The organism is Pseudomonas sp. PDM04 (genome assembly GCF_014851765.1).
GTDB lineage: Bacteria > Pseudomonadota > Gammaproteobacteria > Pseudomonadales > Pseudomonadaceae > Aquipseudomonas.
This window is the reverse complement of record NZ_JACVAI010000003.1, coordinates 112307-169797: the sequence shown is the minus strand read 5'-3', so window position 1 is coordinate 169797 and position 57491 is coordinate 112307. Positions and strand designations below refer to the sequence as shown.

General features: G+C 62.0%; 53 protein-coding genes, 1 other RNA gene and 2 pseudogenes (1 of these 56 cut by a window edge). 23 read left to right on the top strand and 33 right to left on the bottom strand.

The features are described 5' to 3' along the window. Together IB249_RS12815 and IB249_RS12810 are read right to left on the bottom strand one after the other, a co-directional pair. Positions 1 to 272: the 5' portion of a CynX/NimT family MFS transporter gene (locus IB249_RS12815; protein WP_192305167.1), read on the bottom strand. The gene continues 1036 nt to the left of window position 1, outside the view; 272 of the gene's 1308 nt are visible here — the first part of the coding sequence; it begins with the start codon at positions 270 to 272; the stop codon falls past the left edge of the window. Continuing rightward, on the bottom strand, positions 262 to 921 hold the full coding sequence (locus tag IB249_RS12810) for a FadR/GntR family transcriptional regulator (RefSeq protein WP_192305165.1): 660 nt from the start codon (positions 919 to 921) through the stop codon (positions 262 to 264). Before IB249_RS12810 ends, IB249_RS12815 begins: the two co-directional genes overlap by 11 nt. A 166-nt stretch (positions 922 to 1087) precedes the next feature. Here IB249_RS12810 and IB249_RS12805 point away from each other — a divergent pair. The 3 genes and pseudogenes from IB249_RS12805 to IB249_RS12795 all read left to right on the top strand — a co-directional run bounded on the left by IB249_RS12805 (position 1088) and on the right by IB249_RS12795 (position 3736). Beyond that, positions 1088 to 1385: pseudogene (locus tag IB249_RS12805) on the top strand (type II toxin-antitoxin system MqsR family toxin). After that, a complete protein-coding gene (locus IB249_RS12800; protein ID WP_192305163.1) occupies positions 1382 to 1870 on the top strand; it encodes a type II toxin-antitoxin system MqsA family antitoxin in 489 nt (162 codons plus the stop codon). The pseudogene IB249_RS12805 and the gene IB249_RS12800 overlap by 4 nt, the downstream one beginning before the upstream one ends. A 198-nt stretch (positions 1871 to 2068) precedes the next feature. Then, positions 2069 to 3736 (top strand): S8 family peptidase, encoded by a 1668-nt coding sequence (locus tag IB249_RS12795; protein ID WP_192305161.1) that lies wholly within the window; start codon positions 2069 to 2071, stop codon positions 3734 to 3736. A 42-nt stretch (positions 3737 to 3778) separates the two neighbouring features. On the opposite strand, the gene IB249_RS12790 is transcribed toward IB249_RS12795, so the two are convergent. From IB249_RS12790 to IB249_RS12775, 4 genes are all read right to left on the bottom strand, one after another. After that, on the bottom strand, positions 3779 to 4543 hold the full coding sequence (locus IB249_RS12790; RefSeq protein ID WP_003178331.1) for an amino acid ABC transporter ATP-binding protein: 765 nt from the start codon (positions 4541 to 4543) through the stop codon (positions 3779 to 3781). Positions 4544 to 4571: 28 nt separating this feature from the next. Then, the gene (locus tag IB249_RS12785; RefSeq protein WP_192305159.1) at positions 4572 to 5669 is read right to left on the bottom strand and encodes an amino acid ABC transporter permease; all 1098 of its coding nucleotides are present in this window, start codon (positions 5667 to 5669) and stop codon (positions 4572 to 4574) included. A 10-nt stretch (positions 5670 to 5679) separates the two neighbouring features. Continuing rightward, complete coding sequence (locus IB249_RS12780) at positions 5680 to 6861, bottom strand: amino acid ABC transporter permease (RefSeq protein WP_192305157.1); 1182 nt, start codon at positions 6859 to 6861, stop codon at positions 5680 to 5682. A gap of 65 nt (positions 6862 to 6926) precedes the next feature. Next, entirely contained in the window at positions 6927 to 7958 is a 1032-nt protein-coding gene (locus IB249_RS12775) for an amino acid ABC transporter substrate-binding protein (protein WP_192305155.1), read from the bottom strand. Positions 7959 to 8426: 468 nt separating this feature from the next. On the opposite strand from IB249_RS12775, the gene IB249_RS12770 reads away from it, so the two are divergent. The 5 genes from IB249_RS12770 to IB249_RS12750 all read left to right on the top strand — a co-directional run bounded on the left by IB249_RS12770 (position 8427) and on the right by IB249_RS12750 (position 13713). After that, positions 8427 to 9083 carry an alpha/beta hydrolase gene (locus IB249_RS12770; protein WP_192305153.1) on the top strand — a complete coding sequence of 219 codons (657 nt, stop codon included), beginning with the start codon at positions 8427 to 8429 and terminating at the stop codon, positions 9081 to 9083. An 88-nt stretch (positions 9084 to 9171) separates the two neighbouring features. Beyond that, positions 9172 to 10653 carry an ATP-dependent RNA helicase RhlB gene (gene rhlB / locus IB249_RS12765; RefSeq protein ID WP_192305151.1) on the top strand — a complete coding sequence of 494 codons (1482 nt, stop codon included), beginning with the start codon at positions 9172 to 9174 and terminating at the stop codon, positions 10651 to 10653. A gap of 135 nt (positions 10654 to 10788) precedes the next feature. Continuing rightward, positions 10789 to 11742, top strand: coding sequence for an ornithine cyclodeaminase family protein (locus tag IB249_RS12760; RefSeq protein ID WP_192305149.1), 954 nt, complete (start codon positions 10789 to 10791; stop codon positions 11740 to 11742). 128 nt (positions 11743 to 11870) lie between these two features. Then, the gene (locus IB249_RS12755; protein ID WP_192305147.1) at positions 11871 to 13013 is read left to right on the top strand and encodes an NAD(P)/FAD-dependent oxidoreductase; all 1143 of its coding nucleotides are present in this window, start codon (positions 11871 to 11873) and stop codon (positions 13011 to 13013) included. A gap of 73 nt (positions 13014 to 13086) precedes the next feature. Further along, positions 13087 to 13713, top strand: a complete 627-nt coding sequence (locus IB249_RS12750) for a transcriptional regulator (RefSeq protein ID WP_192305145.1) — start codon at positions 13087 to 13089, stop codon at positions 13711 to 13713. Between the two features lie 65 nt (positions 13714 to 13778). Here IB249_RS12750 and hmpA read toward each other — a convergent pair whose 3' ends face one another. Continuing rightward, on the bottom strand, positions 13779 to 14960 hold the full coding sequence (hmpA, locus tag IB249_RS12745; protein ID WP_192305143.1) for an NO-inducible flavohemoprotein: 1182 nt from the start codon (positions 14958 to 14960) through the stop codon (positions 13779 to 13781). A gap of 155 nt (positions 14961 to 15115) precedes the next feature. Here hmpA and norR point away from each other — a divergent pair, with 155 nt between their 5' ends. The 5 genes from norR (at position 15116) to IB249_RS12720 (ending at position 19596) form a co-directional block, all read left to right on the top strand. After that, entirely contained in the window at positions 15116 to 16666 is a 1551-nt protein-coding gene (gene norR, locus IB249_RS12740; RefSeq protein WP_192305141.1) for a nitric oxide reductase transcriptional regulator NorR, read from the top strand. Positions 16667 to 16895: 229 nt separating this feature from the next. Beyond that, on the top strand, positions 16896 to 17798 hold the full coding sequence (locus IB249_RS12735) for a chemotaxis protein CheV (protein ID WP_192305139.1): 903 nt from the start codon (positions 16896 to 16898) through the stop codon (positions 17796 to 17798). Between the two features lie 25 nt (positions 17799 to 17823). Next, the gene (locus IB249_RS12730) at positions 17824 to 18282 is read left to right on the top strand and encodes a GNAT family N-acetyltransferase (protein WP_192305137.1); all 459 of its coding nucleotides are present in this window, start codon (positions 17824 to 17826) and stop codon (positions 18280 to 18282) included. Between the two features lie 155 nt (positions 18283 to 18437). Then, entirely contained in the window at positions 18438 to 18764 is a 327-nt protein-coding gene (locus IB249_RS12725; RefSeq protein WP_192305135.1) for a hypothetical protein, read from the top strand. An 82-nt stretch (positions 18765 to 18846) separates the two neighbouring features. Beyond that, positions 18847 to 19596, top strand: a complete 750-nt coding sequence (locus tag IB249_RS12720) for a YkgJ family cysteine cluster protein (protein ID WP_192305133.1) — start codon at positions 18847 to 18849, stop codon at positions 19594 to 19596. On the opposite strand, the gene IB249_RS12715 is transcribed toward IB249_RS12720, so the two are convergent. From IB249_RS12715 to IB249_RS12710, 3 genes and pseudogenes are all read right to left on the bottom strand, one after another. Continuing rightward, positions 19593 to 20684: a methyl-accepting chemotaxis protein gene (locus IB249_RS12715; RefSeq protein WP_412548007.1), complete on the bottom strand. Its 1092-nt coding sequence runs from the start codon at positions 20682 to 20684 to the stop codon at positions 19593 to 19595. The two genes, IB249_RS12720 and IB249_RS12715, sit on opposite strands and share 4 nt — an antisense overlap. Positions 20685 to 20894: 210 nt before the next feature. Beyond that, a pseudogene (locus IB249_RS30155) lies at positions 20895 to 21176 on the bottom strand (PAS domain-containing protein); the annotation flags it as partial. Between the two features lie 155 nt (positions 21177 to 21331). Beyond that, entirely contained in the window at positions 21332 to 21589 is a 258-nt protein-coding gene (locus IB249_RS12710; RefSeq protein ID WP_192305129.1) for a hypothetical protein, read from the bottom strand. Positions 21590 to 21822: 233 nt separating this feature from the next. Between IB249_RS12710 and IB249_RS12705 the strand changes: the two genes are divergently transcribed. The 6 genes from IB249_RS12705 (at position 21823) to IB249_RS12680 (ending at position 30183) form a co-directional block, all read left to right on the top strand. After that, complete coding sequence (locus IB249_RS12705) at positions 21823 to 22983, top strand: efflux RND transporter periplasmic adaptor subunit (protein WP_192305127.1); 1161 nt, start codon at positions 21823 to 21825, stop codon at positions 22981 to 22983. Further along, entirely contained in the window at positions 22980 to 26081 is a 3102-nt protein-coding gene (locus tag IB249_RS12700; protein ID WP_192305125.1) for a multidrug efflux RND transporter permease subunit, read from the top strand. Before IB249_RS12705 ends, IB249_RS12700 begins: the two co-directional genes overlap by 4 nt. Before the next feature lie 9 nt (positions 26082 to 26090). Next, entirely contained in the window at positions 26091 to 26765 is a 675-nt protein-coding gene (locus tag IB249_RS12695) for a heavy metal response regulator transcription factor (RefSeq protein ID WP_192305123.1), read from the top strand. Beyond that, positions 26758 to 28122 (top strand): heavy metal sensor histidine kinase, encoded by a 1365-nt coding sequence (locus tag IB249_RS12690; RefSeq protein ID WP_192305121.1) that lies wholly within the window; start codon positions 26758 to 26760, stop codon positions 28120 to 28122. Before IB249_RS12695 ends, IB249_RS12690 begins: the two co-directional genes overlap by 8 nt. A gap of 129 nt (positions 28123 to 28251) precedes the next feature. Further along, entirely contained in the window at positions 28252 to 28476 is a 225-nt protein-coding gene (locus tag IB249_RS12685; RefSeq protein ID WP_192305119.1) for a hypothetical protein, read from the top strand. Positions 28477 to 28680: 204 nt separating this feature from the next. Next, positions 28681 to 30183 (top strand): sensor domain-containing diguanylate cyclase, encoded by a 1503-nt coding sequence (locus IB249_RS12680; protein WP_192305117.1) that lies wholly within the window; start codon positions 28681 to 28683, stop codon positions 30181 to 30183. A 159-nt stretch (positions 30184 to 30342) separates the two neighbouring features. On the opposite strand, the gene lpxC is transcribed toward IB249_RS12680, so the two are convergent. From lpxC to rsmI, 18 genes are all read right to left on the bottom strand, one after another. After that, positions 30343 to 31254: a UDP-3-O-acyl-N-acetylglucosamine deacetylase gene (gene lpxC, locus IB249_RS12675; RefSeq protein ID WP_027619572.1), complete on the bottom strand. Its 912-nt coding sequence runs from the start codon at positions 31252 to 31254 to the stop codon at positions 30343 to 30345. 112 nt (positions 31255 to 31366) lie between these two features. After that, positions 31367 to 32560, bottom strand: coding sequence for a cell division protein FtsZ (gene ftsZ / locus IB249_RS12670; RefSeq protein ID WP_192305115.1), 1194 nt, complete (start codon positions 32558 to 32560; stop codon positions 31367 to 31369). Between the two features lie 105 nt (positions 32561 to 32665). Continuing rightward, positions 32666 to 33925: a cell division protein FtsA gene (gene ftsA, locus IB249_RS12665; RefSeq protein ID WP_047532946.1), complete on the bottom strand. Its 1260-nt coding sequence runs from the start codon at positions 33923 to 33925 to the stop codon at positions 32666 to 32668. A 14-nt stretch (positions 33926 to 33939) separates the two neighbouring features. Further along, positions 33940 to 34809 (bottom strand): cell division protein FtsQ/DivIB, encoded by an 870-nt coding sequence (locus tag IB249_RS12660; protein ID WP_192305113.1) that lies wholly within the window; start codon positions 34807 to 34809, stop codon positions 33940 to 33942. Between the two features lie 4 nt (positions 34810 to 34813). Beyond that, positions 34814 to 35782 (bottom strand): D-alanine--D-alanine ligase, encoded by a 969-nt coding sequence (locus IB249_RS12655; protein ID WP_192305111.1) that lies wholly within the window; start codon positions 35780 to 35782, stop codon positions 34814 to 34816. Further along, positions 35779 to 37239 carry a UDP-N-acetylmuramate--L-alanine ligase gene (gene murC, locus IB249_RS12650; protein ID WP_192305109.1) on the bottom strand — a complete coding sequence of 487 codons (1461 nt, stop codon included), beginning with the start codon at positions 37237 to 37239 and terminating at the stop codon, positions 35779 to 35781. The genes IB249_RS12655 and murC overlap by 4 nt, the downstream gene beginning before the upstream one ends. Further along, positions 37232 to 38302: an undecaprenyldiphospho-muramoylpentapeptide beta-N-acetylglucosaminyltransferase gene (gene murG, locus IB249_RS12645; protein WP_192305107.1), complete on the bottom strand. Its 1071-nt coding sequence runs from the start codon at positions 38300 to 38302 to the stop codon at positions 37232 to 37234. Before murG ends, murC begins: the two co-directional genes overlap by 8 nt. Beyond that, positions 38292 to 39509 (bottom strand): putative lipid II flippase FtsW, encoded by a 1218-nt coding sequence (gene ftsW / locus IB249_RS12640; protein ID WP_412548003.1) that lies wholly within the window; start codon positions 39507 to 39509, stop codon positions 38292 to 38294. The genes murG and ftsW overlap by 11 nt, the downstream gene beginning before the upstream one ends. Continuing rightward, positions 39506 to 40852 (bottom strand): UDP-N-acetylmuramoyl-L-alanine--D-glutamate ligase, encoded by a 1347-nt coding sequence (gene murD / locus IB249_RS12635; protein ID WP_192305105.1) that lies wholly within the window; start codon positions 40850 to 40852, stop codon positions 39506 to 39508. The genes ftsW and murD overlap by 4 nt, the downstream gene beginning before the upstream one ends. A 5-nt stretch (positions 40853 to 40857) precedes the next feature. Further along, the gene (mraY, locus tag IB249_RS12630) at positions 40858 to 41940 is read right to left on the bottom strand and encodes a phospho-N-acetylmuramoyl-pentapeptide-transferase (protein ID WP_192305103.1); all 1083 of its coding nucleotides are present in this window, start codon (positions 41938 to 41940) and stop codon (positions 40858 to 40860) included. Continuing rightward, complete coding sequence (locus IB249_RS12625; protein WP_192305101.1) at positions 41940 to 43307, bottom strand: UDP-N-acetylmuramoyl-tripeptide--D-alanyl-D-alanine ligase; 1368 nt, start codon at positions 43305 to 43307, stop codon at positions 41940 to 41942. Before IB249_RS12625 ends, mraY begins: the two co-directional genes overlap by 1 nt. Beyond that, positions 43300 to 44763, bottom strand: a complete 1464-nt coding sequence (locus IB249_RS12620; RefSeq protein ID WP_192305099.1) for a UDP-N-acetylmuramoyl-L-alanyl-D-glutamate--2,6-diaminopimelate ligase — start codon at positions 44761 to 44763, stop codon at positions 43300 to 43302. Before IB249_RS12620 ends, IB249_RS12625 begins: the two co-directional genes overlap by 8 nt. After that, entirely contained in the window at positions 44763 to 46502 is a 1740-nt protein-coding gene (locus tag IB249_RS12615) for a peptidoglycan D,D-transpeptidase FtsI family protein (protein WP_192306385.1), read from the bottom strand. The genes IB249_RS12620 and IB249_RS12615 overlap by 1 nt, the downstream gene beginning before the upstream one ends. Beyond that, positions 46502 to 46795 carry a cell division protein FtsL gene (gene ftsL, locus IB249_RS12610; protein ID WP_192305097.1) on the bottom strand — a complete coding sequence of 98 codons (294 nt, stop codon included), beginning with the start codon at positions 46793 to 46795 and terminating at the stop codon, positions 46502 to 46504. Before ftsL ends, IB249_RS12615 begins: the two co-directional genes overlap by 1 nt. Beyond that, on the bottom strand, positions 46792 to 47739 hold the full coding sequence (gene rsmH / locus IB249_RS12605) for a 16S rRNA (cytosine(1402)-N(4))-methyltransferase RsmH (RefSeq protein ID WP_412548002.1): 948 nt from the start codon (positions 47737 to 47739) through the stop codon (positions 46792 to 46794). Before rsmH ends, ftsL begins: the two co-directional genes overlap by 4 nt. Beyond that, positions 47736 to 48191, bottom strand: a complete 456-nt coding sequence (gene mraZ, locus IB249_RS12600) for a division/cell wall cluster transcriptional repressor MraZ (protein WP_003205355.1) — start codon at positions 48189 to 48191, stop codon at positions 47736 to 47738. Before mraZ ends, rsmH begins: the two co-directional genes overlap by 4 nt. 352 nt (positions 48192 to 48543) lie before the next feature. Further along, positions 48544 to 48897, bottom strand: an RNA gene (rnpB, locus tag IB249_RS12595) — RNase P RNA component class A. A 75-nt stretch (positions 48898 to 48972) separates the two neighbouring features. After that, entirely contained in the window at positions 48973 to 49878 is a 906-nt protein-coding gene (gene rsmI / locus IB249_RS12590) for a 16S rRNA (cytidine(1402)-2'-O)-methyltransferase (RefSeq protein WP_192305095.1), read from the bottom strand. Positions 49879 to 50053: 175 nt separating this feature from the next. Here rsmI and IB249_RS12585 point away from each other — a divergent pair, with 175 nt between their 5' ends. From IB249_RS12585 to IB249_RS12570, 4 genes are all read left to right on the top strand, one after another. Next, positions 50054 to 51865 carry a penicillin-binding protein activator gene (locus tag IB249_RS12585; RefSeq protein WP_192305093.1) on the top strand — a complete coding sequence of 604 codons (1812 nt, stop codon included), beginning with the start codon at positions 50054 to 50056 and terminating at the stop codon, positions 51863 to 51865. After that, a complete protein-coding gene (locus IB249_RS12580) occupies positions 51865 to 52227 on the top strand; it encodes a YraN family protein (protein WP_192305091.1) in 363 nt (120 codons plus the stop codon). Before IB249_RS12585 ends, IB249_RS12580 begins: the two co-directional genes overlap by 1 nt. A gap of 104 nt (positions 52228 to 52331) precedes the next feature. Then, positions 52332 to 52925, top strand: coding sequence for a phosphoheptose isomerase (locus IB249_RS12575; RefSeq protein WP_008025961.1), 594 nt, complete (start codon positions 52332 to 52334; stop codon positions 52923 to 52925). Continuing rightward, positions 52922 to 53500: a BON domain-containing protein gene (locus IB249_RS12570; RefSeq protein WP_192305089.1), complete on the top strand. Its 579-nt coding sequence runs from the start codon at positions 52922 to 52924 to the stop codon at positions 53498 to 53500. Before IB249_RS12575 ends, IB249_RS12570 begins: the two co-directional genes overlap by 4 nt. Positions 53501 to 53632: 132 nt before the next feature. Here the strand turns inward: IB249_RS12570 and IB249_RS12565 are convergent, their stop codons facing one another. The 5 genes from IB249_RS12565 to petA all read right to left on the bottom strand — a co-directional run bounded on the left by IB249_RS12565 (position 53633) and on the right by petA (position 57421). After that, the gene (locus IB249_RS12565; protein ID WP_192305087.1) at positions 53633 to 54049 is read right to left on the bottom strand and encodes a ClpXP protease specificity-enhancing factor; all 417 of its coding nucleotides are present in this window, start codon (positions 54047 to 54049) and stop codon (positions 53633 to 53635) included. Positions 54050 to 54065: 16 nt separating this feature from the next. Then, a complete protein-coding gene (locus IB249_RS12560) occupies positions 54066 to 54683 on the bottom strand; it encodes a glutathione S-transferase N-terminal domain-containing protein (RefSeq protein WP_007905304.1) in 618 nt (205 codons plus the stop codon). A gap of 151 nt (positions 54684 to 54834) precedes the next feature. Further along, positions 54835 to 55617, bottom strand: a complete 783-nt coding sequence (locus tag IB249_RS12555; protein ID WP_192305085.1) for a cytochrome c1 — start codon at positions 55615 to 55617, stop codon at positions 54835 to 54837. Further along, on the bottom strand, positions 55617 to 56828 hold the full coding sequence (locus IB249_RS12550; RefSeq protein ID WP_192305083.1) for a cytochrome b: 1212 nt from the start codon (positions 56826 to 56828) through the stop codon (positions 55617 to 55619). The genes IB249_RS12555 and IB249_RS12550 overlap by 1 nt, the downstream gene beginning before the upstream one ends. Then, on the bottom strand, positions 56828 to 57421 hold the full coding sequence (gene petA / locus IB249_RS12545) for a ubiquinol-cytochrome c reductase iron-sulfur subunit (protein WP_192305082.1): 594 nt from the start codon (positions 57419 to 57421) through the stop codon (positions 56828 to 56830). Before petA ends, IB249_RS12550 begins: the two co-directional genes overlap by 1 nt. Positions 57422 to 57491: the final 70 nt, after the last annotated feature.

The following is a 57491-nucleotide window of genomic DNA, read 5'->3' as shown; positions in this document are numbered from 1 at the left end:
AGCAGACCGGCTTGCGCCGCCGACAACCCGAGGGTTCTCGACACGTCACTGAGCATCGGCGCCATGCTCGACAGCGCCGGACGCAGGTTCAACGCCACCAGAATCAGGCCCAGCAGCAACAACCACGGACGGCGCAGCAGCGGTTGGCTTTGCTGGACCTGTTCATCATCGGCCTCGGCGTCGATCAGCAGCTCGTCGAGTTCGGCCGTGCGTTTGGCGTCGGTGATCCGGGTAGGGCGACCCGCCAGGGTGTTCTCGTTTTCAAGGTTCATTGATCAACTGCCTCGACAGCGCTTTGGCCCGCTCCGGGTCCCGTTGTTCGACCGCATCGAGCAGTTCGATGTGCAGGTCGAACACTTCCTGGCGGCGCGGGGAAATGTTCAGGCAGTGGCGCAGTTGTGCGCCGACGACACTGGAGAAATAGCGATACAACTCGCTGAGGGTCGGGTTGTGAGCGGCGTCCACCAGGCGACGGTGGAACACCAGATCACAGGCGATGTAGGTGTCGAGATCACCGTGATAATGACGGCCACTGACCCCCAGTGCCTCGCGCAGGGCCACCAGGTCTTCGTCGGTGCGGCGCAAGGCCGCCAGGCCGATGGCTTCCACCTCGAGGATGTGCCGGGTTTCCCGCGCCTGTTCCTGGGAGCAGCGCGACAACGCCTTCACGGTGTCCAGCGGGTCGACCACCGCCCGCAGGTAGCTGCCGTCGCCCTGGCGAATCTCGATCAAGCCGGAAAACGCCAGCACGCGCATGGCTTCGCGCACGGTGTTGCGGCTGATGCCCAGTTCGGCAGACAGCTCGGGCTCGGTGGGCAAGCGCTGGCCAACGGTCCATGCACCTTCGGTAATGCGCAGACGCAGTTGTTCCAGGGCCTGATCGACCAGGGAACGTTTAATCAATGGGGAAATGTCTGACATGTGAATCGTTCTTTCGTCCAATCATAGGATGAATTTTCTGACATGTTAGTCAGCTTCAAGTCGGACGGCAACCGCCTAGGGTCAGATGGAGAAAAAACGAACGGGATTTTCGATTGGTCAAAATTACCCTTTGAGGGTAATTTCAGGAGCAGGGTCAAGGTTTTTCATGGAAAAGAACACGCCCCATTACGACTTGGCAGTGATCCAGACTGCAAAGCAAAGCATTTACCCTGACCGCTCGCGAGGGTGGTCGAAAAATGATGTTGAACCTCCATCAAATGATCCGGACCGTTTGTTTGTTGGAGAATAGAATGCTGTACAAATCGATGACGACTTATGCCGATCATCGAGTTTGGCAAGACGTGTACCACACGACCTACGAGGACCGGGAGATTTACATCAAAGTGACTTACCGCACCAACGGAGGCCACCCGATCATCTCCTTCAAGGAGAGAAACCAATGAAAACACAGCAATGCGTCAGCTGCGGTACCCACGATGGCATGCATTACTTTGCCGGCCGTTCATTTACGATCGACTGCAAACAAATGGCAAGGCAGATACACAACATTGCCGGATGGGAATGCCAGGTGTGCGGTGAAATCGAATTCGATCACGACACTGACAGCGCCGAGCGCTATTCAGAGGCCAGCGACAAACTGCTTGTGGATGGCTTGCAGATCATGGGCAGTGAAGTGCGGCGCATCCGCCGCAAGTTGCAGCTCACTCAAAAAGACGCGGTCAAGTGGCTGTCCGGTGGCGGGCACAATGCCTTTTCCCGCTACGAGCGCGGCGAGCTCGCCCCTCCACAACCCCTGTTCATCCTGATGCGCCTGCTGGATCGTCATCCTCATTTGCTCGCTGAAGTACAGGCGCTGAACGATGGCGCTGACCTGAGGCAATTGCTGGCAGCACGGTTCCCAGAAGTGGAGAGCGTACTGACTTCCTGATCCCGGCTACCCGATAAAGACATCGCGAGACGCCAAAAGGCCTACAGGTCCGTCGGCAAAATTCATCGCGTCCAAAGGTGATTTCTCACTGCCCTGACGAGTCAGAACCGACATCCGCAACAGACACAAAGCAGCAGACTTTCTGACATTGAGCGCGGGTGCTCTTGCCCGCGCGCCCACAGCCAATGGGATCAGCCAATGGAAGAAGTCAATTTCGGCAGGAAACACAGCCGCCCGTTTTTTCTGGAAAAAAATCGCCAACTGCTCGCCGTACGCGGTGAAGCCGGGCGCCCGCTCGCGACGACACTGTGCTGCGAAACCGCCTGTCAGGCGCTGGCCGACAGTGAGTTGCTGCTGCACGTCGAGGACGCCGACGTGCAGGTCTTCAAGTTACCGGATCAAGCCGATGCCACGCACTGCAAGGCGTTACTGCGCGAGTTGCCGGACGTGCGCTTCGCCGGCAGCGTGCTGGTGGATCCACACACCCAGGATCCGGTTCTGTACACCGAAAACATTTTCCTGAAGTTCATCGATCAGCTCACGCCGACGCAGTGCCTGGTGATTCTCGATGCGTTGAATCTGCGCATCAAACAGCAAGTGCCCTACGCCACAAATGCTTTCTTCGTCCATCACCCCCACTGTCGCGGCACGCAAGTCTGCTCATTCGCCCTGCAACTGCTGGACCGTGAAGACGTCGAGTACTGCCACCCCGAAATCCTGCGCCAGGGACAGCGCCGGGCGATCCATGACAACCAGTGGCACCTGAAGAAAACCACCGTGACCTATCAGGTCGAGATCGATGCCAGTGCCAGCGTCGAGGCCGCTCACGCACTGGCCCAGGGCGAAGGCGTGGTGATTGCGATCATCGACGATGCCTTTGATATCGACCACCCCGAATTTGCCGGACCGGGCAAGATCATCGGCGCGCAAAACTTTGATCGGCGTAACGCGGCGCGTGGGCCACGCCCCAAAAATGCGCTTGAACGCCACGGCACCGCTGCCGCCGGTGTGGCATGTGCCAATGGTGAAGTCGGTGCGAGCGGCGTAGCCCCCCGGGCCAGCCTCATGCCGCTGAAACTGACCAGACCCCTGGGTGCGAAGGCCGAGGCGGACGCGTTTTTCTGGGCAGCGGAACAGGGTGCCGACATCATTTCCTGCAGCTGGGGCCCGGCCGAAGGGCACTGGGCCGACCCGACCGATCCGAGGCACACCCAGGTGTTCGCGCTGGCCGCCAGCACCCGGCTGGCCATTGAATATGCGGCAACCAAGGGCCGATCGGGTAAAGGCTGTGTGATTTTCTTTGGTGCGGGTAACGGCAACGAGAGCCTGGACAACGACGGTTACGCCAGCCACCCGATGGTAATTGCGGTGGGGGCTTGCAATGACCAGAGTCGGCGCAGTGCCTACAGCGATTTCGGCAAAGCCCTGTGGTGCTGTTTCCCCAGCGGGGATCAGCCACACCCGGATCCGAAGTTCAAACCCGCCACTTCGAACCCACAGACCCGAGGCATTCGAACCACGGATTTGAGCGGCAAGTTTGCCGACCCGATCAGCCCGGCGTACACCGAATCCTTCAGCGGCACGTCCAGTGCCTGCCCCGGCGCAGCCGGTGTGGCCGCCCTGATACTGAGCGCCAACCCGGCACTGGACCGCGAGTCGGTGCGCCAGATTCTTGCTCAATGCTGCGACAAAATCGGTCACGCCGACGATGGCCCTCCCGGTCAATACGATCAGGACGGTCACAGTCACTACTACGGCCACGGTCGTCTCAACGCCCTGCGAGCCGTGCAAATCGCGCGTGCACGCCTGCAGGAGCAAGCAGGCTCGCCCCTACAGGAAGGGCTCACGAAAACCGGGCAAAAATAAACCCGGAACCAGGTCCGGGTTTATGTCACTGCCGAGCGGCGATCAGTGCAGGATCTGGCTCAGGAACAGCTTGGTGCGATCGTTCTGCGGGTTGTCGAAGAAGTCGTTCGGCGCGGCCTGTTCGACGATTTCACCCTTGTCCATGAAGATCACGCGGTTGGCTACCGTGCGGGCGAAACCCATTTCGTGGGTCACGCAGAGCATGGTCATGCCGTCTTCGGCCAGGCCGATCATGGTGTCCAGCACTTCTTTCACCATTTCCGGGTCGAGGGCCGACGTCGGTTCGTCGAACAGCATGATTTTCGGTTTCATGCACAGCGCACGGGCAATCGCCACACGCTGCTGCTGACCGCCGGACAGTTGCCCCGGGTACTTGTGCGCCTGCTCCGGAATGCGAACGCGCTCCAGGTAGTGCATGGCGATTTCCTCGGCCTTGCGCTTGGGCATCTTGCGCACCCACATCGGCGCCAGCGTGCAGTTCTGCAGGATGGTCAGATGGGGGAACAGGTTGAAGTGCTGGAACACCATGCCGACTTCACGGCGGATCGCTTCGATCTGCTTGAGGTCGTTGGTCAGCTCCACACCATCGACCACGATGCGGCCCTGCTGGTGCTCTTCCAGACGGTTGAGGCAGCGAATGGTGGTGGATTTGCCGGAACCCGACGGGCCGCAGAGGACGATTCGCTCGCCCTGCTTGACGTTCAGGTTGATGTCTTTCAGCACGTGGAACTGGCCGTACCACTTGTTCACGCCCTGCATCTGAATAATGCCTTCAGGGCTCACCGGCTGTTTGATTGCTTCGCTCATTACAAAACTTCCTAAATTGGGTAGCGACTTAGCGCTTGTGGCCAGTGTCGAGCTTGCGTTCCAGATGCATGGAATAGCGCGACATACCAAAACAGAAAATCCAGAACACCAGGGCCGCGAACACGTAGCCTTCTGTGGCCATGCCCAGCCATTTCGGGTCGGCAGCCGCTTGCTTGACGCTGTTGAGCAGGTCGAACAGGCCGATGATGATCACCAGGCTGGTGTCCTTGAACAGGGCAATGAAGGTGTTGACGATGCCAGGGATCACCATCTTCAGGGCTTGTGGCAGGATCACCAGGCCCATGCTGCGCCAGTAACCGAGGCCCATGGCTGCGGCGGCTTCGTACTGCCCCTTGGGGATCGCCTGCAGGCCACCGCGCACCACTTCGGCGACGTAGGCCGACTGGAACAGGATCACGCCGATCAGGGCCCGCAGCAGTTTGTCGAAGTTCATGCCTTCGGGCAGGAACAGCGGCAGCATCACCGACGACATGAACAGCACCGTGATCAACGGCACGCCGCGCCAGAACTCGATGAAGGTCACGCAGACCACGCGAATCGCCGGCATGTTCGAACGTCGACCCAACGCCAGGACAATCCCCAGCGGCAAGGCACCGGCGATACCCACAGTGGCAATCACCAGCGTCAGCATCAGGCCGCCCCACTGGCTGGTCGCCACCTGGGTCAGGCCGAAGACGCCGCCGTGCAGCAGGCACCAGGCGATGATCGGGTACAGCACCAGGAAGCCCAGGCCATAGACCGCTTTGCGCGGGAAGCGCGAGATGAACAGCGGCGCTGCGCCGAGCACCGCCAGCCAGACGGTCAGGTCTACGCGCCAGCGCAGTTCCGGCGGGTAGTAGCCGTACATGAACTGCCCCAGGCGCTGTTGGATGAACACCCAGCAGGCGCCCTCCTTGGTGCAGTCGGCGCGGGTGGTGCCGACCCAGTTGGCGTCGATGATCGCCCACTGCAGGATCGGTGGAACCACCAGGTAGATCAGGTAGAACGCGAACAGGGTCAGCAGGGTGTTGAGCCAGCTGGAGAACATGTTCGCGCGCATCCACGCCACCACACCGATGCTGCTGCTCGGTGGTGGCATGTCAGGTTTGAAAGTATGCGTACTCATGCGCTTTTCCTTACCGCTCAATCAGCGCAATGCGCTTGTTGTACCAGTTCATCAGCAGGGAAATGCTGATACTGATCGTCAGGTACACGCTCATGGTGATGGCAATCACTTCGATCGCCTGCCCGGTCTGGTTCAACACGGTGCCGGCGAACAGCGAAACCATTTCCGGATAACCGATACCGGCTGCCAGCGACGAGTTTTTCACCAGGTTGAGGTACTGGCTGGTCAACGGCGGAATGATCACACGCAGGGCTTGCGGGATGATCACCTTGCGCAGGGTCGGACCGTTGCGCAGGCCGAGCGAGTGCGCCGCCTCGGTCTGGCCGTGGCTGACCGACTTGATGCCCGAACGCACGATCTCGGCGATGAACGCCGCGGTGTACACGGTCAGCGCCAGGGTCAGGGCCAGCAGTTCCGGGATCAACACCCAGCCACCGACGAAGTTGAAGCCCTTGAGCACCGGCATTTCCCAGTGCACCGGCGCGCCGAAGATCAGGGCGCACAGCGCCGGGATCACCAGGAACAGGGCCAGACCGACCCAGAACTTGTGGAACGGCTCGCCGGTGGCCTCGAAGCGCTTGTTGGCCCAGCGGCTCATCAGCACGATGGCCACGATGGCCACCACGACGCTGACCACGAACGGCCAGAAACCTTCCGCTGCCAGCGCTGCGGGCATGTTCAGGCCACGGCTGCTGACGAAGAAGGTGTCGCCGAAGTTGTGACTGTTGCGCGGCCCCGGCATGGTCAGGAAGACCGCGAAGTACCAGAACAGGATTTGCAGCAGCGGCGGGATGTTACGGAAAACCTCGACGTACACGGTCGCCACTTTGGCGATGATCCAGTTCTTCGACAGTCGGGCTACGCCGATGATGAAGCCGAGGATGGTTGCCAGGAACACGCCGATGAAGCTCACCAGCAAGGTATTGAGCAGGCCGATGACAAACACCCGGGCATAGCTGTCCGCTTCGGTGTAGTCGATCAGGTGCTGGGCGATGCCGAAACCGGCACTGCGCTCCAGAAAGTCAAAACCGGAGGTGATGCCCCGGTGCTGAAGGTTGGTCTGGGTATTGTCGAAGAGGTACCAGCCCATCGAGACCACCGCAATGATGGTGATGATCTGGAAGAGCCACGCACGCACTTTTGGATCGCTGAGGCTGAACCTCTGCTTTGGTGCGCCGATAGAATTTTGCATGAAGTGCCCCGCAAATAATGGAACAGAACATCACCCGGCAGTTGGCCTGCCGGGTGATAGAACCATCAGCGCACTGGTGGTGCGTATTGAATGCCGCCGTTGTTCCACAGCGCGTTCAGGCCGCGGTCGATTTCCAGCGGAGTGCTCTTGCCGAGGTTTTTCTCGAACACTTCACCGTAGTTGCCGACCTGCTTGACGATCTGCACGACCCAGTCTTTCTTCACTTTCAGGTCTTTGCCGTATTCACCGTCGGCACCCAGCAGACGAGCGACGTCCGGGTTCTTGGTGGACTTGGCTTCAGCTTCGACGTTCTTCGACGTCACGCCAGCCTCTTCAGCGTTGAGCATGGCGTAGCCAACCCAGCGCACGATGGCCAGCCATTCGTCGTCACCGTTACGCACGACCGGGCCCAGGGGCTCCTTGGAGATGGTTTCCGGCAGAACCACGTAGTCTTTCGGCGCGGCCAGCTTGCTGCGCTGGGCGAACAGCTGGGACTTGTCGGAGGTCAGTACGTCGCAACGACCGGATTCCAGCGACTTGGCGCTTTCGTCGGAGGTGTCGAAAGTGATCGGGGTGTACTTCAGGCCGTTGGCGCGGAAGTAGTCCGAAACGTTCAGCTCGGTGGTGGTACCGGCCTGGATGCAGATGGTCGCGCCATCCAGCTCTTTGGCGCTTTTCACGCCCAATTTGCTGTTGGCCAGGAAGCCGATGCCGTCGTAGTAGGTAATGAAGCCAGGGAATTTCAGACCCATGCCGGCGTCACGGGAGCTGGTCATGGTGGTGTTGCGCGACAGGATGTCGATTTCGCCCGACTGCAGCGCGGTGAAGCGCTCTTTGGCGTTCAACTGACTGAACTTGACCTTGGTCGCATCGCCGAACACGGCAGCAGCCACGGCGCGGCAGTAGTCAGCATCGATACCGACGATCTTGCCGGTGGAATCCGGAACCGAGAAGCCTGGCAGACCATCGCTGACGCCACACTGCACGAAACCTTTCTTCTGCACTGCATCCAGGGTTGCACCCGCCTGAGCGAACCCGCTGACGCCGAGTACTGCGGCTGCAGTCACGACGGCCAGGGTGGATTTCAACATCTTCATTCAAACCTCCAGTTTTGCTCTTGTTGTGTCGGAGCGTGAATCCTGTCGCACCCTTTTGAGGCGTTGTTGACCCGTGTTGGCTTCTTTTGGGATCAACCGACGTAGAGACCGCGCTATGAGTCTAGTAGGAGAAAATCCACAGAATGGATCACTCACTTCTCACCAATCGGCCGAACGGGCTGTAGCCCTTTCACGTTCGCTAAGCCCGAGTCGGCCATTGGCGAACATCCATCACCGGATTTATTGCTATCCCACCAGGAACAATGGCCTGATAGTGTTACCGACAGGCGTGGGATTATTCATACGAGTGTTTGTATAGCAAAGCCCGTACCAGACCGACCGCCGAAGCACTTCGCTGACAGGTCAATAGCCAAACTTTCAGCCTTGCGACATCTTCGTAACTGATCAACCAGACGCGCACTCCGATCACGCACCCATTGAGAGCGCACGCACAGAAATGGAGCAACCATGACCGAGCCCCTGATTCTTGAACCCGTCAAGCCCGCAGATGCCTGCGTCATCTGGCTTCACGGCCTGGGCGCCGACCGCTACGACTTCCTGCCGGTGGCCGAAGCCCTGCAGGAAAGCCTGCTGACCACGCGCTTCGTCCTGCCCCAGGCACCGACCCGCGCCGTGACCATCAACGGCGGCTACGAGATGCCAAGCTGGTACGACATTCTGGCCATGAGCCCGGCACGGGCGATCAGCCGCGAGCAACTTGAAGCGTCGGCGCAACGGGTCATTGAATTGATCGAAACTCAACGCGCCAGCGGAATAGACGCCTCGCGGATCTTCCTGGCAGGTTTTTCCCAAGGTGGCGCCGTGGTGTTACACACCGCGTTTGTGAAATGGCAGGGCCCGCTGGGTGGCGTACTTGCCCTCTCCACCTACGCGCCCACTTTCAATGACGAACTGGAACTCTCCGCCAGCCAACAGCGTATTCCGGTCATCTGCTTGCACGGGCAGTACGACGACGTAGTGCAAAACGCCATGGGTCGTAGCGCGTACGAGTATCTAAAGCTCCATGGTGTCACCGTGACATGGCAGGAATACCCAATGGGGCACGAAGTGTTACCCGAGGAGATTCGCGACATCGGCGTCTGGCTGGCCCAACGCCTGCGCTGACACTGGCGTAAAACCGCCCATTGATCCCTCCCACTACGCCGCGCCCGATTCTTGCATTACACTGGCCGGCACTTAACCTATTGATGAGATGACCGTGCTCAAAGCACTCAAGAAAATGTTCGGTAAAGGCGAGGCTGAGCAGCTCGCATCCACCTCCAGCGCGGCGTCTCATGCCCCCGCCCAGCGCACCGACGATCAGCGACCTGAGCGCACCGCCGCCGAACCGGCGGCGAAACGCGCGCCCAAGGCGGCACCGGCTATCGTCGCTGCCGAAGCCAACCCGGCACCGCTCGGCGAAGTCGCGAAACCTGCCAGGCCGCGCCGCGAACCCAAGCCGAAAGCACCGGTCATCCCCTGGAAACTCGAGGACTTCGTCGTCGAACCCCAGGAAGGCAAAACCCGCTTCCACGATTTCAAGCTCGCCCCGGAACTGATGCACGCGATCCAGGACCTGGGCTTCCCGTACTGCACGCCGATCCAGGCCCAGGTGCTGGGCTTCACCCTCGCGGGCAAGGACGCCATCGGCCGCGCCCAGACCGGCACCGGCAAAACCGCAGCCTTCCTGATTTCGATCATCACCCAGCTGCTGCAGACCCCGCCGCCGAAAGAGCGCTACATGGGCGAGCCGCGGGCACTGATCATTGCGCCGACCCGCGAACTGGTGGTGCAGATCGCCAAGGACGCCGCCGACCTCACCAAGTACACCGGCCTCAATGTCATGACGTTTGTCGGCGGCATGGACTTCGACAAGCAGCTCAAGCACCTCGAAGCCCGTCACTGCGACATCCTCGTCGCGACGCCGGGTCGCCTGCTCGATTTCAACCAGCGTGGCGACGTGCACCTGGACATGGTCGAAGTCATGGTGCTGGACGAAGCCGACCGCATGCTCGACATGGGCTTCATCCCGCAGGTGCGCCAGATCATTCGCCAGACCCCGCCTAAGGCCGAGCGTCAGACCCTGCTGTTCTCCGCGACCTTCACCGAAGACGTGATGAACCTGGCCAAGCAATGGACCACCGACCCGGCGATCGTCGAAATCGAAGTCACCAACGTGGCCAGCGAAAACGTCGAGCAGCACATCTATGCCGTGGCCGGTGCCGACAAGTACAAACTGCTCTACAACCTGGTCAACGACAACGGTTGGGAACGGGTGATCGTGTTTGCCAACCGCAAGGACGAAGTCCGGCGTATCGAAGAGCGCCTGGTGCGCGACGGCATCAACGCCGCGCAACTGTCCGGCGACGTGCCGCAGCACAAACGCATCAAGACCCTGGAAGGCTTCCGCGAAGGCAAGATTCGCGTACTGGTGGCCACGGACGTCGCCGGTCGCGGCATTCACATCGACGGCATCAGCCACGTGATCAACTTCACCCTGCCGGAAGTCCCGGACGATTACGTGCACCGGATCGGCCGTACCGGTCGCGCCGGCGCCGATGGCGTGTCCATCAGTTTTGCCGGTGAAGACGACTCCTACCAGCTGCCGTCCATCGAGGCGCTGCTCGGTAAAAAGATCAGTTGCGAAACCCCGCCGACCCACCTGCTGCGAGCGGTCGAGCGCAAACGTCCATAACCACGATCTGCTGAAGAAAGGCGCAGCCGGAAACGGACTGCGCTTTTTTTTCGCCCGGCTTTTTCGTCAGTGCTTGCGGAGCATATTTAAAAGTCCATAATAGACAAATTAGTTTATCAGCGCCCGGAGCCGACCATGTCCAGCACCCCTTACGTGATCAACCAATCCCAGGCTCGCGAGCGATTGGCGCAACTCGACGTACCGCTGATCCTGCGCAAGCTGTTCCGCGACCTGGCAGCCGGGCAGGCGGTGCAACCGGCGCAGCAACTGGTGGAATTTCCCCAGGGCGTCGGGGACTTCATCAACTACCTGGGAGTACTGGCCGAAGACGGGGTCTACGGGGTGAAAACCTCGCCCTACATCGTGCGCGAACAAGGCCCGCTGGTGACCGCCTGGACCTTGCTCATGTCGATGCAGACCGGCCAGCCGCTGCTGCTGTGCGATGCCGGCGAGCTGACCACCGCCCGCACGGCCGCCACCACCGCCGTGGCCGTGGACGCCCTCGCGCCATTGAACGCCCGACGCCTGGCGATCATTGGCAGCGGCAAGGTGGCCCAGGCCCATGTGCATTACATCAAAGGCCTGCGCGACTGGCAGAGCCTGCGCCTCTATTCGCCGGGCCTGAGAGAAAGTGGCGCCGAGGAACGGGCTCGAATCCAGGGCCTCGACCCGCGCCTGACCCTCGCCGACAGTCGCGAAGCCGCCATCGAGGACGCCGACGTGATCCTGCTGTGCACCTCGTCCGCCGGTCCGGTGATCGACCCGTCCAGCCTGAGCAAACCGGCGCTGATCACCTCCATCAGCACCAACGCGCCGCGCGCCCATGAGGTGCCGCCGGCGAGCCTCAATGACATGCAGGTATTCTGCGACTACCGCCTGACCACGCCGGGGTCGGCCGGTGAAATGCTGATTGCCGGCGAACAGCATGGCTGGGACGCCCGCGCCATCGTGGGCGACCTGCCCGAGGTGCTCAGCGGCAAGGTGCAACGCCCCGACTACGAGCGCACAGTGTTTTTCCGCTCGATCGGCCTGGGCCTGGAAGACATCGCGCTGGCCAACGCCATTTACCGGATTCAGCACGCACATTGACCCTGTGGGAGCGAGCCTGCTTGCGATTACATGGGGTCAGTCAACCTCAATGTTGAACGATGGATCGCAATCGCGAGCAGGCTCGCTCCCACAGGGGTTCATCCATACTCAGGGCACAGGAGACCCACATGAACCAGGCAGACTTCATCATCATCGGCGGCGGGATTGCGGGCGCCTCCACCGGTTTCTGGCTGTCGCAACAGGCGCGTGTGATCGTACTCGAACGCGAATCCCATCCGGCCTATCACTCCACCGGACGTTCGGCCGCGTTGTACACCGCCGCCTACGGCACACCGCAGGTTCGCGCACTGACCCTGGCCAGCCGCGACTTCTTCGACACCCCGCCCGCAGGTTTCTGCGAACACCCGCTGCTGACCCCGCGCGGGGAAATGACCGTGGACTTCACCGGTGACCCGGCCGAGCTGAACAATCAATACCTGAGCGCCAAGGCCACGGTGCCGCAGATGCAACTGCTCAGCGCCGAAGAAGCCTGCACGCGACTGCCGATCCTGCGCCGGGAAAAGGTCCACGGCGCGATCTACGACCCGACCGCCAGCGACATCGACACCGATGCCCTGCACCAGGGTTACCTGCGCGGCATCCGCCGCAACCAGGGCGAAGTGCGCACCGACTGCGAAGTGCAGCGTCTGACCCGCGATGCCCAGGGCCTATGGCAGGTCGAGACCTGCGCCGGCACCTTCAGCGCGCCCGTCATCATCAACGCCGCCGGCGCCTGGGCCGACAAGGTCGGGGAACTGGCCGGCGCCCGGCCAATGGGCCTGCAACCCAAGCGCCGCGCCGCCTTCATCTTCGCCGGCCCCGAAGGCCTGGACATGCACCACTGGCCGATGCTGGTCAGCCTCGACGAGTCCTTCTACATGAAACCCGACGCTGGCATGTTCCTCGGCTCCCCGGCCAACGCCGACCCGGTGGCCCCCCACGACGTGCAGCCCGAAGAGCTGGACATCGCCATGGGCATCTACCAGATCGAGGAAGCCACCACCCTGACCATTCGCCGCCCGACCCGCACCTGGGCCGGCCTGCGCAGCTTCGTGTCCGACGGCGATCTGCTCTCGGGTTTCGATCCGCAGGTGCCGGGGCTGTTCTGGGTCGCGGCGCAAGGCGGTTACGGCATCCAGACGTCGCCCGCCATGGGCCAGGCCAGCGCCGCCCTGGTGCGCGGCGAACCATTGCCCGAGGCGCTGACACGCTTCGGCCTCGACGCCGGAATGCTCTCCCCCGCGCGCCTGGACCGGTCGCCTGCTCAGTGACGTGTCGAGCCGATTGCGGCACACTTCCAGCGCCCGTTTGCAGGGCGCTGACCGCTGCCTGGAGCTCCACCGTATGAACGCACCTGTTAAAGACCCGGCCCTGGATAACTTCCGCGCGATCGCCGATGCCATCGCCACGTTGTTCTTCCCCCACGCCGAGGTGGTGCTGCACGACCTGCGCACGCAAAAGATCGACTACATCGCCAACAACCTGTCCAAACGCGAAGTGGGCGATGATGCCGCGCTGGAAGACATGCTCAGCGATGACATGAGCGAGCGAAACATCGGGCCGTACGAAAAGTTGAATTGGGATGGTCAGAAGATCCGCAGCCTGAGCAGCGTCCTGCGCGACAGCAACGGTCACCCGCTGGCGGTGCTGTGCATCAACCTGAATATTTCGCTGTTCGAAAACGCCAAGGCGGCGCTGGACCTGTTCCTGTCGCCGAGCAAGCTGATTCCGCAACCGGACTCATTGTTTCGTGACGACTGGCAGGAACGGATCAACACCTTCCTCCATAGCTGGCTGCGCGAACGGCAGTTGAGCCTGAACATGCTGACCCGCGATCACAAACGTGAGCTGGTGCTGGCCCTGCATGCCGAAGGCGCCTTCAAAGGCAAAAGCGCCTCCCACTACGTCGCCAATGTCCTGAACATGGGACGGGCAACGGTGTACAAGCATTTGAAGGAATTGAAAGGCTGACAATCAACCTGTGGGAGCGAGCAGGCTCGCTACCACAGGTGTTGATCGGCAGGGCAGCCGGGGGGTTATTCCAACGCCGAAGCCGGGCCGAAGAACTCATAACGGCTTTGCTTCTCCGGCACGCCCAGCGCCTTGAGGTGACGCTTGATCGCCGCCATGAAGCCCTTCGGCCCCAGGAAGTAGGCATCCACATCGCGGTGCTCCGGCATCCACTCGGCCAGTTGCTCTTCGCTCAACAACCCGACCTTGTGCGCCGCCGGGCTGACGCCGTCATCTTCGGCATAGCAGTAGAAGCGCTGCAGTTGCGGGTGACGCTCGGCCAGATCGTCGATCCAGTCACGGAAGGCGTGCACGCTGCCATTGCGCGCGCAGTGGATGAAGTGCACCGGCCGTTCGGTTTTCAGCGCCGCTTCGAGCATGGCCAGGGTCGGCGTGATACCCACGCCGCCACTGATCAGCACCAGCGGCTTGTCGCTTTCGGTGAGGGTGAACTCACCCGATGGCGGGAACAACTGGATGCTGTCGCCGACATGCAACTGATCGTGCAGGTGGTTGGAAGCGCGACCGTTCGGCTCGCGCTTGACGCTGATGCGGTAGTGCTTGCTGTTGGACAGGGACGACAGGGAGTAGTTACGACGAATCTCTTCGCCATCCAGGAACAGTTGCATGCCGATGTACTGGCCAGGTTCCGAGGCCAGGATCGGGCCCTTGTCCGCCGGTTCGAAGTAGAACGAGACGATTTCCGAACTCTCCTGGACCTTGTCGGCCACGATGAACTCCCGCGCCCCGCGCCAGCCGCCCGGCGCCTGTTCTTTCTGGTCGTAGATGCTGGTTTCGGCACCGATCAGGATATCGGCCAGTTGACCATAGGCTGCCGCCCAGGCGCTCATCACCTGTGGCGTGGCAATCTCTTCGCCCAGCACTTCGGAAATCGCGCGCAGCAGGCAGGTGCCGACAATCGGGTAGTGTTCCGGCAGGATCTGCAGGGCCACGTGCTTGTTGATGATCTTGGCCACCAGATCGCCCAGTTGATCCAGTTGATCGATGTGGCGCGCGTACATCAGCACGCCGTTCGCCAGGGCGCGGGGTTGGTCACCGCTGGCCTGGTGGGCCTGGTTGAACAACGGACGCACTTGCGGGTACTCGGACAGCATCATGCGGTAGAAATGGGTGATCAACGCCTCGCCGCCGCTTTCCAGCAGTGGCACGGTGGACTTGATGATTGCACGATCTTGAACGCTCAGCATAAGGTGACTCCTCGGCCACTTGGTTTCTAATAGGTCACCCTGTGTTTATCAGTTTCCGTGCCAGTTATTTATTCGTTGTAAATCAATACGTTGATAACTTTATAGTCATATCGACAGCGCCTGGCTTATAGTCATCCGGACTACATGGAGTCACTATGACTGCAAAATCCCTGCTCACCACACTCCTGCCGCTGGTCTCCGACCTGTCCCGCGAACTGCCCGAGGGCGAGCGTTATCGACGCCTGCTCGAAGCCATGCGCGCGCTGCTGCCGTGTGACGCCGCCGCGTTGCTGCGCCTCGATGGTGAATGGCTGGTGCCACTGGCCGTCGACGGCCTGAGCACCGACACCCTGGGCCGGCGCTTCAAGGTCAGCGAGCACCCGCGCTTCGAAGCGCTGCTCAGCAGCCACGGGCCGACCCGCTTCGCCGCCAACAGCGAGCTGCCCGACCCCTATGACGGGCTGGTCGATGGACTCGATGATCACCTGGAAGTCCACGACTGCATGGGTTGCCCGCTGTTTATCGACGAGCGCCCGTGGGGTTTGCTGACCCTCGACGCCCTTGACCCGCAGGCCCGCGAACCGGTCGAACTGGATGCCCTGCAAGCCTTCGCCAGCCTGGCCGCCGCCACGGTCAATGCCGCCGAACGCATCGAACGCCTGGCCAACCGCGCCGAAGACGAACATCAGCGTGCCGAGCTGTACCGCCAGGCCAGCGGCCAGCAAAACCGCGAATTGATCGGCCAGAGCAAGGCCCACAAGCGGTTGGTGGAAGAAATCAGCCTGGTGGGCGGCAGCGACCTGACCGTGTTGATCACCGGCGAAACCGGGGTCGGCAAGGAGCTGGTGGCCCAGGCCATCCACGCCGCCTCGCCCCGGGCCGACAAACCGATCATCAGCCTCAACTGCGCGGCGCTGCCGGACACGCTGGTGGAAAGCGAACTGTTCGGTCACGTGCGCGGCGCCTTCACCGGCGCCACCAGCGACCGGCGTGGCAAATTCGAACTGGCCAATGGCGGCACACTGTTTCTCGACGAGGTCGGCGAGCTGTCGCTGACCGTGCAGGCCAAATTGCTGCGCGTGCTGCAAAGCGGCCAGTTGCAACGCCTGGGCTCGGACAAGGAGCATCAGGTCGACGTGCGGCTCATCGCCGCCACCAACCGCGACCTCGCCGAAGAAGTGCGCAGCGGCCGTTACCGGGCCGACTTCTATCACCGCCTGAGCGTTTACCCGTTGCTGGTGCCGGCCCTGCGCGATCGTGGCCGGGACGTGCTGTTGCTCAGCGGTTTCTTCCTCGAGCAGAACCGTTCGCGCATGGGCCTCAACAGCCTGCGCCTGACCAGCGAAGCGCAGGCGGCTTTGCTGGCGTACGACTGGCCGGGCAACGTGCGCGAGCTGGAGCACCTGATTGGCCGCAGCGCCCTCAAGGCCCTGGGCAATTGCCGGGAGCGGCCGAAGATCCTCAGCCTCGGCGCCGAGAACCTGGACCTGCCCAACGCCAGCGTTGAAATGGCTGACGAGCCGTCCACCGTCGTCCCGGCGGCGCTGGTGACCGGTGACTTGCGCGAGGCCACCGAACGCTATCAACGCCAGTTGATCAACGCCTGCCTGGAGCGCCACCACAACAACTGGGCGAGTGCGGCGCGGGAGATGGGCCTGGACCGCGCGAACCTGGGACGGATGGCCAAGCGACTGGGCATCAAGTGATCACGTTCCTGTGGGTGCGAGCCTGCTCGCGATGGCGTCACATGCTGCGCGGAGTTTCTGGGGACCTCGCGTAATCGTTGCGGACCATCGCGAGCAGGCTCGCGCGCCCAAGGATCGCAACGTTTTGGCGGATCGGCTAAAGCCTGCCCTCATCAAGTCGATAACCCGGCATCGATAGCAGTTGGCGATCCTGGTGATCGCCGCTCACCTTTTTCCACAGAAGGTTTTTATGTCTTCCACCAAAGCCCGCGCAGACTCACTTTCGCTTCTGCTGTTTACCTTGCGCAGCGGCAAGTTGATGGCGATCAACCTGCTCAAGGTCAGTGAAATCATCCCTTGCCCACCGCTGACCAAACTGCCGGAGTCGCACCCTCACGTACAGGGCATTGCCACCCTGCGCGGCGCCTCGTTGTCGGTGATCGACCTCAGCCGGGCGATTGGTGAGCGACCGCTGGAAGACCCCAACGGCGGCTGCCTGATCGTCACCGACATCAGCCGCTCCAAACAGGGCCTGCACGTCCAGGCGGTGAGCAAGATCGTCCATTGCCTGACCACCGACATCCGTCCACCGCCCTTCGGCTCCGGCGGTGTGCGCTCGTACATCACCGGCGTGACCTCGGTCGACGGTACGCTGGTGCAGGTGCTGGACATCGAAAAAGTCATCCATGGCATCGCTCCGGCGCAGATCGAAATGGCGCCGACCGAGCTGAGCATGGAAGACGCCGAAGTGCTGGGCAACGCCCGTATCCTGGTGGTCGACGACAGCCAGGTGGCCCTGCAGCAATCGGTGCACACCCTGCGCAACCTCGGCCTGCAATGCCACACCGCGCGCAGCGCCAAGGAGGCCATCGACTGCCTGCTGGACCTGCAAGGCACGGCGCAGCAGATCAACCTGATCGTCTCGGACATCGAAATGTCGGAGATGGACGGTTACGCCTTCACCCGTACGCTGCGCGAAACACCGGACTTCGCACACCTTTACGTGCTGCTGCACACCTCGCTGGACAGCGCGATGAACAGCGAAAAAGCGCGACTGGCCGGGGCCAATGCGGTGTTGACCAAGTTTTCCTCACCGGAACTGACCAAGTGCCTGATCGACGCGGCCAGGACCATCGCCGAACAGGGCCATTGAGGTGGCCGAGGCCTGGTGTTTGCTGATGCGGCGCAACCTCGCCGAGGCGCTGCCCGCGATCAACTGGCCCCAGGGCATCGATGTCCAGCCGTACCGCCCCGACCTCGCGCCAGGGGTTCATCGCCTGATGGAACTGGGTCATCGCCAGGGCGGCGGCCGCGTGCCGGCGCTGGAGGTCTGGCAGCAAAGGTTCAAGACCGACGCCGAATACGATCCGGCCTTGTGCTTCATTGCCCTGCAGGACGACACCATCGTCGGCGTTTGCCAGTGCTGGACCAGCGCCTACATCAAGAATCTGGTGGTACACCCGGACGTACAGGGCCGTGGATTGGGTCACGCCTTGCTGCTGCACGCGTTCCACGCGTTCGCGCAACGCCGTGAAGGGTATGCGGACTTGAAGGTGATGGAGGTCAACCTGCGGGCGCAGCGGTTGTATGAAAAGGCTGGAATGTATGTGGTCCGCAGGGAGCCTGTGCCCGCCTGACAGACCGCTTTCGTCGGAACCCCGCCGGGAACCGGCTCGCTTCCACCACGGTCTTCAGTCTTTACACATTCCCTGTGGGAGCGAGCCTGCTCGCGATGCGGTCAAACCAATCCATCAGGCATACTCGCCCCACCTGCCTCCAAGGATGCCCGCCCATGAAAGCCATCACCCTGACCTTGCTCTGCCTCAGTGCCCTCGCCAGCCAGGCCCACGCCTCCAGCGATGAAGCCTGGGCGGCCTATGACAAAGACGTCCTCGCCAAGTGCACCGCGGCCAGTGGCCTGAAGGATACGTGGCCCGTCGGCAAGGCCGCGCAGTTCGATGACCGGGTCGGCTACACCGCCGTACTGCTGCAGGGCCGCTACCCGCAAAAACACATGAAGGGCCAGCAGGGCACCGAGCTGTGCCTCTACAGCAAGAAAGACAAAACCGCCTACGTCACCGAATGGGACTCCATCCGCGTGCCCGCCAAATCCCGATGAATGGCGCATAACTTGCTTCGTCCGCCCCTTTGCGACGGCATTCTGTCGCCGTTCCGGGTCCCTGATAGCGATTTATCCCTCGATGAACACGACGTTTTCCTGCGTAGGCTGTGGCAAATGCTGCACTGACCATCACGTTCCCCTGACCCTGGCCGAAGCCCGCATGTGGGCGGCCGATGGCGGCCAGGTGATCGTGTTGGTCGAGGGTTTCCTGGGCAATGGCCTGGGCGTGGCAGCGCAGCAACGCGAACACGCCGAACGGCGCTCGGCGGCGGTGAACAGCGGCACGACCCAGGCCCACGTGGCGATCACGTTTGCCGCTTACAACGCCGGTCGCTGCCGAAATCTTGACGACGACAACCTCTGTCGCATCTACGAACGCCGGCCGCTGGTGTGCCGGATCTATCCGATGGAAATCAATCCACACATTCCACTCAACCCAGCCATCAAGGAATGCCCGCCCGAGTCCTGGGAAAAAGGCCCTGACCTGATCATCGGCGGTGAACTGGTCGATCAGGAACTGGCAGGCCTGATCCAGCGTTCCCGCCAGGCGGATCGCGATGAAATCCGCACCAAGGATGCCATCTGCGCCTCGCTGGGCATTCGCACGACGGCGCTCAAGGGCGACGGATTCACCGCCTACCTGCCGGACATGGGCGCGTTTGCCAGCGTCATCGAGCACGTGACGCAACAACCACTGCCGACAGACGGCAGTGAGTGGCAGTTCCACGTGTCGGGCGACGATATCGCCAGCCAGTTGCTGTCAGGCGGCGCCCGGGTGACCACCGAGCCCCCTTTGCAGTACACTTTCATCTCCCTGCGCGCGGCTTAGCGACGCCCGCGCCAGAATTCCTGCGCCAACCGCCGCAAGTCGCCCGCCAGCCCGGCGACGTCCGCAGAGTTCGCCTGGCTGCGCTGCCCTTCATTGACCGTGACCTCGCAGGCGCAGCGGATGCTGCTGATGTTGCGGTTGATGGCCTCGCTGACCGTGCTCTGTTCTTCCACCGCCGAAGCGATCTGCAGGTTCATTTCGCTGATTTGATTGACCCGCCGACTGATCCCGTCCAGCGCCTCGGCGGCGCGCCGGGCCTGTTCGACGCTGTTGTGCACCTGCTCGCTGCTTTGCTGCATCGCCAGCACGGCATCCCGCGTACCGTTTTGCAGGGTATTGATCATGCGCTCGATCTCGTTGGTCGATTGCTGGGTGCGCTGGGCCAGGCCGCGCACCTCGTCGGCCACCACGGCGAATCCGCGCCCGGCATCCCCGGCGCGAGCCGCCTCGATGGCGGCGTTGAGCGCCAGCAGATTGGTCTGCTCGGCGATGCTGCGGATCACTTCCAACACCCCGGTAATGTCGCTGCTGTGCCCTTCCAGCTGATGAATCACCTCGGTGGCGTGCGTCAGCTCATCGGCCAGGCGCAACACCGCCTGGCGGCTTTCACTCACCAACTGACGCCCTTCGAGGGTTTCGGTGCCCGCCAGATCGGCGGCCACCGCCGCCTGCTGCGCATGGCCGGCGACCTGGGCGACGCTGGTGGACATCTGGTCGATCGCCGCCGCCACATGATCGGTTTCGACCTGCTGATCCAGGGTGCTGCTGTGACTGCCCTGCAAGTGTTCGACCAGCTCCGCCGCGTGCCCGGCCAGGCGTTGCGAGGCATCACCAATGCGCCCCACCACCGCACCGATCTGTGCTTCGAGCATCTGCAGGGCAAACTCGATCTGGCCGAACTGATCCCGGCGACCGGTGTAGATGCCCTGGCTCAGCGGGTTATCGACAATCTGCGTGGCGCGCTCGGTCAACGTCGCCAGCGGGCGCAACAGGCGCCAGGTTCCGGCCGCCACCAGTGCACTGCCGGCGACCAGGGCCAACAACCCGACCTTCAACGATGAAGGGTTGAGCCACGCTTCAAGGCCCACGACGCCGGCCAGTATCGCGCTGAACAACAGCGTCAGTTTCAGTCCTGGGCTGAGCACGGGAAGGCGTTGCAGCAGGGGTATGCGCCCGGTGCGAAGCTGCGTATAGGCTTTTTCTGCGGCCTCGATCTGCTGCGCCGAGGGACGGGTGCGAACCGACTGGTACTCTACGGCCTGCCCGTTCTGCGTCATCGGTGTGGCGAAGGCGCTCACCCAATAATGATCGCCATTCTGGCAGCGGTTTTTCACCATCCCCATCCACGAACGGCCTCCCTTGAGGGTCTGCCACATGTGGGCGAACGCCGCCTGGGGCATGTCCGGATGCCGCAGCAAGTTGTGCGTCGCCCCCAGCAATTGCTCTCGGCTGTAGCCGCTGATCTTGATGAAGTCGTCGTTGGCGTAGGTGATCGCGCTGGTCAGATCAGTGGTCGAAAGGATGTTTGCATCAGCCGCAACGTCGACATGTCGGCCTGTCACCGGAAGGTTGATCTTCATGGAAAGCGCGCTCGTTGAAGGGAAGAGTCGGCAAAGCTGCTGACTCTAAGCGCACTGATTACACAAACCTTGATCTGGCTCAGGATATAAGCACTTAGCCATCACCGCGGTCGAGGACCGAGACGGATGGCCAGGGAACACGGGGGGATGAAAACTCAGCGCTTGCCCATCGAACGGCGGGTGCCGGGTGGCGCTGCACCAGGCACCTTGGTGTGGCCATTTTTGGCGCCGTTCTTGTACCACGGCTGGTTAGGCGATTTCGCGGCGGCCAGTTCACCCGGTTTGAACGGAAACTTGAACGCCGGGATCGCCGGTGGGGTTTCGCTGTCTGCGCTGGCGTCAGTGCTGGCAGTCAGGTCTGTCGGCTCGGTGCTCGCGGCGTCGGCAACCGGCGGTTGTGTCGGGGAAGTCATGGGTGCTCCGGGTGATGCGATAGAGTCGGGCCCGGTCAGCGAGCCGCGAAAGGCGCCAGTATATCCGGATAAGCAGGTGCAAGCCCAAACTGACAGCGCCGTCAGTTGACAGTCACCTTCCTGACCGGTGAACGGGTTTATAAAGAAGGTCATGATCGGATTGCTCCATCTGCAGGCGCGAGCGCGCTCCTGCAGGGTCACCATTAACCCCACAGCCCCGGCGCACCACTCGCATGCGAATTCAGAAAAAAACCGCCTTGATTGCAGGCCTGCTGATTGTCCTGGCCGCACTGGGCACCTGGTACCTGACCCGACCGGCCAAGGCAAAACTCGCCACCTCCAACGCGATTCCGGTACGGGTGGTGAGCGTCGCCGAAAAAGACGTGCCGCGCTATGTCAGCGGCATCGGCTCGGTACTGTCCCTGCACAGTGTGGTGGTGCGCCCGCAAATCGACGGTATCCTCACCAGAATCCTGGTCAAGGAAGGCCAATTGGTCAGCAAGGGCGACCTGCTGGCCACCATCGATGACCGTTCGATTCGCGCCAGCCTCGATCAGGCCCGCGCCCAACTCGGTGAAAGCCAGGCGCAACTGCAGGTGGCCCTGGTCAACCTCAAGCGCTACAAGCTGCTGAGCGTTGACGACGGCGTGTCCAAGCAGACTTACGACCAGCAGCAAGCGCTGGTCAACCAGCTCAAGGCCACGGCCCAGGGCAACCAGGCCTCGATTGACGCGGCGCAAGTACAGCTTTCCTACACGCAAATTCGCTCGCCAGTCAGCGGCCGCGTGGGTATTCGCACCGTGGACGAAGGCAACTTCCTGCGCATGACCGACACCCAAGGCCTGTTCACCGTGACCCAGATCGACCCGATCGCCGTGGAGTTCTCCCTGCCGCAACAGATGCTGCCAACCCTGCAAGGCCTGATCAGCGATCCGCAACACGCGCGGGTCAAGGCCTACATCGGCGCCGATACCGATGGAGAAACCGGCAACCTGCTTGGCGAGGGCCACCTGACCCTGATCGACAACCAGATCAACGCCAACACCGGGACCATCCGGGCCAAGGCCGAATTCGACAACGCCGGGCAGAAACTCTGGCCGGGCCTGCTGGTGACCGTAAAGATTCAGACCGCTCTCGACAGGAATGCGCTGGTGGTGCCACCCACCGTCGTACAACGCGGCCTCGATCAACCCTTCGTCTACCGGGTCCAGGGCGACAAGGTGGAAACGGTGCCGGTGCAGATGGTGTATCAAGGCAGTGGGCAGAACATCATCAAGGGCGTGAACCCGGGTGACGTGCTGGTCAGCGACGGCCAGTCGCGCCTCAAGCCCGGCTCCACCGTGCAAGTGCTGACCGAGCCACCGCAAGTGGTGCAATCGGAGACCGCACCGTGAAGGGCCACGGATCGATATCCGCCTGGTGCATCGACCACCCGGTGGCGACGGTGCTGTTGACCTTCGCTTTGGTGCTCCTGGGGGCCATCGCCTTCCCGCGCCTGCCGGTGGCGCCATTGCCCGAAGCGGAGTTCCCGACCATCCAGGTCGCCGCGCAACTGCCCGGCGCCAGCCCGGAAACCATGGCCTCGTCGGTGGCCACACCGCTCGAAGTGCAATTCAGCGCCATTCCCGGCGTGACGCAGATGACCTCGAGCAGCGCCCTGGGCTCGACCAACCTGACCCTGCAATTCACCCTCGACAAGAGCATCGACACCGCCGCCCAGGAAGTCCAGGCCGCGATCAACACCGCCGCCGGCAAGCTGCCCAAGGACATGCCCAACCTGCCGACCTGGCGCAAGGTCAACCCGGCCGACAGTCCGGTGCTGATCCTCAGCGTCAACTCATCGCTGATGCCCGGCCCCGAACTCAGCGACCTGACCGAAACCCTGCTGTCGCGCCAGATCAGCCAGATCGACGGTGTCGGCCAGGTCGCCATCACCGGCCAGCAGCGCCCGGCCATCCGCGTTCAGGTGTCGGCGGACAAACTCGCCGCCATCGGCCTCACGCTGGCGGACATCCGCCTGGCGATCCAGCAGACCAGCCTCAACCTGGCCAAGGGCGCACTCTACGGCGAATCGAGCATTTCGACCCTGTCCACCAACGACCAGCTGTTCCATCCCGATGACTACAGCCAGTTGATCGTGTCCTACAAGGATGGCGCACCGGTGCATCTGCGGGACGTGGCCAAGGTCGTCAACGGCTCGGAAGATGCCTACGTCCAGGCCTGGGCGGGCAGCCAACCGGGGGTCAACCTGGTGATCTTCCGCCAGCCAGGGGCCAACATCGTCGAAACCGTGGACCGCATCCAGGCCGCGCTGCCGGAGCTGGAAGCGATGCTGCCGGCTTCGGTGCAGGTCAAGACACTGATCGACCGCACCCAGACCATCCGCGCCTCGCTGCATGAAGTGGAAATCACCTTGCTGATCGCCGTCCTGCTGGTGGTGGCGGTGATGGCGCTGTTCCTGCGCCAGCTGTCGGCGACCCTGATTGTTTCGGCCGTGCTGGGCGTGTCGCTGATCGCCAGTTTCGCCCTGATGTACGTCATGGGTTTCAGCCTGAACAACCTGACGCTGGTAGCGATCGTGGTGGCCGTGGGGTTTGTGGTCGACGACGCGATTGTGGTGGTGGAGAACATTCACCGTCACCTTGAGGCCGGTGACGGCATGCGCGAGGCGGCGATCAAGGGGGCCGGGGAAATCGGTTTCACCGTGGTCTCCATCAGTTTCTCGCTGGTCGCGGCGTTCATTCCGCTGCTGTTCATGGGGGGCGTGGTCGGGCGTCTGTTCAAGGAATTCGCCCTGACCGCCACCTCGACCATCCTGATTTCGGTGGTGGTGTCACTGACCCTGGCGCCGACCCTGGCCGCGCTGTTCATGCGCGCCCCGGCGCACCACCCCGACGGCAAGAAGGGTTTTGGCGAACGCCTGCTGGACCTCTACGAGAAAGGCTTGCGCCGGGCCCTCGCCCATCAGAAATGGATGCTCGGTATCTTCGGCCTGTCGGTGGCGCTGGCGGTGGGCGGCTACATCTTCATTCCCAAGGGCTTCTTCCCGGTGCAAGACACCGGTTTCGTCCTCGGCACCACGGAAGCGGCCGCAGACATTTCCTACGGCGACATGGTGAAAAAACACCTGGCCATGGCCGAGATCGTCGCAGCCGATCCGGCGGTCGAAACCTTTTCGCACTCGGTCGGGGTCTCGGGCAGCAACCAGACCATCGCCAACGGTCGCTTCTGGATCACCCTGAAGAAACGCAGTGAGCGCGATGTGTCCGCCAGTGAATTCATCGATCGGATTCGCCCGCAACTGATGAAGGTCCCGGGGATCGTCCTGTACCTGCGCGCCGGCCAGGACATCAACCTCAGTTCCGGCCCGAGCCGGGCCCAGTATCAATACGTGCTCAAGAGCAACGATGGGGCGGTACTGAGCACCTGGACCCAGCGCCTGACGGAAAAACTGCGCAGCATCCCGGCGTTCCGCGACGTGTCCAACGACTTGCAACTGGGCGGCAGCATCACCCACATCAGCATTGACCGCAGCGCGGCGGCGCGCTTCGGCCTGACCGCCAGCGATGTCGACGAAGCACTGTATGACGCCTTCGGCCAACGCCAGATCAACGAATTCCAGACCCAGGTCAACCAGTACAACGTGATCCTGGAGCTGGACACCCGGCAGCGCGGCAAGGCGGAAAGCCTGAACTACTTCTACCTGCGCTCACCGCTGAGTGGCGAGATGGTGCCGCTGTCGGCGCTGGCCCGCTTCGATGCGCCGACCATCGGCCCGTTGTCGATTGCCCATGACGGCATGTTCCCGGCCGCCAACCTGTCCTTCAACCTGGCGCCCGGCGTGGCACTGGGCGATGCCGTGATCCTGCTCAACCAGGCCAAGGCCGACATCGGCATGCCGGTGGCGATCAGCGGCAACTTCCAGGGCGCGGCCCAGGCGTTCCAGAGTTCGCTCGCCAGCCAGCCGTGGCTGATCCTCGCGGCGCTGGTGGCGGTGTACATCATTCTCGGCGTGCTCTACGAGAGTTTCGTGCACCCGCTGACCATCATCTCGACGCTGCCGGCGGCGGGGCTCGGCGCAGTGATCATGCTGTGGATCTGCGGCCAGGACTTTTCGATCATGGCGCTGATCGGCCTGGTGTTGCTGATCGGCATCGTCAAGAAAAACGGCATCCTGATGATCGACTTCGCCCTGGAAGCGCAACGCAAGGGTGGCCTGCCGCCCGAAGAGGCGATCTTCCAGGCGTGCATCACACGATTCCGACCGATCATCATGACCACCCTCGCCGCCCTGCTTGGCGCCCTGCCCCTGATGCTCGGCTATGGCACCGGCGCCGAGTTGCGCCAACCGCTGGGGATCGCGGTGGTCGGTGGCTTGCTGGTCAGCCAGGTGCTGACGTTGTTTACCACGCCGGTCATATACTTATGGCTTGAACGGCTGTTTCATAGACCCAAGCCTGCGCCCATGGCGGCGCTGGCGACCACAGACTGAGGCGGGGTCATGCGTGTCCTGATTATCGAAGACGAAGAAAAAACCGCAGACTATCTGCACCGTGGCCTGACCGAACAGGGTTACACCGTGGACCTGGCACGCGATGGCGTGGAAGGTCTGCACCTGGCCCTGGAAAGCGACTACGCGGTGATCGTCCTCGACGTGATGTTGCCAGGCCTCGACGGCTTTGGCGTCTTGCGCGCGTTGCGGGCTCGCAAACAGACGCCGGTGATCATGCTCACCGCACGCGAACGGGTGGAAGACCGCATCAAGGGCCTGCGCGACGGTGCCGACGATTACCTGGGCAAACCGTTTTCCTTTCTCGAACTGGTGGCGCGCCTGCAAGCCCTGACCCGGCGCAGCGGCGGTCATGAGCCGGTGCAGGTGAGCATCGCCGACCTGTGGATCGACCTGATCAGCCGCAAGGCGACCCGCGCCGGCACGCGCCTGGACCTGACCGCCAAGGAGTTCTCGCTGCTCAGCGTGCTGGCCCGCCGACAAGGGGAAATCCTCTCGAAAACGGCGATTGCGGAAATGGTCTGGGACATCAATTTCGACAGCGATGCCAACGTCGTCGAAGTCGCGATCAAACGCCTGCGCGCCAAGATCGACGGGCCGTTCGACGAGAAACTGCTGCACACGATCCGAGGCATGGGTTATGTGCTGGAGAGCCGTGGTGTTTAGCAACTCCATCGCCTTGCGCCTGAGCGGCATGTTCACGCTGGTGGCGCTCCTGGTGTTCCTGCTGATTGGCGGGGCCCTGTACCAGCAGGTCGACAAGGGCCTGGGCCTGTTGCCCGAAGCCGAACTGGACGCGCGCTACAGCGTGCTGGAATCCACCGTCGGCCGCTACGGCACGCCGGAGCACTGGGCGAAGATCAACAACAAGCTCAAGCTGCTGGGCGAAGAAGACAAGCGCATCAGTTTCTGGATCATCAGCGGTGATCCCCGCTACGAATATGGCCACTTGACGCCGCAGATCCGCGCCTTCGCCGAAGGGCCGCTGGGCATGCGTGACTTGCAGCTGCCCGACCAGCCCTACCCGCTCAAAGTGCTGGTCAGCCAGTTCCCGGCCAAGGACCAGCGCCCGCCGCTTCGCTTCATGATCGGCGTCGACACCGAAACGTTTTCCCAGACCCAGCATCATTTGCTGGTGGCCCTGATCAGCCTGGCGATCGTCGGCGTGCTGCTGGCCTCGGCGCTGGGTTACTGGGTGGCGCGGATCGGCCTCAAGCCGCTGATCAAGTTGTCCGACGAAGCCCAGCGCCTGGCGCCGCCGTTGCGTTCCGGGCGCTTGCGCCTGTCGTCGCTGCCGCCGGAGCTCGATCAGTTCGTCAATTCGTTCAACTCCACGCTGGAACGGGTCGAGCAAGCGTACTCGCGGCTGGAGTCGTTCAACGCCGACGTCGCCCACGAACTGCGCTCGCCGCTGACCAACCTGATCGGCCAGACCCAAGTGGCACTGACCCGCGGACGCTCGGCGGAACACTATTTCGAAGTGCTGCAATCGAACCTCGAAGAGCTTGAGCGCCTGCGGTCGATCATCAACGACATGCTGTTTCTCGCCAGCGCCGACCAGGGCAGCAAGGCCACCAAACTGACCAGCACCTCACTGGCGGACGAGGTGGCGACGACTCTGGAGTACCTGGATTTCATCCTCGAGGACGCGCAGGTTCAGGTGCAGGTCAGGGGCGATGCACAAGTGCAAATAGAGATTGCGCACTTGCGCCGGGCGCTGATCAACCTGCTCAGCAACGCGGTGCAGCACACCGAACCCGGTCAGGTGATCGAGGTCCGGATCGAGGTCGGGGAACATCAGGTCAGCATCGGCGTGGCCAACCCTGGATCACCGATTGCCAGCGAACACCTGCCTCGGTTGTTCGAGCGCTTTTACCGCGTCGACGCGTCTCGCAGCAACAGCGGCAACAACCACGGATTGGGGCTGGCGATCGTCAAGGCAATCGCATTGATGCACGGCGGCGATGTGTTCGTGCGCAGCGATCACGGCATGAATACGTTCGGTATTCACCTCCCCGTCTGAGCCCTCCGCCTCTTTGACTATTGCCTTTCGTGCAACAGTCATTTCATTAATCCGCTCTTTTTCCCCTCTCCAAAGCCCCTTATCTTTGCCCGCACCAAACAGCACTTGCCAAGCAAGAAGGTTTTAAAGATGTCCAACAGTATGGGTATTGCCAGCGCTTTCGTTTTGTCTTCCCTGTTCGCCTCGCCGTTCGTCATGGCGGAAGAGTCGCAGACGTTCGCTGCGCACAACGCCGCACGCGCTGCGGCCTTCGAGGAATATCAGAGCGAAATGACGGCCAAGGCCGCAGACGCCGCGCAAACCCCTCAGGCATCGACTGTCCAGGCCCAGCCACGGGTCGGGAAAGACAGCTGATCGCTGCTACCGCCTTGTTTCCCTCGACACTTTTCCCCGGCTCTTCCCGTTGAAAAGTTGTCTTCAAAGCCGCTGCCTTCAGCGGCTTTTTTTTGGCGTTTATTGCAGCTGACGCAATTAAATCCTGTCGGAGCTCGCTCGAATGCTCGCGGTGGGCAGGGATGGGGCTACGCTTACTTTGTCATCCCCGCAGACTTCAGCCCCATGACCGTACGCCGTCCCTCCAATCCTTCAGGCACTACCGGACGGCCCGAGATCCTGGCGATGCTCGGCAGCTGCCTGACGGTCATTGCCATCATAGCCATCGTGACCTTCCTGCTGATTCGCGAACACGCCGGCACCCAGCAGGCGGCCACCCGCGGTGCGACCACGATTGCACAACTGATCGACGCCGATGTCCTGCGCACGGTCGAACTCTACGACCTGACCCTGCAAGGACTGATTGCCGCCTCGCAACGGGACGACCTGAAGCAGGTTTCGCCGCAGATCCGCCATCTGGCATTGTTCGACCGCTCCACCACGGCACGCTTCAAGGGTGACATCCTGTTGCTGGACGCCCATGGCAAGGTGTTGGCCGACTCGTCGCGAATCGACCCCCTCCCCGCCAATTTCGCCGATCGCGATGACTTCCTCGCGCATGCCACCCACCCTGACAGCGGCATGTTCATCAGCAAGCCGTTCAAGTCACGCTGCGAGTGCGAAGACAATGGCAGGTGGCGGATCAGCTTCAGCCGGCGCATCTCCTCGTCCAGCGGTGAGTTTCTCGGTGTCGCCACGGCCTCGATGCGCCTGGGTTATTTCGATCAGCTGTTCAAGAGCCTCGACATCGGCGAGGGGGGCATCCTGTCCATCATCAGCGACGACGGCGTCCTGCTGGCGCAGAAGCCTCACCTGGAAACCGACCCGATCGGCAGAAGCTTCGCCGATCGCCCCAACGTGCAGCGCATCCTGCGTGAGCGCAACGGCAGCTTCGACAGCACCTCCAGCATCGATCAACAGCAACGCCTGTACACCTTTTCCAGGGTCGGCAACCTGCCACTGACGGTCATCGTCGCGCTATCCGGCAACGATGTATTCGCCGCCTGGAAACGCACGGCACTGGTGATCAGCGGCGCCACGGGCGTGTTGTGCATTGGCCTGCTCTGGCTCACCGGTCTGCTCTGCCGGGAACTGCGCTTGCGCCACCTTGCCGAGCAGGAACTGGCGCAACTGGCCGCCACCGATGCCCTGACCGGCGTCGCCAACCGCCGTATGCTCGACCAGACCCTGCGCCACGAATGGTTTCGTGCCCAGCGCTCGGGCAAGCCCCTGTCGCTGCTGATGATCGACGCCGACCACTTCAAGGCGTTCAACGACCAACATGGCCACCAGGCCGGCGATGATGCACTGCGCGTGCTGGCCAAGGTGATCGGCGAGAATGTACGGCGACCGGCGGACCTGGTCGCCCGCTATGGCGGGGAGGAGTTTTCGGTGGTACTGGCGGAAACCGACAGCGCGGGCGCGCACCAGATCGCCGAACACATTCGCCAGGCCGTGGAGCTACTGCCGTTCGAGGCGGGAGTCGCGGCGCCCGTCACGGTCAGCATCGGGATCAGTACCTGGACCACGGCCACCAATGGCAGCCTGGAGCAGCTGTTGTTCGCGGCAGACAAGGCGCTGTACAAAGCCAAGGACAGCGGGCGCAATCGGGTGGTGGTCGGGCTTTGAAAGCGTCGATGTGACGACGGGCCCTTCGCGAGCAGGCTCGCGCCCACCGTTGACCGAGTGCCCCTGCTCGCGAAGGGGCCGGGCAGCCAACCACGAATCTGCAGGCATAAAAAAAGGCCACCCGAAGGCAGCCTTTAAAAAACTAGAGAGGTTTTTTACTTACACCGCCGCAACAGGGCGCATGTAAGAGATTGGTGCGGTGCTGGCGTCTTCGAACGTCACGACTTCCCAGGCATCTGTCTGCTCAATCAACTTGCGCAGCAGCTGGTTGTTCAGTGCATGGCCGGACTTGAAGCCCTTGAACTCACCAATCAGGCTATTGCCCAGCAGGTAGAGGTCACCAATTGCATCGAGGATCTTGTGCTTCACGAATTCGTCTTCGTAGCGAAGACCGTCTTCGTTCAGTACACCATCCGCGTCGACCACGATCGCGTTTTCCACGCTGCCGCCGAGTGCGAGGTTGTGCTTGCGCAGGTACTCGATGTCACTCATGAAACCAAAGGTGCGGGCGCGGCTGACTTCTTTTACGAACGAAGTGCTGGAAAAATCCACGCTTGCACTTTGTGTGCGGTCACGGAAAACCGGGTGATCGAAATCGATCTCGAAACTCACCTTGAAACCTTCGAAAGGGACGAAAGTGGCGCGCTTGTCGCCGTCTTCCACTGTCACTTCCCGCAGGATGCGGATGAATTTCTTGGCAGCGTCCTGTTCTTCCAGGCCAGCCGATTGAATCAGAAATACGAAGGGTCCAGCGCTACCATCCATGATCGGGACTTCGGACGCGGAGAGCTCGACGTAGGCGTTATCGATGCCCAGGCCAGCCATGGCCGAGAGCAAGTGCTCAACCGTATCCACTTTCACGTCACCGTTGACCAGCGTCGTCGACATGGTTGTCTCGCCGACGTTGGCTGCACGAGCCGGGATCTCGACCACGGGATCGAGGTCGGCACGGCGAAAGACGATGCCGGTGTCGATCGGTGCAGGCTTGAGGGTCAGGTAGACCTTCTCGCCGGAGTGCAGACCAACACCTGTGGCACGGATAATATTTTTCAGTGTGCGTTGTTTAATCATGGCTTGGGCCGCTTCAGCGCAAATTGCGAACTGGTATCAACAAAGGCTGGCGATGATAGCAGACCACGCCTTTGCTGAACACCAATCACCTTCATAGCCCTGATACATTCCATCAATCGGCCTGACGACGCAGGAATGCCGGGATGTCCAGGTAGTCCAGATCATCCTGCGGATTCATCTTCGCGGCAGTCGCAGCACCGGCCTGGGCCTGGTTGCGCATGACGGTCGGACGGTCCAGGTCACGGTAGTTCACCGCAGGCGCTTCCTGACGAGCGGGGGCCGCTGCTTGCGGTTGCGATGCCAGGGAAGTGTGAACGGTGTTGTCGATGACCTTCACAGGCTTCTCGATTTTCGCGCCCAGACCGGTGGCCACCACGGTCACGTGCAGCTCATCGCGCATGTCCGGATCGATCACGGTACCGACCTTGACCATGGCGTGCTCGGAAGCGAAGGCTTCGATGATGCTACCCACGTCGGAGTACTCACCCAGGGACAGGTCAGGACCGGCGGTAATGTTCACCAGGATGCCGCGTGCACCTTGCAGGTTCACGTCTTCGAGCAACGGGTTGCGAATGGCCGCTTCAGTGGCCTCGCGTGCACGGTTCGGACCGCTGGCACAGCCAGTGCCCATCATCGCCATGCCCATTTCGCTCATCACGGTACGCACGTCGGCAAAGTCGACGTTGATCATGCCCGGACGCTTGATGATGTCGGAGATACCGCGAACGGCACCGGCCAGTACATCGTCAGCCTTGGCGAAAGCCGACAGCAGGCTTGCGTCCTTGCCCAGGATGGTCAGCAGCTTCTCGTTGGGAATGGTGATCAACGAGTCGACGCTTTCGGACAGCAGACGAATGCCTTCGTCGGCCAGTTGCATACGCTTGCGGCCTTCGAACGGGAACGGACGGGTCACCACCGCAACGGTGAGAATCCCCATTTCCTTGGCCACTTCGGCAATGATCGGCGCAGCACCGGTACCGGTACCACCGCCCATGCCCGTGGTGATGAACACCATGTTGGTGCCCTGCAGGACTTCGGCAATGCGCTCACGGTCTTCGAGAGCGGCCTGACGCCCCACTTCTGGATTGGCACCCGCGCCCAGACCTTTGGTCACGCCGGTACCCAGTTGCAGGATGGTCCGCGCGCTGATGCTTTTCAGCGCCTGGGCATCAGTGTTGGCGCAGATGAACTCAACGCCTTCAATGTTGCTCTTGACCATATGATTGACGGCGTTGCCGCCACCTCCGCCAACACCGATGACCTTGATGACCGGGCTTGCGGGGACGTTGTCTACGAGTTCGAACATTTTCCCTCTCCTTTACGTTCTCTAGTTTTTCTCGCCTACTGCTTTTACTGCGTGACGCTGTTGCTGCTTGCTCTTGCCGCTTCAGGCCGGTGGCCTGAGGCGCCTTTAAAAGTTGCCTTGTACCCAGCTCTTGATGCGATCGAGCAGGGCACCCTTGGGCTCTTCGTTGCTGTAGCTGTCGCGGCTGCCGATGCCCGAGAACGAAATCCCGTCGGACTGCTTCTGCAGGCCGTACATCAACAGGCCGACGCCCGTGGAATAGATCGGGTTGCGCACCACGTCATCCAGGCCTTTCACGCCATGGGGCACGCCCAGGCGCACCGGCATGTGGAAGATTTCCTCGGCCAGCTCGGTGGCGCCTTCCATTTTCGACGTTCCGCCGGTCAGCACGATGCCTGCCGGGATCAGGTCTTCGTAGCCGCTGCGACGCAGCTCGGCCTGGATCAGCGTGAACAGCTCGTCGTAACGCGGCTCGACCACTTCGGCCAGGGCCTGGCGGGACAGCTCGCGCGGCGGACGGTCGCCCACGCTTGGCACCTTGATGGTTTCACCGGCGCCGGCCAGCTTGGCCAGGGCGCAGGCATAGCGGATCTTGATTTCTTCGGCGTACTGGGTCGGGGTGCGCAACGCCATCGCGATGTCGTTGGTCACCTGATCGCCGGCAATCGGGATCACTGCGGTATGGCGGATCGCGCCTTCGGTGAAGATCGCGATGTCCGTGGTGCCACCGCCAATGTCCACCAGGCACACGCCCAGTTCTTTCTCGTCGTCGGTCAGTACCGAGTACGCGGACGCCAGTTGCTCGAGAATGATGTCGTCGATTTCCAGGCCGCAGCGACGCACGCATTTTTCAATGTTCTGTGCCGCGTTGACCGCGCAGGTGACCACGTGGACCTTGGCTTCCAGGCGCACGCCGGACATGCCCAGGGGCTCGCGGACGCCTTCCTGGTTATCGATCACGTAATCCTGCGGCAGTGTGTGCAGCACGCGCTGGTCCGCCGGAATCGCCACGGCCTGGGCGGCGTCGAGCACGCGCTCGAGGTCGGCGGAGCTGACTTCGCGATCACGAATGGCGACGATGCCATGGGAGTTCAGGCTGCGGATGTGGTTGCCGGCCACGCCAACGAACGCCGAATGGATCCGGCAACCGGCCATCAGCTGCGCTTCTTCGATGGCGCGCTGGATCGACTGCACGGTGGACTCGATGTTCACCACCACGCCTTTCTTCAGGCCGCGGGACGGATGAGTGCCGATCCCGACGATTTCCAGCGTGCCGTCGTCCGCGACCTCACCGACCAGCGCCACCACCTTGGAGGTGCCGATATCGAGACCGACGATCATTTTGCCGCTTTGCACGTTTGCCATGGGTCCTGCCTCTCTTAATTCTTCGCGACAGCGGGTTCGGCTGTCGTAGGCGCTACCGGTTCCCGCCAGCCGACGGCAAGGCCGTTGGCGTAGCGCAGATCGATACTCGCGATGTTCGTAATCTGTTCTTTAAGCGTCTTGTCGTAGATGGCAATGAAGCGGCGCATCTTTTCCACCTGGTTGCCACGGCCCAACAGCAGTTCGATCCCCGGGCCCGAACTGCCGGCACCGGTGGTCAGGAACCAGCTGCCCCGTTCACGCAACTCCAGGCGCGCAATCGAGAAGCCCAGCGGCCTGAGCATCTGGCTCAGCACCTGGTATTGCTGCATTACTTGCTGCTGGGCCCGCTGTGGGCCGAACAGCTGTGGCAGGTGTTCGTAGTTCGCCAGTTCACGCGGGGTGAACGCCTGTCCCTGGTTGTTCAACAGCGATTCATCGCCCCAACGGGCCACCGGCAATTGCTCTTCCAGGCGAATCACCACTTGATCCGGCCACACCCGACGCACCTCGGCGTGGGCGATCCAGGGCATCTGTTCCAGCTCGGTGCGCATGCTCGCCAGGTCGATGGTGAAGAAGCTAGAGGCCACGTAGGGGGCGATCCGCTGCTGCACCGCTTGCTGGCTGATGTAACTCAGGTCGCCCTGCACCGCGACCTTGGTGATCGGCCGGTCGGCGTACGGCAACAGACGCTGCGCACCTTCATAAGTACCGAAGCCCAGCCCCACCAGCAGCACCGGCCAGAACAGGGCCTTGAGAAAGCCGAAATTGGCTTTCGGCAGGCGCGCGGACATCGGCTCCTTGGCCACCATTCGGCTGGCACCCCGTGGCACCGGCTTGCGGCCGGGTGCGGGTGGGGGCTGATGTCTGAGCTGAGCGCCTCGCATGGTCTTACCCTCGCGGCTCTTCGTTGCTGGCAATGCTTGCCGCCAGGATGGTCAGAACCAGTTGCTGGAAATCCAGGCCGGCGGCACGGGCCGCCATCGGCACCAGGCTGTGATCGGTCATGCCCGGTGCGGTGTTGACTTCAAGGAACCAGAACTGGCCGTCCGCATCCTGCATCACGTCTGCCCTGCCCCAACCGGCGATACCCAGCGCCTCACAGGCTTTCGCCGTGAGGTCCATCAGTTCCTTTTCCTTGGTGCTGTCCAGCCCGCACGGAATCCGATACTGGGTATCGTTGGCGATGTACTTGGCGTCGTAGTCGTAGAAACTGTGCGTCGTCCCCAGGGCAATCGGTGGCAACACCTGGTCACGCAGCGTGGCGATGGTGAACTCCGGACCTTGAATCCATTGCTCGACCAACACTTGCGAATCGTAGGTACTGGCCGCTTTCCAGGCGTCGATCAATTCGGACGCGGAGCTCACTTTGGCCATACCGATACTTGAACCTTCATGAGCCGGTTTGACGATCAAAGGAAAGCCCAGTTCCGTCGCCGCCGAAATACAATCGGCCTCGCAACGCAGTACGGCGTGGCGCGGCGTCGGAATGCCGAGGCTGTGCCAGACCTGCTTGGTACGCAGCTTGTCCATGGCCAGGGCCGACGCGAGGATGCCACTGCCGGTGTACGGAATGCCCAGGCATTCCAGCAGGCCCTGCATGCTGCCGTCTTCACCGCCACGACCGTGGAGGATGATGAAGGCGCGGTCGATTTTTTCGCTCTGCAGACGCTGCAAAAGATCGTCACCGACGTCGAGGCCGAACGCATCCACGCCCGCGCTTTGCAGCGCCTGGAGAACGGCATTGCCCGACTTCAGGGACACCTCACGCTCGGCACTCTTGCCGCCGAACAGCACGGCGACGCGGCCGAAATCCTTCGGCGCGATCGTGGAGACGAGGTTGGCGTAGGCAGCAGTCATTTCAACTTCCCCTCGACCGATGCCGCCACGGCACCGGTGAACAACGGACTCTTCAACAAGCTGGGGGCAAGCCCCCCCACATCACCGGCACCCTGGCACAGCAGGATGTCGCCGGCACGCAACAGCGGCTTGACCACTGGCGCAAGGTCGACACCGCGCTCGATATAGATCGGGTCGAGCTGGCCGCGTTGCCGGATGCTGTTGCACAGCTTGCGGCTGTCAGCCCCCGGGATCGGCTCTTCGCCCGCCGGGTACACTTCCATCAGCAGCAGCACGTTGGCGTCGGCCAGGACATTGACGAAATCGTCGTACAGGTCGCGCGTACGGCTGTAGCGGTGCGGCTGGTAGACCATCACCAGTCGGCGCTCCGGCCAGCCACCGCGAACGGCCTTGATCACCGCCGCGACTTCGGTCGGGTGGTGACCGTAATCGTCCACCAGCATCACGTTGCCGCCTTCGACCGGCAGTTCGCCGTAGACCTGGAAGCGGCGACCGACACCCTGGAACCCGGACAGGCCCTGGACGATGGCTTCATCGCTGACGCCTTCGTCGGTGGCGATGCAAATGGTCGCCAGTGCGTTCAGCACGTTGTGGTTGCCCGGCATGTTCACCGAGACGTCCAACGGCTCGCGATCCGGGCGCAGTACCGTGAAGAAGGTCTGCATGCCCTGCTGGCGCACATTGATCGCACGCACGTCGCAGTCATCGCCGAAGCCGTAGGTCACTGCCGGACGCTTGACCTGCGGCAGGATTTCACGCACCACGGGATCGTCCAGGCACACCACGGCCAGACCGTAGAACGGCAGGTTGTGCAGGAATTCGACGAAGGTTTTCTTCAGTTTGTTGAAGTCGCCGTCGTAGGTCGCCATGTGGTCGGCGTCGATGTTGGTGACCACGGCCACCAGCGGCTGCAGGTGCAGGAAACTGGCGTCGCTTTCATCGGCCTCGGCGATCAGGTAGCGGCTGGTGCCCAGTTGGGCGTTGGTGCCCGCGGCGTTCAGGCGGCCACCGATGACGAAGGTCGGGTCCAGGCCACCGGCGGCAAACACCGAGGCGATCAGGCTGGTGGTGGTGGTTTTGCCGTGGGTACCGGCGACGGCGATGCCGTGGCGATAACGCATCAGCTCGGCGAGCATTTCGGCACGCGGCACCACGGGAATGCGCCGCTCCAGTGCGGTGGCGACTTCCGGGTTGGAGGTGTTCACGGCACTCGAGACCACCAGCACGTCAGCGGCGGCGGCGTTTTCGGCGCGGTGGCCGATGTAGATCTGGGCGCCGAAGGATTCCAGGCGCTCGGTCACCGGCGAAGCTTTCAGGTCGGAACCGGACACTTGATAGCCCAGGTTCAGCAACACTTCGGCGATACCGCACATGCCCACGCCGCCGATCCCGACGAAGTGGATACGGCGGATGCGGCGCATCTCCGGTTGTGGCATGGCTTTCTGATTCTCAACCATGGGCCACCTCCAGGCAGGTATCGACCACATTGCGCGTGGCATCGGGTTTGGCCAGGCGACGTGCTGCGGTCGCCATGTCGGTGAGTCGTTGTGGCTGCATCAAAACCTCTGTCAGGCGTGCGGCAAGATCCGCTGCGCCAGTCGTTCTTTGCGGCATCAGGAAGGCAGCGCCTTCACGGGCCAAATAATCGGCGTTGCGGGTCTGGTGATCGTCGATCGCGTGGGGCAAGGGCACCAGCATCGAGGGCAGACCGGCGGCGGCCAGTTCACTGATGGTCAATGCGCCTGCGCGGCACACCACCAGGTCGGCCCAGCCATAGGCTTGGGCCATGTCTTTGATGAAAGGCTGCACTTGCGCCTCGACGCCAGCCGCGCGATAGCGCTCTGCAGTCACTTCATCGTGGTTTTTGCCGGCCTGATGGAACACGTCCGGGCGCAGGTCGGGAGCGACTTGCGCCAGGGCTTCAGGCAGCAACTTGTTCAACGGCTCTGCGCCCAGGCTTCCGCCCAGGATCAGCAAACGCGCCTTGCGACCTGCCAGGGCAGGTCGCTGTGTATCGAGGAACAGCTCCGGGCGCACCGGATTACCGGTGGTCCGTCGGCTGTCCGACAGGGTAAAGGTGTCGGGGAACGCTTCACAGACTCGGGCGGCCAACGGCACCAGCAACCGATTGGCGGTACCGGCCACGGCGTTCTGTTCGTGAACGATCACCGGCACACCGGCCAGTTTGGCCGCGACACCACCGGGACCGGTCACATAACCGCCAAAGCCGACCACGCACACCGGTCGTAACCGGCGAATGATCGTGCGCGCCTGCCAGATCGACTTGAGCAACATCAACGGCGCCTTGAGCAGGGACAACTTGCCCTTGCCGCGCAGACCGCTGGCATTGATGCGATGCAGTTCGATGCCGGCCATCGGCACCAGATCGTTTTCGATGCCGCGCGGTGTCCCGAGCCAGTGCACGGTGTAGCCGCGCACCTGGAACTCACGGGCACAGGCCAGCGCCGGGAACACATGGCCCCCGGTGCCGCCCGCCATGATCAGCACGTTAGCGCCCATGGCTCGGCTCCTCGGCGAAGTCGCTCTCATGGAACTCCATCTCTTCGCTGCCCAAGTGGGTTCGACTCTCCCACTCGATGCGCAGCAACAAGCCCAGACAGGCGCAGCAGATCACCAGCGAACTGCCGCCATAACTGAGGAACGGCAAGGTCAGGCCCTTGGTCGGCAGCAGGCCGACGTTCACACCGATGTTGATCAGGAACTGACCAATCCACAGGAACGACAGGCCATAAGCGATGTAGGCGGCGAAGAACTGCTTGGCCTTCTCGGCCCAGTAGCCGATGTACATGCCGCGGACACAGACGAACACGAACAGCGCCACGGTGCACAGGGAGCCGACGGCGCCCAGCTCTTCGGCCAGGACCGAGAACACGAAGTCGGTATGCGCTTCCGGCAGGTAGAACTGTTTCTGCACGCTGTTGCCCAGGCCGACCCCCAGCCACTCCCCGCGACCAAACGCGATCAAGGCCTGGGACAATTGATAGCCGGCACCGAACTGGTCGGCCCACGGGTCGGCAAAGTTGGTCAGGCGCGCCATTCGATAAGGCTGCACCTGGATCAGCAACACCACCGCCGCGACGGCCAGGACCACCATCAGCGAGAAACGGAACAGCCCGACGCCACCGAGGAACAACATAGCCGCCGCCGCCCCCATCATCACGACGGTGGCGCCGAAGTCCGGCTCCATCAGCAGCAGGCCGGCCATCGGCAGCAGCACGATGAACGGCTTGAAGAAGCCCATCCAGCTCTCGCGCACTTCTTTCTGGCGACGCACCAGATAACCGGCGAGGTAGATCACCACGAACACCTTGGCGATCTCGGAAGGCTGCACGTTGAAAAAGCTGAAGCCGATCCAGCGCATCGAGCCGTTCACTTCACGGCCGATCCCCGGGATGATCACCATCACCAGCAAACCGAAGGCACCAATGAGCATCATCCAGCCCAGGCGTTGCCAGGTGGCGATCGGAATCATCATGGTGACCACGCAGGCCCCCAGGCCCAGCGCCACGTAAATCAGGTGGCGGATCATGTAGTACAGGGCGCTGCCCGATTGCACCGCCGCCACTTCGGTCGAGGCCGAGGCAATCATGACCAGCCCGAGCCCAAGCAACGCCAGGCAACCGGCGAGCATCGGGAAATCGAGGTCGATACCGCGCCCGGTGATGATCGGCGAAGGGTACGGCTTGATGATGTTCAGCAGACTCATGCCAGATCCTCCACGGCTTGGACGAACTGGTGACCACGGTCTTCGTAATTCTTGAACATGTCGAAACTGGCACAGGCCGGCGACAGCAACACGGCGTCGCCCGGTTGCGCCACGGCGCGGCACTGCGCCACGGCTTCGAGCAGCGAGTCGACCCGAATCTGCTGCACCGCCTCGCCGATGGCCGCGCCAATCTTGTCGCTGTCGCGGCCCATCAAAATGACGGCGCGGCAGTTCGCGGCCACCGGGTCGCGCAGGTCCTTGAACTCGGCACCCTTGCCGTCGCCACCGGCGATCAATACCAGCTTGCCGTCGATGTCTGCACCCAGGCCCTCGATGGCCGCCAGTGCGGCACCCACGTTGGTGGCCTTGGAATCGTTGTAGTAGCTCACGCCGTCCAGGTCACGCACCCACTGGCAACGATGCTCGAGGCCGGCGAAGGTGCGCAGGCTCGAGAGCATGGCGTCGAATGGCAGGCCGACCGCATGCCCCAGGGCCAGGGCTGCCAGAGCGTTGGACTGGTTGTGGGCACCGCGAATCTTCAATTCGCGCACTGGCATCAGGTTCTGGAATTCGAAGGCCAGGTATTTCTCGCCGTTCTCTTCGCGGATACCGAAAGCCTTGAAATCGGGTTTGCCCAGCCCGAAGGTCCAGCACGGCTGGCCTTCACCCATCAACGGGCGGCTCAAGGCGTCCTGACGGTTGACCACGAACTGCCGGGCGCCACGGAAGATCCGGTGCTTGGCCAGGTGATAGGCCGGCAGACCGCTGTAGCGGTCCATGTGGTCTTCGCTGATGTTGAGCACGGTCGCCACTTCGGCGTTGAGCTGGTCGGTGGTTTCCAGCTGGAAACTCGACAGCTCCATCACGTACAGCTCGATGTCATCGTTCAGCAGGTCCAGCGCCGGGGTGCCCAGGTTGCCGCCGACGGCGACACGCTTGCCTGCGGCAGCGGCCATCTCGCCGACCAGGGTGGTCACGGTGCTTTTCGCATTGGAGCCGCTGATGGCCACGATCGGCGCCTTCGCGTTACGCGCGAACAGCTCGATGTCGCCGGACAACTTCACGCCACGGGCGGCAGCGGCCTGCAGGGCCGGGGTCGCCAGCGCCAGGCCGGGACTCACGTAGAGCTCGTCGGCACGGCACAGGAATTCCACGTCCAGCTCGCCACAACGCACTTCCACGTGCGGATAGTCACGCTTGAGCGTGGCCAGTTCCGGTGGATTTTCCCGCGTATCGGCGACGGCAAACGACGTGCCCCGGTTCGCCAGGAAGCGAACCAGGGACATGCCGCTCTTGCCGAGGCCGACAACGATGCGGAAGTGGTCAGAAGCGATCAGGGACACTCGTTCTACCTCAGCTTCAGGGTGGCAAGGCCAATCAGCACGAGAATCACGGTGATGATCCAGAAACGGACGATCACACGCGGCTCGGGCCAGCCCTTGAGTTCAAAGTGGTGGTGAATCGGCGCCATGCGGAACACGCGACGCCCGGTCAGCTTGAAGGAGGCCACCTGGATGACCACCGACAGGGTTTCCATCACGAACACGCCGCCCATGATGAACAGGACGATTTCCTGGCGGACGATCACCGCGATGGTGCCCAGGGCGGCGCCCAGCGCCAGTGCGCCGACGTCACCCATGAAAACCTGGGCTGGATAGGTGTTGAACCAGAGGAACCCGAGGCCCGCGCCAATCAGGGCGCCGCAGAATACGATCAGCTCGCCCGCGCCCGGCACGTAGGGGATCAGCAGGTACTCGGCGAACTTCACGTTACCCGACAGGTAGCAGAAGATCCCCAGGCCACCGCCGACCATCACGGTCGGCATGATTGCCAGGCCATCGAGGCCATCGGTCAGGTTGACCGCGTTGCTCGAGCCGACGATCACGAAGTAGGTCAGGACGATGAACCCGGCCCCCAACGCAATGCTGTAGTCCTTGAGCATCGGCAGGATCAGGGTGGTTTCGACCGGAGTCGCGGCAGTCTTGTAGAGGAAGATCGCCGCCGCCAGGCCAAACACCGACTGCCAGAAATACTTCCAGCGGCTCGGCAGGCCCTTGGAGTTCTTCTCGATCACCTTGCGATAGTCATCGACCCAGCCGATGGCACCGAACAGCAACGTCACCAGCAACACCACCCAGACGTAACGGTTGCTCAGGTCGGCCCACAACAGGGTGCTGACGCCGATGGACGACAGGATCAGCGCGCCACCCATGGTCGGCGTACCGGATTTGGAGAGGTGCGACTGCGGACCGTCATTACGCACGGACTGGCCGATCTGACGGTTCTGCAGGGTGCGGATCATCCACGGGCCATAGCACAGCGACAGGACCAGCGCGGTCAGCACACCGAGAATCCCGCGCAGGGTCAGGTACTGGAAGACCGCGAAGCCTTTGTAGAACTGTTGCAGATACTCCGCTAGCAGCAGCAGCATTAATGTTTCTCCAGACTGGAACCGCACAGAGCCGCGACGATGTTTTCCATCGCAGCGCTGCGCGAGCCCTTGATCAAAATGGTGGTGTTGGTGTCTTGCTCGGCGCCGAGGGCCTTGATCAGTTCAGCCTGGGTGGCGAAGTGATAAGCCTGTTCGCCGAACGCTTTCACGGCGTGAGCCATCAGCGGCCCCACGGCATACAGCGCACAAACCTTGCCACGGGCATAAGCGCCCACGTCGCGGTGCCCCTGCTCCGCCCAGTCGCCCAGCTCGCCGATATCGCCGAGCACCAGAACGGTGCGCCCGGAAAAGCCGGCGAGTATATCAACGGCAGCACACATGGAAGTGGGGTTCGCGTTGTAGGTGTCATCGATCACGCGCATGCCATTGCTGGCCAATTGCGCGACGGTGCGGCCCTTGACCGGCTGCACCGCACCAAGGCCGGTGGCGATGCCGAACAACGACACGCCCAGGGCGTGCGCAGCGGCGGCCGCCGCCATGGCATTGGCCACGTTATGGGTGCCGAGCAGGTTCAGTTGAACGTGCTCCACCCCCATGGGCGTGTGCAACTTGAACGACGGGCAACCGCGCGCGTCGCGGCCCAGGTCGCTGGCATGGAAATCGGCGTCGGTGTTGTCCAGGGCGAAGGTCAGTACCTTGCGACCGGCGGCACGGGTCTTCCAGATCCCGAAGGCCTTGTCGTCCAGATTGAGGACGGCAACGCCGTCGGCCGCCAGCCCTTCGATGATCTCGCCCTTGGCTTCGACAATTTTTTCCGGGCCGCCGAATTCGCCCACGTGGGCGGTCCCGGCGTTATTGAGGATGGCGACATGAGGCTTGGTCATGGCCACGGTGTAGGCAATTTCGCCGAGGCGCGAGGCCCCCAGTTCAATCACTGCGGCCGTATGCTCAGGTGCCAGTTCCAGCAGCGTCAGCGGCACGCCGAGGTCGTTATTCAGGTTGCCACGGGTGGCCAGGACCGGACCGCGCGTGCGCAGGATGCTCGCGAGCATTTCCTTGACCGTGGTCTTGCCGCTGGAACCGGTAACGGCGGCGACCGGGTGGGTAAACGCCGCACGGTTCAGCGCCCCCAGTTGGCCCAGCGCCTGACGGGTATCAGCCACCCGCAATTGCGGCAGGCTGCTGTCAGCGACTTCGCGCTCGACCAGCGCCGCCACGGCGCCTTTGGCCGCGACGTCGTTCAAATAGTCATGACCATCGAAACGCGGACCGGCCAGCGCGATGAACAACTGGCCCGGCTTGATGGCGCGGCTGTCGATGCTGACGCCATTGAAACTGGCATCGGCGCTGAGCAGACGGCCATTCAATGCAACGGTCAGTTCACTCAGTTTCAGGGCCTTAAGCATGGGCCACCTCCCACGCGGTCAAGGCACGGTCGGCCTCGACCAGATCCGAGAAGTCGTGGCGCTGGCCGTTGATTTCCTGATAGTCCTCGTGGCCTTTGCCGGCCAGGACGATCACGTCATCCGCCGAAGCGCCCGCGATCAATTGGGCAATCGCCAGGCCACGACCGGCGACGAAAGTCACGTTGTCCGCATGGGCGAAGCCGGCACGAATGTCATCGAAGATCACCGCCGGGTCTTCGGTACGCGGATTGTCATCGGTAACCAGCACGCCGTCGGCCAGACGCTCGACCACCTCGGCCATCAACGGGCGCTTGCCGCGATCGCGATCGCCGCCACAACCGAACAGACACAGCAGCCGCCCCTTGGCGTGCGGGCGCAGGGCTGTCAGTACTTTTTCCAGGGCATCCGGGGTGTGGGCGTAATCGACCACCACCAGCGGCTGAGTACCGCCTCCCAGGCGCTGCATGCGTCCTGCCGGGCCTTCGAGCTTCGGCAGGACCTTGAGGATTTCATCCAGGGCGTAGTCGAGACCGAGCAAGGCGCCGATCGCGGCCAGCACGTTGCTCAGGTTGAAGCGACCGAGCAAGGTGCTGCGCAGATGATGCTCGCCCTGCGGCGTGACCAGCGTGGCACGCACGCCTTCGTCGTCAAATTGCGCATCACGGCAGAACAGGTACGCGCTGCGATCCAGCAAGCTGTAGGTGATCAGGCGCGACTCGCGTTTTTCACCCGCCAGTTGCCGACCGAATTCGTCGTCGAGATTGACCACGCGGCACTTCAGGTCATTCCAGGCAAACAGCCTGGCCTTGGCTTCGCCGTAGGCCTGCATGGTGCCGTGGTAATCCAGGTGGTCGCGGGACAGGTTGGTCATCACCGCCACGTCAAACGCCAACGCGGTCACACGCCCCTGGTCCAGGCCGTGGGACGACACTTCCATGGCCACGGCCTTGGCGCCTGCTTTTTTCAGGTCAGCCAGGGTCGCCTGGACGGCAATCGGGTTCGGCGTGGTGTGCAGGCCGCTTTCCAGCGCGCCGTAAAAACCGGTGCCCAGCGTGCCGACGATGCCGCAATGCTGGCCGAGCAGATCCAGGGCCTGGGCCACCAGTTGGGTCACGCTGGTCTTGCCATTGGTGCCGGTCACGCCCACCAGGTTCAGGTGGCGGCTCGGGTCACCGTAAAAACGCCCGGCGATGTCCGACAGCTGCGCCGCCAATCCCTTGACCGGAATCAACGGCACATCGGTGATCGGCAACACGGTCGCGCCTTCGACTTCATAGGCCACCGCCGCCGCGCCACGCTGCAGGGCGTCGCCAATGTGCGCGCGACCATCGAAGCGCCCGCCCGGCACGGCCAGGAACAGGTCGCCGGCCCGCACGTTGCGACTGTCGATCGTCAACTCACGGATCAACAGATCGCGGCCGGCGTGGGCAAAAATCTTGTTCAGGCTCAGGGACATCAGCCGCGCCCTCCATTGGCTTTCGGTGGAACGGCCGGGGCCGCATTGGCCTGTTGGACCGGCGGCAGGTTGTCCGGCGTGATGTTCATCAGGCGCAAGGTCCCGGACATCACTTTGCTGAACACCGGCGCCGACACCAGGCCACCGAAGTAACCGGCCTTGGTCGGCTCATCGATCACCACCACGATGGCGTAGCGCGGGTCGTTCATCGGACCGAAACCGGCGAACAGCGAGCGGTAGGAGTTTTCGGCATAGCCTTTGGTACCGACCGACGTCTTGCGCGCAGTACCGGATTTGCCGCCCACGTGATACGCCGGCACCTGCGCGCGGAACACACCGCGCGGGGCTTCGATCACTTGTTGCAGCATGGTCTGCATGGTCTTCGCGACGTTTTCCGGCAGCACCTGCGTGGTCTGCGGCGCCTTGTCGGTCTTGATCAGGGTCAGCGGTGCAAGGCGACCGTTGTTGGCCAGGGCCGAGAAGGCATGAACCAGCTGGATCGCGGTCACGGAAATACCGTAGCCGTAGGACAGCGTGGCCGTTTCAGCCTTGCGCCATTCGCGGTAGTTCGGCAGGTTGCCCACGCGCTCGCCCGGGAAACCGAGGCCTGTGTCCTGGCCGAGGCCGAGCTTCTGCGCCAGGCGGAAAATGGTTTCACCACCGATATCGAACGCGACCTTGCTCATGCCGACGTTACTGGAGTTGATCAGGATGCCGGTCATGTCCAGCACCGGACCTTCGGTCTTGGAAACGTCCTTGATGGTGTATTTACCGATCTGCAATGTGCCCGGGTACACCTCTACGCTGTCGCTCGGCTTCCAGCGTCCGGTTTCGATGGCGGCGCTCATGGAGATCGCTTTCATGGTCGAGCCCGGCTCGAACACGTCGATCATTGCGCGGTTGCGCATCATGGCCGGCTGCAGGTTGCGGCGGTTGTTCGGGTTGTAGGTCGGCTGGTTGACCATGGCGAGGATCTCGCCGGTCTTCACGTCCATGATCACCAGGCTGCCAGCCTTGGCGCCGTTCTCGATGATCGCGTTGCGCAGCTCGCGGTTGGCCAGGTATTGCAGGCGCAGGTCAATCGACAACGCCAAGGGCTTGCCGGCCTTGGCGTTTTTTGTCACCTGAACATCCTTGATAAGTCGCCCGCGCCGGTCCTTGATGACCTGTCGCTTGCCGGGCACGCCGGCCAGCCATTCATCGTAGGCCAGTTCGACCCCTTCGCGACCATGATCATCGATGTCGGTAAAGCCGACCATGTGCGCGGTCACTTCACCCGCCGGGTAGAAGCGGCGGAACTCCTCGATGCCGTAGACGCCCGGGACTTTCAGGTCGAGCACCGACTGGCCCTGCTCGGGGGTCAACCCGCGCACCAGGTAAATGAATTCCTTGTTGGCCTGCGCCTCGAGACGTTCAGCCAGGGCTTTCGGATCCTGCCCCAGCGCAGCCGCCAGTGCCGGCCACTTCTCTTTGGCCAGCTGCATTTCCTTGGCGTTGGCCCACAGGGTGGTGACCGGCGTACTGACGGCCAGAGGCTCGCCGTTACGGTCGGTGATCAGACCACGGTGGGCCGGAATCGGAATGTGACGAACACTGCGTGCGTCGCCCTGGCCCTTGAGGAAGGCACGGTCGACCACCTGCAGGTCGATGATGCGCCAGCAGATTGCAGCCACCATGACGCCGAGCAGCCCCAACACCAGGCGGAAGCGCCAGGGAAAGAGTGCACCTTCGAGTTTCATCATGGCGCCACCATCTGCACGTCAGCGGCGCCCGGGATGTGCATCTTCAGCTGTTCGGTGGCCAGGACTTCGATACGACTGTGGGCGGTCCAGGTGCTCTGCTCGAGAATCAACCGGCCCCACTCTGCCTGCGCCTTGTCACGAACGCTCAGCTCGTTGTAGAGCGTGTTCAATAGCTGACGATTCCAGTGCGCGCTGTAAGACACGCCGATGGCCGACACGAGCACGCCGATAAACAGCAGCAGCATGAAGAAGCTGCCGCCGGGCAGTGGCTTGGCGAAAAGCTTGCTCACCGCAGCTTCTCCGCGACGCGCATGACAGCGCTGCGAGCACGTGGGTTGGCTTTGAGTTCGGCCTCGGAGGCGGACTGCGCTTTGCCATGGATTTTGATTTTCGGTTCGAAAGCGACGTGACGAACCGGCAGGTTGCGCGGCAGATTGTCGGCTTCACCCTTGACCAGCTTGCGCATGAACAGCTTGACGATGCGGTCTTCCAGCGAATGGAAACTGATCACCACCAGCCGACCACCGATTTCCAGGCACTCCAGCGCGGCGTCGAGGCCGGCTTCCAGATCGCCCAGTTCGTTATTGACGTGAATGCGCAGGCCCTGGAAGGCGCGGGTCGCCGGATTCTTGCCTTTCTCCCACGCCGGGTTGGCCACCTTCAGGACTTCGGCCAGGTCACCGGTGCGCTCGAACGGCTTGATGTCGCGACGTTCGACCACGGCACGGGCCATGCGTCCGGAGAAACGTTCTTCGCCGTACTCCTTGAACACCCGGGCGATTTCCTCCACGGGCGCGGTGTTGACGAATTCGGCGGCGCTGATGCCACGTGACGGGTCCATGCGCATGTCCAGCGGACCGTCGTTGAGAAAGCTGAAGCCGCGCTCAGGGTCATCGAGCTGTGGCGAAGACACGCCCAGGTCGAGCAGGACACCGCTGACCTTGCCGGTCAGACCGCGTTCGGCCACTTCCGAACCGAGCTCGGCAAAGCTGCGCTGCACAACGACAAAGCGGCCGTCTTCGGCCGCTAGCGTCTGCCCTGTGGCAATCGCTTGAGGATCCTTGTCGAATCCGAGCAACCGGCCATCGGGACCGAGCTGGCTGAGGATCAACCGACTGTGCCCGCCGCGCCCGAACGTACCATCCAGATAGCAGCCATCAGCACGTACGGCGAGTCCCTCGACGGCCTCGTCAAGCAGTACGGTGATGTGGTTAAAGCCGCTATCAATAGTCACAGGATCAAATCACGCAGTTCATCGGGCATGGCGCCCGGTTGTTGAATAGCTGCCAGGTCAGCGGCAGAAACCGCATTCCAGGCATCCTCGTCCCACAATTGGAACTTGTTCAGTTGGCCCACCAACATCGCGCGCTTATCCAACTTGGCATATTCACGAAGACGCGGCGGCACCAGAAAACGACCACTGCCATCGAGCTCGAGGTCGACGGCATTACCAATCAGTAAACGTTGCAGGCGGCGGTTCTCTTCGCGAAGCGAAGGCAGTGCGCGCAGTTTGGTTTCAATAATTTCCCACTCATCGAGGGGGTAAACACATAAACACGGATCAACGGCATCGATCGTGACGATCAACTGCCCGGAACTACGCGAAACGAGCTCGTCACGGTACCGGCTCGGCATGGCGAGACGGCCCTTTGCGTCGAGACTGATAGCGTTAGCTCCGCGAAACACGTCAGCGTTTCTCCAAATGTTAGCGTTTTGCGCTCAAAAAACCCACTTCATGCCACTTTCCGCCACTTGCGCACACTATAGGAATGCGGCCACCGCACCGTCAAGGCGCGGATTAAAGGAAAACCCTTACAGAACTGAGATTTAGGAGCACATCAGGAGGGGTAACGAGAATCCGGAGGGGGAATCGAGGTAATAAATTGAATCAGCACAGAAAGCTGCATTCGAAAGTTAAAGTAATTTGTTAAGAGTAAGATTTTTTCGGTATTACGAGAGAGGTTCTGCGAATCATTTACAAGGAGGGAAATGGCCATTACAGCGCCCTGTCCAATACTTCAAAACAGGGAGGGGAAAGGTGGAGAGTCGATCTGTAAGCCGGGTTCTGTCTTGAACAGTCATTCGTCTACGATGGCCATCACTGGACATCTTTAGCAACCTACCCGGTCCCAGCGCGGGCCACGCCTTGGGACCCTATTTGGTCTTGCTCCAAGTGGGGTTTACCTAGCCACGAACTGTTGCCAGACGTGCGGTGCGCTCTTACCGCACCTTTTCACCCTTACCGGCGCCGAAGCGCTTAGGCGGTTATTTTCTGTGGCACTTTCCGTAGGCTCACGCCTCCCAGGCATTACCTGGCACTTCGCCCTATGGAGCCCGGACTTTCCTCCCCCCCCTAATTTTCATAGAGGGCAGCGACTGTCCGATCGACTCTCCGCCGCGAAGGTTAACGGCAGAGCGCCCGAAGAACAAGCGCTAAACGCCTGCAGGCGCTCCTGTACGTCGGGTTTCACTCGCCTTTCTGCTTATCCAGTGCGGCCTGGTAAAGGACGTTCTTGCGCTCACCGGTAATCTGCGCCGCCAGGGCCGCCGCGCGCTTGAGAGGCATCTCTTCGAGCAGCAGGTCGAGAATGCGCATGGCTTCGCTGCTCACGGCGTCCTCGGCCTCGGGGGCTGTCCAGCCTGCGACCAGCACCACGCATTCGCCACGCTGCTGGTTGCTGTCCGACTCGACGAATTCGCGCAATTCGGCCAGCGGCAACCCCTTGAGGGTTTCAAAGGTTTTGGTCAGCTCCCGTGCCAGCAACGCCGGGCGCTGCCCACCGAAGACCTGCTCCATGTCCTGCAGGCATTCCAGGATACGGTGCGGCGCCTCGTAAAAAATCAATGTGCGCGGCTCTTCCCTGACCTGCTCCAGGCGCACACGCCGGCCGACGGCCTTGGCTGGCAGAAAGCCTTCGAAGATGAAACGGTCCGACGGCAGGCCCGCCGCCGACAACGCTGCGATCAGCGCGCAGGCGCCTGGCACCGGCACCACCTTGACCCCCGCCGCACGGGCCTGGCGGACCAGGTGATAGCCAGGGTCGGAAATCAGCGGCGTTCCGGCGTCGGAGATCAGCGCCACGTCATCACCGGCCAGCAGACGGGCAATAAAGCGGTTACCTTCATCGCGCTCGTTGTGCTCGTGGCAGGCAGCCAGCGGAGTGGGAATGCCGAAATGCTGCATCAGTCGCTGGGAATGACGCGTGTCTTCGGCAGCGATCAACGCCACCTCGCGCAGGATTTTCAGCGCACGCGCACTGATGTCGTCCAGGTTGCCGATGGGCGTCGCCACCACATAAAGCGAGCCGGCAGCGGAATTCAAAGCACCCGGGACAGTCAAAGCGCACACCTCATGATCGGTAAAAGCCGCCATTGTAACGCGTAGCGACGCTTTCAACAGGCGCAAGCGGCGGCGGTTTTGCAGTGTCTGCCGCCGCCCTGCCGCCCCTGCATGAGCTAAATTGATCGATTCACGCCAGTAACATCGCGCCCCGGCCAGTGCTTGGGTACAATTCCACGCTAATTTGATCGAGTATCGGGAACACTACATGATCGCTTGCCTGCGGCTGTTCACTGCCCTCTGCCTCGCTGCGCTGCTGGCGGCTTGCGCCAGCTCGCCGTCCTCCAGCCTGGACGAAATCCCACGGACCGCGGATGCCAGCATCGAGCAACTGCTCGATCAGGCCGCCAAAAGTAAAACACCGGAACAAGCCGCGCTGTATCGCTTGAGTGCCGCCGACCTGGCTTATCGCCAGGGCAATGCCGGCCAATCCGCGCAAATCCTGCAACAGGTGCCGGTCGAGCAACTCAAGCCGGGCCAGCAGGTGTTCGCCAACACCCTGGCGGCCGAACTGGCCATGACGCGCAATCAGCCGAAAGCCGCGCTGACGGCCCTGAACCACCCAAGCCTGCAACGACTGGCCGAACTGCCGGTCGAGCAGCAGGTTCGCACCGGCACCGTACGCGCCCGCGCCCTCGAGGCCGACGGCCAGACACTCGCCGCCGCGCGCGAACGCATCTTCATCGCGCCGATGCTGAGCGGTGAAGCGGCTAGCAAAAATCACGAAGCGATCTGGACCCTGATCGCATCGCTGCCGACCGACCAATTGCAGCCCGGCACCAGCGACGACCTCGGTGGCTGGATGGGCCTGGCGCTGGCGGTGAAGACCGCCGGCACACTGGAACAGCAGCAGGCCGCCATCGACAACTGGCGCGCCCAGAACCCCAAGCACCCGGCCGCCATCCAACTGCCGCAACCGCTGACCAACCTCAAGGAACTGGCCAGCCAGCCCCTGAGCAAGATCGCCCTGCTGCTGCCGCAGGACGGCCCGCTTGGCTCGGTCGGCAAGGCGCTTCGCGACGGTTTCATGGCGGCTCACTACCAGGCCCAACAAGCCGGCCAGAAGCCGCCTGCCATTGCCTTCTATGACAGCTCGCGTCTGACGTCGCTCGACGAGTTCTACCGCAAGGCGCAGGCCGATGGCGTGCAACTGGTGGTCGGCCCGCTGGAAAAGCCGCTGGTCAAACAACTGAGCGCTCGGCCACAACTGCCGATCACCACCCTGGCGCTGAACTACAGCGAAGGCACCCAAGGCCCGGCGCAGCTGTTCCAGTTTGGCCTGGCCGCTGAAGACGAAGCCCGTGAAGTGTCGCGCCGCGCCCGGGCCGACGGTCTGCATCGCGCCGCCATCATGGTGCCCAAAGGCGAATGGGGCGACCGCGTCCTCAGAGCGTTCAGCCAGGACTGGCAAGCCAACGGCGGCAGCATCGTGGCCACCGAACGGGTCGATCAGCCCGTACAACTGGCCCAGCAAATTGCCGACATGTTCCAGCTGCGCCAGAGTGAAGGCCGTGCCAAGAGCCTGCAAAGCACCGTGGGCTCGCAAGTGGCTGCACAGCCTTCGCGTCGCCAGGACATCGAGTTCATCTTCCTGGCCGCAACGCCTCAGCAAGCCCAGCAGATCAAACCGACCCTGAACTTCCAGTACGCGGGGGACGTACCGGTCTACGCCACCTCCCACGTGTTCAGTGCCAGCGGCGACGTCAACCAGTACAACGACATGAACGGCATTCGCTTCTGCGAAACCCCATGGCTGCTGGACGCCAACGACCCGCTGCGCAAGCAGGTGACCGCGCAATGGCCACAAGCCGCCGGCAGCCTGGGGCGCCTGTATGCGATGGGCGTCGACGCCTATCGCCTGGCACCGCGCCTGGGGCAACTCAAGGCACTGCCGGACAGCCAGATCGAGGGACAATCCGGCAGCCTGAGCATGACGCAGAACCAGCGCGTGGTACGCCAACTGCCCTGGGCAGAGTTCGTCAACGGCCAGGTTCAACGCCTGCCGAACACACCGCGCTGATGCCTGACGGATCACGCCAGCAAAGCGGCAAGGATGCCGAGCGCCATGCGCTCGAGCATCTGCAACGACAGGGTCTGCGCCTGCTGGCGCAGAACTGGTTGTGCAAACGCGGCGAGCTTGATCTGGTCATGCTAGAGGGCGATACAGTAGTATTTGTTGAAGTTCGCTACAGAAAAAACACTCAATGGGGTGGCGCGCTCGATAGCATCGATGAGCGCAAACGGCAGAAACTGATCCTTGCCGCGCAGTATTTTCTTCAGCGCGAGTCGCGTTGGGCCAATTCCCCCTGCCGCTTCGACGTGGTTGCCATCGACAGCAATCACGATCAGTTGAACTGGTTGCAGAATGCCTTCGACAGCTGATCACCGGCGTCCCGACCCGGACACTTTCACCCGACACTTTTGCTCTTTGCTTTGCGGGCTGCACATTCATGTGCCCAGTAGCCGCGCTCATTAAGGTCACACAGATGGACATGCAATCCCGAATTCGCCAGCTTTTCCAGGCCAGTATCGACACCAAGCAAATGGCGATGGACGTACTTGCACCGCACATCGAGCAAGCCAGCCAGGTCATGGTCAACGCCCTGCTCAACGAAGGCAAAATGCTTTCCTGCGGCAACGGCGGCTCGGCTGGCGATGCCCAGCACTTCTCGTCCGAGCTGCTCAACCGCTTTGAGCGCGAGCGTCCGAGCCTGCCAGCCATCGCCCTGACCACCGACAGCTCGACGATCACCTCGATCGCCAACGACTACAGCTACAACGAAATTTTCTCCAAACAGATCCGCGCCCTTGGCCAACCGGGCGATGTGTTGCTGGCCATTTCCACCAGCGGCAACTCGGCCAACATAATTCAAGCGATCCAGGCCGCACATGATCGCGAAATGATTGTCGTAGCATTGACGGGACGTGATGGCGGCGGCATGGCGTCGCTGCTGTTGCCCGAAGACGTCGAAATTCGCGTACCGGCCAACGTCACCGCACGTATTCAGGAAGTCCACCTGCTGGCGATCCATTGCCTCTGCGATTTGATCGACAGCCAACTGTTCGGGAGTGAAGAATGACCCCTAATCGCTTGGGCCTTCTGGCCTTGACCCTGTGCCTGGGTATCAGCGGCTGCACCTCGGTGGTTAACGCCAGCCGGGAAGCCCCCATTGAAGATGACCGTGGCACGCGCACCCTCGGCAGCAAAATCGATGACTCACTGATCGACACCAAGGTCGGCGTGAACGTCGCCAAGGCCGATCCCGTCCTGGACAATGGATCGCACATCGTCGTCACCAGCTACAACGGTATCGTGCTGCTCGCCGGGCAAACCCCGCGCGAAGACCTGAAAGCCAAGGCCGAGCAGGCTGCCGCTGCTGTTCAGCGAGTGAAAAAGGTCCACAACGAACTCCAGGTGCTGCCGCCGTCCGGTTTCCTGGCGCGTCAGAACGACACCTGGCTGACCTCCAAGATCAAGACGCAGATGCTCACCGACCCGAACATTCCGGGCTCGCGCATCAAGGTGGTGACCGAAAACGGCATCGTCTACCTGCTGGGCCTGCTGACCCGCCAGGAAGCGACCCAGGCGACCAACCTGGTACAAGGCGTTTCCGGCGTGCAGAAGATTGTGAAGCTGTTCGAATACATCGACTGATCAGGCCTGCAGAAACCCGAGCGCGCTGCGGAGTACCAGGCACCGCGCTTCGTCGTTGACGGCCATCGCGAGCAGGCTCGCTCCCACGGGAGCGGCGCAATGAAAAAGGCGATCCTCGCGGATCGCCTTTTTTTATTTCACCACTTTCAGACTGGGTCGACCGCTGGGGCGCGGTGGCTCGCTGTCCGGTGGTGGCGGCAAATCGTCATCCGGCTCGATCTCATCGTCGTCCTCCATGGGCGACTCCAGATCGAACACCATACCCTGGCCGTTCTCCCGGGCGTAAATGCCCAGGATCGAGGCGATAGGCACGTACAGGGTGTGCGGCACACCACCGAAGCGCCCTTCGAAGCTGACCGCTTCGTTGTCCATGTGCAAATGACGCACGGCAGCCGGCGATACGTTCAGGACAATCTGTCCATCACTGGCGAAACCTTGTGGCACCTGCACCGACGGATACTCGGAGTTGACCAGCATGTGCGGGGTACAGTCGTTGTCCACAATCCACTCGTAGAGCGCGCGGACCAGATAAGGTCGACTGGAGTTCATAGCGGCTCCTTAAGCCTTAGCGCATGTCGCGTTCGACACCAGACAGACTCGCCTGGAATGCCTCACGCGCAAACGAGCGCTCCATATAATCAAGCAGCGGCTTGGCTGGCCGCGGCAGTTCGATACCCAGAATCGGCAAGCGCCAGAGTATTGGCAATAGGCAGCAATCCACCAGACTTTGTTCCTCACTGAGGAAAAACGGCTTGTCGGCGAACAGCGGCGACACGCCGGTCAGGCTCTCGCGCAGCTCCTTGCGAGCGACGACACGGGCAGCCTCCTTGGTCCGGGAATCCAGGATCAGATCCACCAGGCCACACCAGTCGCGCTGAATACGATGAATCAGCAAACGACTGTTGGCACGCGCCACAGGATAAACCGGCAGCAAGGGCGGGTGCGGGTAACGCTCATCCAGATATTCCATCACCACCGTCGACTCCCACAATGCCAGGTCGCGATCGACCAGGGTGGGCAGGCTTCCATAAGGGTTCACCTCAATCAGTTTAGGCGGCTGGCGGCCAGCTTCCACGTAAATGATCTCGGCGCTGACACCCTTCTCTGCCAGTACGATGCGCACTCGGTGGGAATAGTGGTCGGCGGGGTCGGAGTAACAGGCCAACCGATTGGTCACGCCCATTGGCGGTCCTCCTCGCTTGTTGAAATTATTGGAAGCGGAAAAACGAGCGCGCCCAGAGGGCGCCTCCCGTAACGCCTGGATGAGCAGGCTCGTTACACTTTCAGAGGCGCCCTTGGGCGCGCGCGATTAACAGCAATTGCTTGAAACGTTATCAGTGCACGTCTTTCCAGTATTCGCGCTTCAGCAGGTAAGCGAATACGAAGAAGAACGCCAGGTACAGCAAGACATACGTACCAATGCGCTGATGTTGCAGCTTAACCGGGTTAGCCGAGTAAGCGAGGAAGGTTACCAGATTCTTGACCTTCTCATCGAACTGCTCTTCGGTCAGCGCACCGCTTTTCGGCACGATGGTCAGCTGATCGCACGCTTCATGAGTCAGCGCGGTACCGGTCAGCGGATCGTATTGCTTCTTGCCATCCTCGACGATCTGCACCTGTTTGCAACCCACGACCTGGCGACCTTGCAGGCCCACCAGCACGTTCGGCATGCCCACGTTCGGGAAGACCTTGTTGTTCACACCCCAAGGGCGTGCCGGATCTTCGTAGAACGACTTCAGGTAGCCATAAAGCCAGTCGGTACCACGAACGCGAGCCACCAGGGTCAGGTCGGGAGGCGCGGCACCGAACCAGGTCTTGGCGTCGGCCGGCTGCATGCCGATGCTCATGTGGTCGCCGATCTTGGCGCCCGTGAACACCAGGTTCGACAGCATCAGGTCATGGGGAATGCCCAGATCGTCGGCAACACGCTCATAGCGCTGGAACTTGGCGCTGTGGCAACCCATGCAGTAGTTGGCGAACGTACGTGCGCCATCCTGCATGGCAGCCTTGTCGGAAACGTCGATATCGATCTTTTCCAGTTCAGGACCACCGTGTTCAGCCGCGAAGGACAGGACAGGCAAAGCAGCAAGAATCAGTACAGCAAATAGCTTTTTCATCAGCCAGTCACCCTTTCCGGAACCGGTTTGGTCTTCTCGAGCCTGGTGTAGAACGGCATCAAAATGAAGTAGGCGAAGTACAGGAAGGTGCAGACCTGCGACAGCAACGTACGACCCGGAGTGGGCGCCAGTACACCCAACACGCCCAGGATCACGAACGAAATGCAGAACACCCAGAGCCAGATCTTGCTCAGCCAGCCCTTGTAGCGCATCGACTTGACCGGACTACGGTCCAGCCACGGCAGGACGAACAGCACAGCGATGGCCGCGCCCATGGCGATGACGCCCAGCAGCTTGTCCGGAACCGCGCGCAAGATCGCGTAGAACGGCGTGAAGTACCAGACCGGAGCAATGTGCTCGGGGGTCTTGAACGCGTTCGCCACTTCGAAGTTCGGCTTCTCGAGGAAATAACCACCCATCTCAGGGAAGAAGAACACGATCGAGCAGAAGACGAACAGGAACACCACCACGCCGACAATATCTTTCACGGTGTAGTACGGGTGGAACGGAATGCCGTCCAGCGGTACGCCGTTTTCGTCCTTGTGTTTCTTGATGTCCACGCCGTCCGGGTTGTTCGAACCGACCTCGTGCAGCGCCAGGATGTGCAGCACCACCAGGCCGAGGATCACGATCGGCAAGGCCACCACGTGCAGGGCGAAGAAGCGATTCAGGGTGATACCGGAAATCAGGTAGTCACCACGGATCCACTGGGTCAGGTCGTCGCCGATCACCGGAATCGCACCGAACAGCGAGATGATTACCTGGGCACCCCAGTAGGACATCTGACCCCATGGCAGCAGGTAGCCCATGAAGGCTTCCGCCATCAGCGCCAGGTAGATCAGCATGCCGAAGACCCACACCAGCTCACGCGGCTTCTGGTACGAACCGTAGAGCAGGCCACGGAACATGTGCAGGTAGACCACGATGAAGAACGCCGAAGCGCCGGTGGAGTGCAGCAGGCGCAGGATCGAGCCGTACTCGACGTCGCGCATGATGTATTCGACGGAAGCGAATGCCTCTTCCGCCGAAGGGGTGTAGCTCATGGTCAGCCACACACCGGTGACGATCTGGTTGACCAGAACGAGCAGTGCCAGGGAACCAAAGAAGTAGAAGAAGTTGAAGTTCTTCGGGGCGTAGTACTTGCTGAGATGGTCTTCCCACATTTTGGTCGCGGGAAAGCGCGCATCAACCCAATCCATGAACTTGCTCATCACGCTTTCTCCGTATCGACGCCAACGACAATGATCTCGTCGGACTCATAGGAATGCGGGGGAACCGGCAGGTTCAAAGGCGCAGGTTGCGACTTGTAGACACGGCCAGCCAAATCGTAGTGGGAGCCGTGGCAAGGGCAGAAATAACCCCCTACCCAGTCTTTGCCCAGATCCGCAGGCGCCACTTCCGGGCGGAAGGTTGGCGAGCAACCCAGGTGCGTGCAGATGCCGATCAGCAGCAGAATCTCGGGCTTGATCGAACGCACTTGCGGATCGACATATGTCGGTTGAACAGAGTTCTTGGAGGTCGGGTCAGACAGCTGGCCCTCGATCTTTTTCAGATTCCCCAGGATTTCCTCGGTACGGCGGACGATGAACACCGGCTGACCGCGCCACTCAGCAACCATCTGCTGGCCTGGCTCGATTTTGCTGACATTCACTTTCACCGGTGCACCTGCGGCTTTCGCCTTGGCACTGGGAAACCATGACCCCACGAACGGGACCGCAGCCCCCACCGCTCCTGCAGCACCCACCACGGATGTGGCTGCTACCAAGAAGCGACGCCGGCCTGCATTCACGCCGTCATTGCTCATTCAGTCCTCTCCCATCAGCTTTGTGGCCTGTTAAATCAGGCATCTACTAAATAAAACTATGTACTTATAA

Coding starts and splice junctions, on each gene's coding strand:
- IB249_RS12785 (WP_192305159.1), bottom strand. CDS start 5,669: ATGAGTACGCATACTTTCAAACCTGACATGCCACCACCGAGCAGCAGC.
- IB249_RS12705 (WP_192305127.1), top strand. CDS start 21,823: ATGCGAATTCAGAAAAAAACCGCCTTGATTGCAGGCCTGCTGATTGTC.
- petA (WP_192305082.1), bottom strand. CDS start 57,421: ATGAGCAATGACGGCGTGAATGCAGGCCGGCGTCGCTTCTTGGTAGCA.
- IB249_RS12800 (WP_192305163.1), top strand. CDS start 1,382: ATGAAAACACAGCAATGCGTCAGCTGCGGTACCCACGATGGCATGCAT.
- IB249_RS12780 (WP_192305157.1), bottom strand. CDS start 6,861: ATGCAAAATTCTATCGGCGCACCAAAGCAGAGGTTCAGCCTCAGCGAT.
- IB249_RS12585 (WP_192305093.1), top strand. CDS start 50,054: ATGATCGCTTGCCTGCGGCTGTTCACTGCCCTCTGCCTCGCTGCGCTG.
- IB249_RS12795 (WP_192305161.1), top strand. CDS start 2,069: ATGGAAGAAGTCAATTTCGGCAGGAAACACAGCCGCCCGTTTTTTCTG.
- IB249_RS12625 (WP_192305101.1), bottom strand. CDS start 43,307: ATGCTTAAGGCCCTGAAACTGAGTGAACTGACCGTTGCATTGAATGGC.
- IB249_RS12620 (WP_192305099.1), bottom strand. CDS start 44,763: ATGTCCCTGAGCCTGAACAAGATTTTTGCCCACGCCGGCCGCGATCTG.
- IB249_RS12655 (WP_192305111.1), bottom strand. CDS start 35,782: ATGACTGCTGCCTACGCCAACCTCGTCTCCACGATCGCGCCGAAGGAT.
- ftsA (WP_047532946.1), bottom strand. CDS start 33,925: ATGGCAAACGTGCAAAGCGGCAAAATGATCGTCGGTCTCGATATCGGC.
- IB249_RS12760 (WP_192305149.1), top strand. CDS start 10,789: ATGTCCAGCACCCCTTACGTGATCAACCAATCCCAGGCTCGCGAGCGA.
- IB249_RS12735 (WP_192305139.1), top strand. CDS start 16,896: ATGTCTTCCACCAAAGCCCGCGCAGACTCACTTTCGCTTCTGCTGTTT.
- rhlB (WP_192305151.1), top strand. CDS start 9,172: ATGACCGTGCTCAAAGCACTCAAGAAAATGTTCGGTAAAGGCGAGGCT.
- IB249_RS12570 (WP_192305089.1), top strand. CDS start 52,922: ATGACCCCTAATCGCTTGGGCCTTCTGGCCTTGACCCTGTGCCTGGGT.
- IB249_RS12580 (WP_192305091.1), top strand. CDS start 51,865: ATGCCTGACGGATCACGCCAGCAAAGCGGCAAGGATGCCGAGCGCCAT.
- IB249_RS12710 (WP_192305129.1), bottom strand. CDS start 21,589: ATGACTTCCCCGACACAACCGCCGGTTGCCGACGCCGCGAGCACCGAG.
- IB249_RS12565 (WP_192305087.1), bottom strand. CDS start 54,049: ATGAACTCCAGTCGACCTTATCTGGTCCGCGCGCTCTACGAGTGGATT.
- IB249_RS12720 (WP_192305133.1), top strand. CDS start 18,847: ATGAACACGACGTTTTCCTGCGTAGGCTGTGGCAAATGCTGCACTGAC.
- IB249_RS12685 (WP_192305119.1), top strand. CDS start 28,252: ATGTCCAACAGTATGGGTATTGCCAGCGCTTTCGTTTTGTCTTCCCTG.
- IB249_RS12810 (WP_192305165.1), bottom strand. CDS start 921: ATGTCAGACATTTCCCCATTGATTAAACGTTCCCTGGTCGATCAGGCC.
- IB249_RS12775 (WP_192305155.1), bottom strand. CDS start 7,958: ATGAAGATGTTGAAATCCACCCTGGCCGTCGTGACTGCAGCCGCAGTA.
- lpxC (WP_027619572.1), bottom strand. CDS start 31,254: ATGATTAAACAACGCACACTGAAAAATATTATCCGTGCCACAGGTGTT.
- IB249_RS12615 (WP_192306385.1), bottom strand. CDS start 46,502: ATGAAACTCGAAGGTGCACTCTTTCCCTGGCGCTTCCGCCTGGTGTTG.
- mraY (WP_192305103.1), bottom strand. CDS start 41,940: ATGCTGCTGCTGCTAGCGGAGTATCTGCAACAGTTCTACAAAGGCTTC.
- IB249_RS12560 (WP_007905304.1), bottom strand. CDS start 54,683: ATGGGCGTGACCAATCGGTTGGCCTGTTACTCCGACCCCGCCGACCAC.
- IB249_RS12770 (WP_192305153.1), top strand. CDS start 8,427: ATGACCGAGCCCCTGATTCTTGAACCCGTCAAGCCCGCAGATGCCTGC.
- IB249_RS12575 (WP_008025961.1), top strand. CDS start 52,332: ATGGACATGCAATCCCGAATTCGCCAGCTTTTCCAGGCCAGTATCGAC.
- IB249_RS12725 (WP_192305135.1), top strand. CDS start 18,438: ATGAAAGCCATCACCCTGACCTTGCTCTGCCTCAGTGCCCTCGCCAGC.
- IB249_RS12755 (WP_192305147.1), top strand. CDS start 11,871: ATGAACCAGGCAGACTTCATCATCATCGGCGGCGGGATTGCGGGCGCC.
- ftsZ (WP_192305115.1), bottom strand. CDS start 32,560: ATGTTCGAACTCGTAGACAACGTCCCCGCAAGCCCGGTCATCAAGGTC.
- murC (WP_192305109.1), bottom strand. CDS start 37,239: ATGGTTGAGAATCAGAAAGCCATGCCACAACCGGAGATGCGCCGCATC.
- murG (WP_192305107.1), bottom strand. CDS start 38,302: ATGGGCGCTAACGTGCTGATCATGGCGGGCGGCACCGGGGGCCATGTG.
- rsmI (WP_192305095.1), bottom strand. CDS start 49,878: ATGGCGGCTTTTACCGATCATGAGGTGTGCGCTTTGACTGTCCCGGGT.
- IB249_RS12550 (WP_192305083.1), bottom strand. CDS start 56,828: ATGAGCAAGTTCATGGATTGGGTTGATGCGCGCTTTCCCGCGACCAAA.
- IB249_RS12555 (WP_192305085.1), bottom strand. CDS start 55,617: ATGAAAAAGCTATTTGCTGTACTGATTCTTGCTGCTTTGCCTGTCCTG.
- IB249_RS12750 (WP_192305145.1), top strand. CDS start 13,087: ATGAACGCACCTGTTAAAGACCCGGCCCTGGATAACTTCCGCGCGATC.
- norR (WP_192305141.1), top strand. CDS start 15,116: ATGACTGCAAAATCCCTGCTCACCACACTCCTGCCGCTGGTCTCCGAC.
- IB249_RS12695 (WP_192305123.1), top strand. CDS start 26,091: ATGCGTGTCCTGATTATCGAAGACGAAGAAAAAACCGCAGACTATCTG.
- IB249_RS12730 (WP_192305137.1), top strand. CDS start 17,824: ATGCGGCGCAACCTCGCCGAGGCGCTGCCCGCGATCAACTGGCCCCAG.
- IB249_RS12790 (WP_003178331.1), bottom strand. CDS start 4,543: ATGAGCGAAGCAATCAAACAGCCGGTGAGCCCTGAAGGCATTATTCAG.
- hmpA (WP_192305143.1), bottom strand. CDS start 14,960: ATGCTGAGCGTTCAAGATCGTGCAATCATCAAGTCCACCGTGCCACTG.
- IB249_RS12680 (WP_192305117.1), top strand. CDS start 28,681: ATGACCGTACGCCGTCCCTCCAATCCTTCAGGCACTACCGGACGGCCC.
- IB249_RS12660 (WP_192305113.1), bottom strand. CDS start 34,809: ATGCGAGGCGCTCAGCTCAGACATCAGCCCCCACCCGCACCCGGCCGC.
- ftsW (WP_412548003.1), bottom strand. CDS start 39,509: ATGAGTCTGCTGAACATCATCAAGCCGTACCCTTCGCCGATCATCACC.